The sequence below is a fragment of the Phycisphaerales bacterium genome, from assembly GCA_020852515.1.
Classification (GTDB): Bacteria; Planctomycetota; Phycisphaerae; order Phycisphaerales; family UBA5793; genus UBA5793.
The window spans coordinates 1-57,671 of sequence record JADZAS010000036.1 but is presented as its reverse complement, the minus strand read 5'-3'; the positions used below and the strand labels follow the sequence as shown (position 1 = coordinate 57,671).

At 64.2% G+C, this 57,671-nt stretch carries 46 protein-coding genes and 1 tRNA gene (1 of these 47 running past the window's edge); 23 read left to right on the top strand and 24 right to left on the bottom strand.

What is annotated here, in order from left to right:
• The 6 genes from IT430_19965 to IT430_19940 all read right to left on the bottom strand — a co-directional run.
• Positions 1-284, bottom strand: the 5' portion of a protein-coding gene (locus IT430_19965) for a hypothetical protein (GenBank protein ID MCC6910215.1). It extends 124 nt beyond the left edge of the window; only the first 284 of its 408 coding nucleotides appear in the window; its start codon is at positions 282-284; its stop codon lies beyond the left edge, outside the window.
• Entirely contained in the window at positions 271-1,155 is an 885-nt protein-coding gene (locus IT430_19960) for a hypothetical protein (GenBank protein ID MCC6910214.1), read from the bottom strand. The genes IT430_19965 and IT430_19960 overlap by 14 nt, the downstream gene beginning before the upstream one ends.
• A gap of 84 nt (positions 1,156-1,239) precedes the next feature.
• Positions 1,240-1,860: a hypothetical protein gene (locus tag IT430_19955; protein ID MCC6910213.1), complete on the bottom strand. Its 621-nt coding sequence runs from the start codon at positions 1,858-1,860 to the stop codon at positions 1,240-1,242.
• 66 nt (positions 1,861-1,926) lie between these two features.
• Complete coding sequence (locus IT430_19950; protein MCC6910212.1) at positions 1,927-2,148, bottom strand: hypothetical protein; 222 nt, start codon at positions 2,146-2,148, stop codon at positions 1,927-1,929.
• A 6-nt stretch (positions 2,149-2,154) separates the two neighbouring features.
• Complete coding sequence (locus tag IT430_19945) at positions 2,155-3,243, bottom strand: hypothetical protein (protein MCC6910211.1); 1,089 nt, start codon at positions 3,241-3,243, stop codon at positions 2,155-2,157.
• A gap of 91 nt (positions 3,244-3,334) precedes the next feature.
• Entirely contained in the window at positions 3,335-3,640 is a 306-nt protein-coding gene (locus IT430_19940) for a hypothetical protein (GenBank protein ID MCC6910210.1), read from the bottom strand.
• A 526-nt stretch (positions 3,641-4,166) separates the two neighbouring features.
• Here IT430_19940 and IT430_19935 point away from each other — a divergent pair.
• From IT430_19935 to IT430_19915, 5 genes are all read left to right on the top strand, one after another.
• Positions 4,167-5,699 carry a hypothetical protein gene (locus IT430_19935; protein MCC6910209.1) on the top strand — a complete coding sequence of 511 codons (1,533 nt, stop codon included), beginning with the start codon at positions 4,167-4,169 and terminating at the stop codon, positions 5,697-5,699.
• A 64-nt stretch (positions 5,700-5,763) separates the two neighbouring features.
• Positions 5,764-7,083: a hypothetical protein gene (locus tag IT430_19930; protein ID MCC6910208.1), complete on the top strand. Its 1,320-nt coding sequence runs from the start codon at positions 5,764-5,766 to the stop codon at positions 7,081-7,083.
• Positions 7,076-7,789, top strand: a complete 714-nt coding sequence (locus tag IT430_19925) for a tRNA-dependent cyclodipeptide synthase (protein MCC6910207.1) — start codon at positions 7,076-7,078, stop codon at positions 7,787-7,789. Before IT430_19930 ends, IT430_19925 begins: the two co-directional genes overlap by 8 nt.
• Before the next feature lie 158 nt (positions 7,790-7,947).
• Complete coding sequence (locus IT430_19920; protein ID MCC6910206.1) at positions 7,948-8,250, top strand: GNAT family N-acetyltransferase; 303 nt, start codon at positions 7,948-7,950, stop codon at positions 8,248-8,250.
• A gap of 56 nt (positions 8,251-8,306) precedes the next feature.
• Entirely contained in the window at positions 8,307-8,531 is a 225-nt protein-coding gene (locus IT430_19915) for a hypothetical protein (GenBank protein MCC6910205.1), read from the top strand.
• Here IT430_19915 and IT430_19910 read toward each other — a convergent pair.
• The 6 genes from IT430_19910 to IT430_19885 form a co-directional block, all read right to left on the bottom strand.
• Complete coding sequence (locus tag IT430_19910; GenBank protein MCC6910204.1) at positions 8,501-9,799, bottom strand: hypothetical protein; 1,299 nt, start codon at positions 9,797-9,799, stop codon at positions 8,501-8,503. The genes IT430_19915 and IT430_19910 overlap by 31 nt on opposite strands.
• A 9-nt stretch (positions 9,800-9,808) precedes the next feature.
• A complete protein-coding gene (locus IT430_19905; GenBank protein ID MCC6910203.1) occupies positions 9,809-10,279 on the bottom strand; it encodes a hypothetical protein in 471 nt (156 codons plus the stop codon).
• 118 nt (positions 10,280-10,397) lie between these two features.
• Positions 10,398-13,889: an Eco57I restriction-modification methylase domain-containing protein gene (locus tag IT430_19900; protein MCC6910202.1), complete on the bottom strand. Its 3,492-nt coding sequence runs from the start codon at positions 13,887-13,889 to the stop codon at positions 10,398-10,400.
• Positions 13,775-15,607, bottom strand: a complete 1,833-nt coding sequence (locus tag IT430_19895; GenBank protein ID MCC6910201.1) for a sigma-70 family RNA polymerase sigma factor — start codon at positions 15,605-15,607, stop codon at positions 13,775-13,777. The genes IT430_19900 and IT430_19895 overlap by 115 nt, the downstream gene beginning before the upstream one ends.
• 2 nt (positions 15,608-15,609) lie before the next feature.
• Positions 15,610-18,981, bottom strand: a complete 3,372-nt coding sequence (locus IT430_19890) for a hypothetical protein (GenBank protein MCC6910200.1) — start codon at positions 18,979-18,981, stop codon at positions 15,610-15,612.
• A gap of 112 nt (positions 18,982-19,093) precedes the next feature.
• Complete coding sequence (locus tag IT430_19885) at positions 19,094-20,347, bottom strand: AIPR family protein (GenBank protein MCC6910199.1); 1,254 nt, start codon at positions 20,345-20,347, stop codon at positions 19,094-19,096.
• Positions 20,348-21,005: 658 nt separating this feature from the next.
• On the opposite strand from IT430_19885, the gene IT430_19880 reads away from it, so the two are divergent.
• The 5 genes from IT430_19880 (at position 21,006) to IT430_19860 (ending at position 29,986) form a co-directional block, all read left to right on the top strand.
• The gene (locus IT430_19880; protein MCC6910198.1) at positions 21,006-21,464 is read left to right on the top strand and encodes a restriction endonuclease; all 459 of its coding nucleotides are present in this window, start codon (positions 21,006-21,008) and stop codon (positions 21,462-21,464) included.
• Positions 21,465-21,630: 166 nt separating this feature from the next.
• A complete protein-coding gene (locus IT430_19875; GenBank protein ID MCC6910197.1) occupies positions 21,631-22,908 on the top strand; it encodes a DUF2130 domain-containing protein in 1,278 nt (425 codons plus the stop codon).
• Positions 22,909-22,953: 45 nt separating this feature from the next.
• Positions 22,954-24,696 carry a hypothetical protein gene (locus IT430_19870; protein MCC6910196.1) on the top strand — a complete coding sequence of 581 codons (1,743 nt, stop codon included), beginning with the start codon at positions 22,954-22,956 and terminating at the stop codon, positions 24,694-24,696.
• Positions 24,693-27,767 carry an AAA family ATPase gene (locus IT430_19865; GenBank protein MCC6910195.1) on the top strand — a complete coding sequence of 1,025 codons (3,075 nt, stop codon included), beginning with the start codon at positions 24,693-24,695 and terminating at the stop codon, positions 27,765-27,767. The genes IT430_19870 and IT430_19865 overlap by 4 nt, the downstream gene beginning before the upstream one ends.
• Before the next feature lie 785 nt (positions 27,768-28,552).
• The gene (locus IT430_19860; GenBank protein ID MCC6910194.1) at positions 28,553-29,986 is read left to right on the top strand and encodes a hypothetical protein; all 1,434 of its coding nucleotides are present in this window, start codon (positions 28,553-28,555) and stop codon (positions 29,984-29,986) included.
• Between the two features lie 219 nt (positions 29,987-30,205).
• Here the strand turns inward: IT430_19860 and IT430_19855 are convergent, their stop codons facing one another.
• Positions 30,206-33,706: an efflux RND transporter permease subunit gene (locus tag IT430_19855; GenBank protein MCC6910193.1), complete on the bottom strand. Its 3,501-nt coding sequence runs from the start codon at positions 33,704-33,706 to the stop codon at positions 30,206-30,208.
• A gap of 18 nt (positions 33,707-33,724) precedes the next feature.
• Positions 33,725-34,858, bottom strand: a complete 1,134-nt coding sequence (locus tag IT430_19850) for an efflux RND transporter periplasmic adaptor subunit (GenBank protein MCC6910192.1) — start codon at positions 34,856-34,858, stop codon at positions 33,725-33,727.
• A gap of 368 nt (positions 34,859-35,226) precedes the next feature.
• Between IT430_19850 and IT430_19845 the strand changes: the two genes are divergently transcribed.
• Together IT430_19845 and IT430_19840 are read left to right on the top strand one after the other, a co-directional pair.
• A tRNA-Asp gene (locus IT430_19845) sits at positions 35,227-35,300 on the top strand.
• A gap of 116 nt (positions 35,301-35,416) precedes the next feature.
• Positions 35,417-36,754 (top strand): hypothetical protein, encoded by a 1,338-nt coding sequence (locus IT430_19840; protein MCC6910191.1) that lies wholly within the window; start codon positions 35,417-35,419, stop codon positions 36,752-36,754.
• A gap of 67 nt (positions 36,755-36,821) precedes the next feature.
• Here the strand turns inward: IT430_19840 and IT430_19835 are convergent, their stop codons facing one another.
• A complete protein-coding gene (locus IT430_19835) occupies positions 36,822-38,627 on the bottom strand; it encodes a DUF4209 domain-containing protein (protein MCC6910190.1) in 1,806 nt (601 codons plus the stop codon).
• Between the two features lie 568 nt (positions 38,628-39,195).
• On the opposite strand from IT430_19835, the gene IT430_19830 reads away from it, so the two are divergent.
• From IT430_19830 to IT430_19805, 6 genes are all read left to right on the top strand, one after another.
• Entirely contained in the window at positions 39,196-39,612 is a 417-nt protein-coding gene (locus IT430_19830) for a DUF1580 domain-containing protein (GenBank protein ID MCC6910189.1), read from the top strand.
• Positions 39,613-39,743: 131 nt separating this feature from the next.
• Positions 39,744-39,929 carry a hypothetical protein gene (locus tag IT430_19825; GenBank protein MCC6910188.1) on the top strand — a complete coding sequence of 62 codons (186 nt, stop codon included), beginning with the start codon at positions 39,744-39,746 and terminating at the stop codon, positions 39,927-39,929.
• A gap of 8 nt (positions 39,930-39,937) precedes the next feature.
• The gene (locus IT430_19820) at positions 39,938-42,352 is read left to right on the top strand and encodes a bifunctional DNA primase/polymerase (protein MCC6910187.1); all 2,415 of its coding nucleotides are present in this window, start codon (positions 39,938-39,940) and stop codon (positions 42,350-42,352) included.
• Between the two features lie 325 nt (positions 42,353-42,677).
• Positions 42,678-43,214: a helix-turn-helix domain-containing protein gene (locus IT430_19815; protein MCC6910186.1), complete on the top strand. Its 537-nt coding sequence runs from the start codon at positions 42,678-42,680 to the stop codon at positions 43,212-43,214.
• Complete coding sequence (locus IT430_19810; GenBank protein ID MCC6910185.1) at positions 43,211-44,146, top strand: hypothetical protein; 936 nt, start codon at positions 43,211-43,213, stop codon at positions 44,144-44,146. The genes IT430_19815 and IT430_19810 overlap by 4 nt, the downstream gene beginning before the upstream one ends.
• Positions 44,143-45,561 (top strand): ParB N-terminal domain-containing protein, encoded by a 1,419-nt coding sequence (locus tag IT430_19805; protein ID MCC6910184.1) that lies wholly within the window; start codon positions 44,143-44,145, stop codon positions 45,559-45,561. The genes IT430_19810 and IT430_19805 overlap by 4 nt, the downstream gene beginning before the upstream one ends.
• Positions 45,562-46,307: 746 nt before the next feature.
• Here the strand turns inward: IT430_19805 and IT430_19800 are convergent.
• From IT430_19800 to IT430_19765, 8 genes are read right to left on the bottom strand one after another with little or no spacing between them, the layout of a single operon-like run.
• Positions 46,308-46,691 (bottom strand): hypothetical protein, encoded by a 384-nt coding sequence (locus tag IT430_19800; protein ID MCC6910183.1) that lies wholly within the window; start codon positions 46,689-46,691, stop codon positions 46,308-46,310.
• On the bottom strand, positions 46,672-46,863 hold the full coding sequence (locus IT430_19795; GenBank protein MCC6910182.1) for a hypothetical protein: 192 nt from the start codon (positions 46,861-46,863) through the stop codon (positions 46,672-46,674). The genes IT430_19800 and IT430_19795 overlap by 20 nt, the downstream gene beginning before the upstream one ends.
• Before the next feature lie 17 nt (positions 46,864-46,880).
• Positions 46,881-47,081, bottom strand: coding sequence for a hypothetical protein (locus IT430_19790; protein MCC6910181.1), 201 nt, complete (start codon positions 47,079-47,081; stop codon positions 46,881-46,883).
• 3 nt (positions 47,082-47,084) lie between these two features.
• On the bottom strand, positions 47,085-48,176 hold the full coding sequence (locus IT430_19785; protein ID MCC6910180.1) for a winged helix-turn-helix domain-containing protein: 1,092 nt from the start codon (positions 48,174-48,176) through the stop codon (positions 47,085-47,087).
• 45 nt (positions 48,177-48,221) lie between these two features.
• Positions 48,222-48,530, bottom strand: coding sequence for a hypothetical protein (locus IT430_19780; GenBank protein MCC6910179.1), 309 nt, complete (start codon positions 48,528-48,530; stop codon positions 48,222-48,224).
• A 12-nt stretch (positions 48,531-48,542) separates the two neighbouring features.
• Positions 48,543-48,779 carry a hypothetical protein gene (locus tag IT430_19775; protein MCC6910178.1) on the bottom strand — a complete coding sequence of 79 codons (237 nt, stop codon included), beginning with the start codon at positions 48,777-48,779 and terminating at the stop codon, positions 48,543-48,545.
• A gap of 30 nt (positions 48,780-48,809) precedes the next feature.
• Positions 48,810-49,064 (bottom strand): hypothetical protein, encoded by a 255-nt coding sequence (locus IT430_19770; protein ID MCC6910177.1) that lies wholly within the window; start codon positions 49,062-49,064, stop codon positions 48,810-48,812.
• 39 nt (positions 49,065-49,103) lie between these two features.
• Positions 49,104-49,574, bottom strand: coding sequence for a hypothetical protein (locus IT430_19765; protein MCC6910176.1), 471 nt, complete (start codon positions 49,572-49,574; stop codon positions 49,104-49,106).
• Between the two features lie 301 nt (positions 49,575-49,875).
• On the opposite strand from IT430_19765, the gene IT430_19760 reads away from it, so the two are divergent.
• Positions 49,876-50,130 (top strand): hypothetical protein, encoded by a 255-nt coding sequence (locus IT430_19760; GenBank protein MCC6910175.1) that lies wholly within the window; start codon positions 49,876-49,878, stop codon positions 50,128-50,130.
• Positions 50,120-52,414, top strand: a complete 2,295-nt coding sequence (locus IT430_19755; protein MCC6910174.1) for a phage terminase large subunit family protein — start codon at positions 50,120-50,122, stop codon at positions 52,412-52,414. Before IT430_19760 ends, IT430_19755 begins: the two co-directional genes overlap by 11 nt.
• A gap of 262 nt (positions 52,415-52,676) precedes the next feature.
• On the opposite strand, the gene IT430_19750 is transcribed toward IT430_19755, so the two are convergent.
• Positions 52,677-53,825, bottom strand: a complete 1,149-nt coding sequence (locus IT430_19750) for a hypothetical protein (protein MCC6910173.1) — start codon at positions 53,823-53,825, stop codon at positions 52,677-52,679.
• A gap of 357 nt (positions 53,826-54,182) precedes the next feature.
• Here IT430_19750 and IT430_19745 point away from each other — a divergent pair, with 357 nt between their 5' ends.
• The 3 genes from IT430_19745 to IT430_19735 all read left to right on the top strand — a co-directional run.
• Positions 54,183-55,763: a hypothetical protein gene (locus tag IT430_19745; protein ID MCC6910172.1), complete on the top strand. Its 1,581-nt coding sequence runs from the start codon at positions 54,183-54,185 to the stop codon at positions 55,761-55,763.
• A 585-nt stretch (positions 55,764-56,348) separates the two neighbouring features.
• Positions 56,349-56,549: a hypothetical protein gene (locus IT430_19740; protein ID MCC6910171.1), complete on the top strand. Its 201-nt coding sequence runs from the start codon at positions 56,349-56,351 to the stop codon at positions 56,547-56,549.
• 2 nt (positions 56,550-56,551) lie between these two features.
• Positions 56,552-57,671: phage portal protein (locus IT430_19735; protein ID MCC6910170.1), on the top strand; the 1,120-nt coding region annotated here is incomplete at its 3' end.

Below are 57,671 nucleotides of genomic sequence, written 5' to 3'. Positions count from 1 at the left end.
ACGGAGGCGCCGATGGCCGCAGTCCAGGCCGCCGGAACATCGAGGCCAAAGTCGCGGCCTGCCACTCTAACCGTGCTGCCCCTGATCTCGACCTGCACGGGGGGAGGTCCGTCGTCCGCCAAGCCACCGCCCGCGGCGCGGACTTGCCGGGCCGAGTCGGTGCGCGGGGCGGAGGTGATGGTGAGAGCGCCGAGCAGAGCGAGCGCGAGGGTGACGGCGACGTTGCAGCTCATGGCATCGGCCGCGATCCATCCGGTAGCGGCGTCTTCATCAGGGGTGTCCATGGCGCTCTCCTTGGGTGGCGATCGATGTGGGGGCCGGCGCGCTGTGGTTCAATGCAGCGCCCACCACTTGGTGAGTCAACGTACCGGGAACGGGCTTGGGTGCCGCCAGCGTGATGACATCTCCTCGGGGAGGGTGACCGCTCGAGGCCCGCGTCGAGTCACCGTGCGGGACAGCGCGGCGCGATGGTGACGGGGCTGCGCTCGGCGGGGTCGTCAGGCTCTGGGCCTGCTCCGCCCGGCGCGCGCACTGCACGCCCTGGAGTAAGGCTTTCAGGGTGGGCGACTTGAGCATCTTGGCGGGGAAGAAACGTGACTGCACTGCGCGGACGATGGCGTATGGCACCATGATCCCAGCGAACGCCAGGAGGCTGGCCGCGAGGCCCGCGAAGAGCTCGTCGGACCCTCGCGCTTGACCGTTGAGGAGCACCAGGCCGATGCTGAGGGCGTTCAGGGCAAGCCCGGCGATGGGCAGCACGCCGAAGAGTTGGAACCAGCCGGACAGGGAGGCGAGGGCGTTGGCAATGAAGTGATCCACGTGCGACTCGGCGTGTTCCGCGAGCTCTGGGTGTTGGAGGGACTGGACGAGCGCCACGAGCGGTGGGTATTGGCTCGATAGCGAAGCGAGTTCCGACGTGATGGCGATCCACTCCGCCCGGTCTTGGCTCTTGGACGCAGCAACAACTCGTGCGAGCCAATCCCGAAAGATGGGCTCCGCGGCACGGATGGCCCTGACGTTGGCGACGGTGGCCCAGACAAGTCCCGTCGCGACTGCAAAGGTGGAGAGGACTGCGGCCGCCTTGATGAACGTCACGGTGGTCATAAACCAGTCGGGGAGGGCAGGCGTCGTGGTGGCGAGCGCAGCGAGCGGCATGGTGGCCTCCGTGGGCAGTGAGCGGATGGCGGAGAACGGGCGGAGAAAACCAGGCGCGCCGTTCCCGCGGCGGGCCCGATGGGGTTACCTGGTCGGCGAGTTGCCCGTGGCGGCCACGGGCGCGGCCCCGGCCTCAAGCCGGTCGACGCGATTCTCGATCGCGTCCATCCGGCGGGCGATCATCGTGATCAGCTCGAGCTGCTTCGAAAGCAGCGGCGATGTGGCCGTGGTCGTCTCGGTCGCGGGGGTCACCGTCGCGGTCGGCTGAGAAGACGTGTCGACGGCGCACTGCGCGGCCAGGATGGACGTGGGCGTCTGACCCAACGTGTGCAGGTCACGCGGGAGCTTGCCAAGTTCGTCACGCAACTCCTGGATCGCGCGGCGGATGTCCTCCGAGAGCCGGGCGCGATTGGCGGCGGGGTCGTAGTCGCCCGCGAGGGAGTTGAGGCGCGCGATGTCGGTGTTGAGGGCCTCGCGGCCGGCCGCGGCAGTGGGCGCCGCGTCAAGCCCGGCGCCGGGCGCAGTGTTCGTACCGGAGCTGGCGGGGGCCTGAGCCGGGGGCTGATGGGAAACACGCGGCTCGGTTGCCGGTGCCTGAGCGGCCGCGCGCGGGTCGCCGGGCTGGGCCGGCGACTGCGCGACGGCGCACGCGGTGAGCACGAGCGACGGGACGACGGGGAACACGGTGGTCAAGAGAGACTTCATGAGCGAACCTCCTATCCGTGGGTGCGGGTGTGAATGCGGCCGTGAGTGGCCGGGTGTCGGGGTGGACTACTTGGGCGGCGCCGATGGGGACGGGTCGGACGCGATCTGCTGGACGAGGGCGGCCCACTCGAGGAGCTCGCGCGCCTCCTGGTCGAGTTCTGGGGGCTGGGGAGCGGGGGTCTGTTTGATCACCGGCGCGGGGGGCGCGGGGGGCTGCTTCTTCTTCTCGCAGCCCACGATGCATGCGACCAGCCAAAGGAGGACGAGAAAGGTGGTGTGACGAGACATTGTGATTCACTCCTTGGGATGAGCAGCCTCCGTGGAGGCCGGCTGGGTCTTGGGGGCAGCGAGGGCTTTGTCGACAGCGGCGAGCAGTTCCGCGAAGCTCATGGACTTGTTCATGTCGATGCCGAGGTCTGGGTCGAGGCCGGGGATGGCGAACGTGGCCGAGCCGGCGCTGATGGACTGCCACGCCGCCGCGTCGCTGGCAGTGGCCTTGGCGAACTGCGACTCGATGACGGCCTCGTGCTGGCGGCTCCGCGCCTTGAGGTCGCGGCGCTGTGCCGCGGCGAGGCGCCGGCCGAACGTGGCGGCGAACCGCTGGACGCGCATCCCCTCGGCGCGGCTTGCCTCGGCGATGCTGAGAGTGAGGTCGCGCGAGCGGTCCAGGAGGGTCAGCTCGCGCTCGCAGTCGGCGAGTTCCTGCTGATAGTCCGCCAGGTCGGCGCGGGTGAGGGCCTCGTCCTCGTCCGCGGCCCTGAGCAAGCGGATGATGGCCGAGACCTTGCGGGCGATCTCCGGTGGAACGGGGTGCGCTGAGTCGGTGACGCCAGTCTGGACCATAGCGGTCCGTGCCTCGGCCAGCGCCTCGCGGACCAGCCGAGTGTTCTCGCGGGTGGCGGTGGTGGACGTCTCGTTGGACGCGACGGCGGCCTGGAGGGCGCCGCGGAAGGCGAGTTCCAGCTGGTAGACGGCGTCGATCTTCTCGAGCCGCGAGCTCGCAGCGGTGGCGGTCTCGTCGCTACCGGACTTCATCGCCGCCAGTGCGTCGGTGAGGGCCTGCCTGAGTTCCCCCTTGATGGCGGCGTTCTTGGGATCGGCGCGGAGGCGGGCGGCGAGATCGCGCACACGGTGGGCCGCAGCGGTCTTCGTCGTGTCCTGGTCGGCCATCTTCCCGGCCAACAGATCGCCGGAGCTTGCCATCGCTGTGTAGGCGGCATCCGACGGCTCCTGGGGTGTGATCGGCGGCAGGGTCTGAACCTCCGTGGCGGCGGTGGGCTGGCTCTGCGCGCTTGTCGGTGCCGCATCGAAGGCGAAGAGCAGTGCGGTGAGCACCGCGGCGAAAGCCGTGCCGCGGCTCTGGTTCAACGTTGTGCAGACCATTGTTCTACCTCCTTTTTCAACGAGTGCAGGTCGAGGGAATACGCGGGGGGCAATCGACCCCCCCGGCGTGGGCCGAAGGGGGCCCGTAGAGTCAGCGGTTGAAGATCGAATTGGACCCGCCGAGCAGGCCAGAGGAGCGGCCGATGGTGGAGAAGGGGCGGCGATCCAGCCAATCGCGCACCATCCCGCAGCTATCGAGGACAGCCCCGTCGTTGCGCACGCTGCCCGAGGAGAAGCCGTAGTTGCCGACGAGGTCGTGGCCCTTCAGGCGGCCAACCTCCATGCCGAGGCCGTTGTAAACCTTCTGTCCGCCGTAGTAGCACGGCTTGTCGCCGATCGTGTGCAGTCCGCTGCCGAACGACGAGAGACCCGAGTTGCCAGAGTTGAGCAGATCCATCGGACACTTCCTTTCTGACTCGGCCAGCCGCGATCTGGCCCGATCCTGGTTTTGCGTCGCGGTCCACCGAAGGGCTCCAACGCGGAGCCGTTTCCAGGGGTGTGCAGACACCGGTAGCCGACAGCAAGGACACGCCGCAATCCGCGCGCACAACCACCCTTTCGTGGCCAGCACTGCGTTTGAGGGCGAGAAATGTTTTTGCAGGTCTACTGGTTCTGGGACGCAGACGCCCGCGATTCCGGCGGCAATTACGCCAAGCTGTACGCGCCGCCGCATAGCTGTCCGTCCGGACAGATTTTCGAACGTGCCGGACACTTTTTCTAGGACGTTCAGACATCCTGACGGCGGGTTCCAGCCAAGAATCGCACTTTTTGCGAGAACCAGACTCAATCGGAAGAGCGATCTGACGCGTGTTTGCGGCTTCAGTCGCGCAAACGGCATGCGTCGCTCAGGGCTGTCTCAGGGTTGGGGTAGAGGCGGCGGGCGAATCGACTCAGCCTCAGGCGCTCGTCGGAAGGACAAAGGCATGCCCCCCATCGCAACCGTATTGGTTCTGCTAGCGGTACTGCTTCCTGGCCTCCTGTACTTCGGATTGGCGATCCGGGAGCACCGGTTTGTCGTGTCCATCCGCGACTTCTTCCCGCTGACTCGATACGTCAGCGCCAGCGCCTACTCCCGTTCGACGGTGACCGCCGGCATCAGCCTCGCGACGGTGATCCTCGCGCTGGTCAACCTCGCGCCATTCCTTGGCATCTCGCTTCTGACGACGATCGGGTCCTATGCCGCCGGTTTCATCGTCCTCTATTTCGCGGCTCCGGCCATTCTGGCGCGCAATCCGGAGAACAAGACCCTCCAATCTTTCCTTGGTCACGAGTACGGCAACCGCCGCGTGCGCTCTGTCTCAGTCGCGTTCACGTTCATTGGATACGTCGCGATCTTCAGCATGGAACTCTTGGTTGGCGTCACCATTCTGGAACCGTTTGTAGGCGATTGGGTGCTCGCGTTCTCCGTGACGTACCTCCTGTTCATCATCGGCTATTCCCTAATCAGCGGGTACCGGTCGATCGTGGCGACAGAGCAATGGCAGTTTCGCTTCATCGTCGTGGCGGTGTTGATGCTTCCTGTCTTTCTCTTCATCCTGATCTGGCGTTCTCCACAGACCGTAGGGATCGGGAAGATCACATCAGAGATCTTCGGATCCTGGAATGCGGGATGGGCGTTCGTGCTCGGCATCATCGCCATGAACCTGCCCGCGGCGATCAGCGACTCGGGCACGTGGCAGCGGCTCTGCTCAACACGTTCAGTAGATCATGCGCGGCGAGGGCTGCTTTCAGCAATCCCCTTCTTCGTGCTTCTGTGGGGCACACTCATCATCGTCAGCTGCTACATTGCGAAGGTCGCAGTCGCTGGGCACTCCTTTGACCCGGCGACTGGTTCGCTGATGGCATTCATCCTGACCTCGTTGGCGGCGAACGGCACGCTCGGCCTGCTCGTGCTCTTCGTGTTCATGCTGGGGCTCTGTGCGGCCATGATCACGACGGCGGACAGCCTTCTACTAGTGGCCGCCCAGATGCTTGTGCTGGACGTGATGGGCGTTCAACCGGACACGGTATCGCCGGACCGAGGCATCCGGGTCTCGCGGATCACGCTGGCCATTACCGCGGTTGTGTCGTTCGTGGTGTTCGTGGCGTTTCGACTCCTGCAGTTTGATGTTGTTCAACTCATCTTCGCGATCTACGGGGCGCAGCTCGCGCTCGTCCCGGCGGTTGCCGCAGCTCTGTTCCTCCACCGGCGGTTGGAGCTGCGCAAGGCAGGAACCGCGGCTGCCCTCTCGGTGCTCGCCGGCTTTTCTGGCGCCTGGGGGAGTGCCATTTACGGCAAGACTTCTGGGCAGACTGCCTGGATGTACAACGCGCCGGCCATTGCACTCGGGGGGGCAGTGTTGGTCTTTGCGGTGGCTACGCTTCCAGCCTGGCGTGCGTTCCGCAGGCCGGGCCTGCCCGATCGCCCCGAATCACGCGAGTTGGGCCCGTCGCTCGGAAGCGAGGACGTTGGGTAGAATGACCCCGATGTGCACGCCACTTGCCCCCTCGCCCTATCGGTTGCAAAACGCCGGCTGAACGATGGACGAACGCACGCTCCAGCAACTTGCCGAGGCGCTCGCGCCGTTGATTCGTCCGGCACTGCGCCGCTACGGCGGAACCCTCTCTCTTCCGAGTGGAATCCTCGGTCTGCAGTTCCGATTGGACTCGTTGGGTATTGACTTCCATATGCTCTTCGCGGAGTTCATCGGAGGCGTTGAGGCCTCATTGGAGTTAGAACGCGAAGGTACGCACCATCATCAATACGTGAAGCGCCCGCTTAATAGCTTTTCGTACGCGCTTCTGCATCCCGATGATCTCGCTCAGCCCGCATCGCTCGATCTCAACACGGTTCGCTTGGAGCGTGCTGAGGTCGAGCAACCCCTAATCAGGCTCTTCGGTCCCCCGACGACCTGGCCCAAGCCAATCCATCTGTGGCGATCCTGGCTCAAGCCTGAGCACACGATGCTCTACTACATCCCGCAGCATCAGGGCGCGGGATCGCCCGCCTGTGAGTCATGGCAGCGAGCTGTCGCGGCAGGGTGGTTCTTGTCCGATCTGCTGCGGGCCGCGGCGCAGTTCAGCCTGGCGCGTGGCCACCTCGCTTGCGATCACATCACAATAGTCGTCAACTCATTGCCAGGGCCGACCGTATGGGACCTGGATACGGAATCGAGCGTGGAGTCGCTCGCAAGGCACCGCGACGCGGCTGGCGCGGCAAGCTACCGGTTCCTTCTCGATTCACCCGCAGCATTCAAGATGACGTGTTCGGCGGTGCGCGACGGCGCTCCTCCAAGGCAGTTGCTCGAACTGAGCGCTCGTCCGGGTGCGCAGCTCTTGGGTATGAACGGCAAGAGCTATCAGTTGCTGGACGGCTCGCCCGGCGAGTTCGCAGACAGGCGGGCCGTGCTATTCATGTTGATGTCGTCGTGGGCCAGCCGCAAGGCCGGTCGGGACCAGCCGGTGCCGCTGAAAGCGCTGTATGCAGCGATCTTCGGTGACAGCGCACTGGAGAGTTCAAATGGTCGCAGCGCTGGCCTGGCGCGTAACAAGCTGCAGAAGGCGATTGCCCGTGCGGACGAGTGGCTTCGTGAGGTCTTGTACGGTGTGGCAAAAGGTACAAACGCGTTCTTCATTGGAGAGCAATCGGGTTATCGTCTGTATAACCGAGTGACTGCTACCGCAGCATTCGAGTCCGCCGTGGAAACGCCACGGCAGAATGACCCTATGGCGAAGGCACTGCAGACGACACTCCTTGAGTGTGTGCTGATGGACGGGGCTCGAGCGAGTCGCGAAGGAGTTCGAGGAGTCAACAAATCGGGCGCGGGCACCGATGAAGAGGACAACGCGTCCGATGATTGACACGGCGTCACCATCTCCCCAGGTTCAAGTGATTCAGTCGGAGACTCACGGGCGTCTCGTCTCACGATTCCTGAATGGCGAGAGGTTCAATTGCTGGATTGGACTGAGTCCCTCCACATCGTCGGTCAACCGCGCTCGCCTGGAGCAGATCGTGAACTGGGTTTGCGCACGATCGGATGACGTGCTCATCGTCGAGGGGAGCTTTCCGGATCGGTGGAACATCATGGCGGAGAAAGCGCTGCCGGAGGTGGTGGCCGAGGGCGAAGCCCGCGCTGGCCTACCTCGTTTTCGCCGACGTCTAGATGACATTGTTGCTCGGTTAGGGGCCAACGCACGCGTCCGCCTGCTCAACTGGGAAGAGACGTTGCAGACGATCGAGTACAAGCGGCTACGGCACGACCTCTCGGCATTCATCACGGTGACCCCACGATTCGCAATGGCGGTTGAGGAGGCATCACGGGATTACCTTGAGCGGCGTGGCAAGCGGTCTGACTTGGATGATGCCCCACGCCGCCGCCTGTGGTTGCAATACATGGTTGAAGAGTTGGCCATGTTCATGTGGTTGTACCAGAGCGGGTACATGATTGAGGTGTATCCCGGGCGCGATCTCGAACTCATGCAGCTGATCTCAGAGGGCGCATTTCCCGGGATTCCTGTCGCGTGTCCAAATCGCACCCATATCGGCATCGAGGTGTCAGAGCGGTGATCAGGCCCGGGAACCAAGGCGATGTTGGCGACGTACTGCGAATCCTCGCGGCATGGCCAACCCACTATCTTCGAGATGCGTATCCCCTGGTTAAGGCAGACTTTCTTGCGCTTCCGAGCCGCGTGTTTGAGGAAGACGGCAGACTCGTAGGATTCCTGGTGTGGGTTGCACATGCATTCGAGATGGAACTGCTGTGGATGGCTGTTGATCCGCAGAGCACGCGGCGAGGGATTGGCCGACAGCTTGTCGTTGCTGCGATGGACACTGTTTGCACCCAGCAAGTGGTATCGCTGAAGACCACCGACCCGGACACCGTTCCAAACGGGTCCACACTCAGCGCAGCTGGGTTTCGCGAGACGGTGGGGTTTTTTCAGCACTTGGGCTTTCGGATTGGGGCAAGGCTGGGCGGGTACTGGGGAAGTGGGACTGATGCCATGCTGCTATTCAAGGAGCTTCGTTAGGCGTCAGAGATGCAGGTCACAACGCTTGTGCGCTCCCTGAGCGCCGGCTATGTTGCGTGTGCCATCAAATCGAGAACGTCCCCGTACCACCGCTGCTGGAGCTCGACCCGCTCATGCTGCCCGAGCCGCTGCCGGACGCGGAGGACGATCCGGACATCGATTCAGAGGTCGAGAATGAGGACGACCCGCTGGATTTGCTCCCGGACGATGAGCCGCTGCTGCTGGACGAGCCGCTTGAGCCGCCCGATCGCTACACGCCGCAGGCGCGACGAAGATCTTGAAACTGCTGGGCGAGTCGGTTGCACGACAGCCACCACCTCTCGACGTCCTCGGCGGTCGTTCCCTTTAGATGCCCAGGCAGCACCCAAGCAAGATCATTGCAGTACACGGGTGGGAGGGGCACGTCGCCGCCGACGCTGCCAAAGCTGTCCGTGTAGCCATGCGACTGTCGAATCGCCTCGCCTTGGATCCACAGATGCTGGAGACGCTGCTCAAAGCGACCGGCTGCTGCACCCGAGCGAAGGCGGGCGCATTCTGCTGTGGATTCGCGCCTGATGTCCGCCAAGGACGGAAGACCTCCGCGGCGAACTGTCTCTTCGAGCCACTGATCAGGAGTCCCGATTGGAGCTTCATCGCCGTGGTGCGTGAGCACCAAGAACGCAAAGCTCCGGTCTCGAGATGCGATTGCGCCCTCGAGGCGGTCCTTCCACGGTGCAAACGATTCAGGGATTACGAGCCTCTCAAACATTGAGGACGGCAGGTCAAGACACACGTGGGCCAGTTGGCTTGCCAGGGTGAATGCCCGCATGGCGTCGCTGAGACCAACAACGTTACCGATCAAGTGTGCGCCGGCGCTATAGACCGCGACGCGTGGGTCGTACAAGCGGTCGACTCGAAGGTTGGATGCCACCGCCATTTCGACGAGGGCATCGTCCTTCGGCAGCCTCGATGCAGCAGCGATGTGCATCGACAGCTCAGCCGCCATTGCCTTGGCCTCGAGCAGCGCGGACACGGAGAAAGGCACCCTGCACGCAATGGTTCCGTCGGGCCACGCGAAGCGCGTAAAGAAGATGGGCCGCTCTTTGGCGAGACGACCATCATGGTTGAACCGCATTCCGGAGCTGAGCTCCCAAGCCCATGGCCGCGTTGGCCCATCATCGCCGGGGCTGAGGGAGTTGATGGTCTGATAGTACGTGTCGAAGTAGTGCGCTTCAGCCGCTCGCAGGTGTTCGATGATGCGCCAAAGCTGGGTCGGATCATCCGCGACGCGTGCCTCCATTGCCTCGATGGCTCGCACCAGCCGCACGCGGCCTGCCAGCGTCGAGATATGGTCACTCCAATGCTGCAGTTCGTGAACCAGAAGCGGCAATACCCGCACGCCGATCGTGGGGTCTGTGCCAGCAAGTGCGATCCGGAGATCGTCCGAGCTAACCGTGCTGAGCTCAATGTATTGGGCAAAGGAGTCGTAGAACCCGACCGTCGTCATCGCGGGGAATGCCCGCCAATTGCTTCCGGTGAGGCGTTCCTGTCCGAGTGGGTGGCCTGCCATTCCGGACTCCTATGCCTTCAAGGGGGACTGGTCGACACTGTGCTTGCGCCCATCGGGGTGACCTCCCAAATTCCGCGAGGGGAATCCGATTTCAACAGGCCCTCCTTCACCATCGTGTTCCTGGCCCATTGCGGCGTTCCGCCAGCGCGGGTTCTCCGGCCCCGACGCGAGTGGCTCGAATTCAACCGATTGGAGCTTGGGCTTCATGATTTGGCCGACCTTCTCCAGCACGTCAGCGGCCTTGCCCGAGCCCCCCATGCTCTGCAGCACCCATAGGATGGGCTCCCGATACGCGGCCTCCGGGGTTCGGAGGCCGTTGCGGAGCCTGCCAAGGTTTCGCCGGGCGGTCTTGGTCTCCTCGTCCTCCTCCTGCTCCGCGACAGCGGCGATGGTCTGCCACTCCGCACGCAGCGCGGCCACCTTGTCGCGGAATGCGATCAGGATGCCGGCCCGGGGCGAGGGCTTCCTTGGCCCGGTCATAGTCGCGTCCCTCGAAGGACCGCGAGCCGACCTTGTTCACCAAATCGACCTCGGCGTCGATCTCTTCCAGAAGAGACTCAAAGGCCATGCATGGACACGTCTTGTGGGTTGTTCTGATTCACTCCTCGGTCTCCTCATCTTCCGTGGCAGACTCTCCCATCCGGTACTTCACATCGTAGTTCATGACAAAGTCCACCTCTGACACGGAGAGTCCGAGCACGTCCCCCAGCCACAAGTCGATCCTGTCGATCAGGGCCTTGCTTCGCTTGGGGATGATGCACTGCACAGTCAGGTCGTCGTGCTTGAACTTCATGCGGCGATGCTCGGAATGTGCACGCAGGTCGCTCATCAACGCCCGAGCGAGGGTGTGCGCCTCTTCCATTTGTGCTTCCGACAGAGAGCCCAAGTCGAAGGGGAAAGTCTCAACCTCCCTCCGGTTGAGGTGCCTGCAATCAGAGAACACGGTAACGAACCAGTAGAACAGGTTTGAGTTCAGACAGCACAAAACAGCGTCGGCTTCGCCTCGTGTCCGAAACGTCAGCTCTTTGAACTCTGAAGGTGGACGGCGATCGCCCTTTCCGTCTCGCACCTCGGGCTCAAAATTCAGAACCTGGAGAAAGTAGCCAACTTTGCGAGAGTAATAGATCGAGTGCTTCCCATTTCGGGTGATGAACTCCGCCATGCGACGTCGCGGCGTCTGTAGGCGAGCGATGATGGACCGCTCAAACTCGTAGTTGAGCTTGGGCAGTGTGCCGGGAACCAGACACGGTGCTGACGCCACATACGACAGTCGTTCGAACAGTGTCGGTCGCTCTGTGGCTGCCCATTTGTGGTATCGCGTGGAAGCGAGAGACGGCGCGGCCTCGCCTGGAGCAGCAAGATGGATTGTGAGGCGAATGTGCTCTAGCCCGTCAAACAGTCGTGACGGCCTGTCGTCGTAGGCGCTGTACCACAGCGTGCGTGAGGTGAGCAGGTCTTGGAGCGCCTCATAACGCTCTGTTGAGATCGAAGACACCGGCACGATCATTCCCAGACGTCCATCGCGGCGCAGCAGACGCAGACACTGCTCGATTACGAGCGCATAGAGGTTCCCCGCGGACTCCGTAGAGTACCCCTTCACGGTGTAATCCTTCAGTTCCTTCAGCTCGATGTACGGGGGATTGCCAATGATGGCACAAAAGCCACCGGTGGCCATGATTGCATGGAAATCGACGCTCCAGTGGAAAGGCTGATATCGCGCGTGCCACCGATCAAGAGCGCCCTCGCGGTCTACGCGGACGCCGTAGTCGCCAGCGAGAAGTGTGTTCAGCGAGCACTCGAGCGTCCGAAACCGCTGGCGGAGCCCCTGCTTGATTGCAGCGAGTGCGACAGCATCTGTGTTGTAGTCCGTTTGGGCGCGGCGGAACCGCTCGAACTCAGTGGCGGCATCAGTGGCCTCCTCCGAGATGCGATCGAACTCTCCACCGAAGTCCAAACGGCCCGCAAGAGCGGAACGCACGGCGTCAAGATTGGCGAACCCAACCAGCGTGTTGCCGGCTCGGATGTTGAAGTCGATGTCCGGCAGCGGCTCGATCCGCTCAATCAAGCCCTCCTCTACCTGAGCGACAAGCTTCAGGAACAGCCGAAGTTTGCATATCTCACATGCCTCCTCCATGATGTCCACGCCGTAGAGGTTGTTGACGATGATGGACTTCAAGATGAAGTAACGGCGGTTCGGATGGTCCCCAACGCGGTCCAGGATGCGGCGAAAGTCCGCGAACGTGTCCGGGGCTGGGGCGCGCCCCTTTCCTTCGCCAGCCGCCGCGGCATCTCGGGCCAGCGTGTCAAGGAAGCCACCCATGCGGTCAAGGCATGCCTCGTACAGCGGCTCCAAGACATTCAGGGCCGCGAACAGGAACGCCCCGGAACCGCAAGTCGGGTCGAGCACGGTGACGGACTCGACGGCCCTCCACACCGCTCGGAGAAGGTCCGGCCCTTCGCAGCGCTCAACGACATCCGCCGCGAACTGCCGGATGTCGAGGTTCTGGGTTACCAGGTCGTTAACTGTGGACACCTCTCCGGCGGCGAGTCGTTTCCGCAGATCCAGGCACCGCTCCCGCCTGGCGACATGCTCGCGCCACGTCTCGGTCGGCAGGCCGAAGGGGGCTGTGGCCGGCTTGTTCCATCCGCTCCGCTTGGACACATCGCCAACTCCGACCGCGATCTTCGCCGGCAGCGGCATTGCGCTGCCGGCGTCATCGATAACGCCGCGCCGGACGGGCTCGTGGATGTAGCGGTCGGGCTCATTCTGGAGAAGCCGCCAGACGGAACCGCCGGCGGTCGGGGCGTTGGGCGGCACGAACGCGATCGTGCAGCTCGCCACCGCCTGATCAAGGATGTAGGGGATGATCGTGTTCTGTGAGATGTACCCGGTGATGTCCTCCTTGGTGTAGTAGGCACCCATCTGCTTCTGGTTGATGTACTTCTCGAAAATGTAGCCGAGAACATCGGGGTTGATCTCGTTGTTCTCGCGCAGAGGCCGCTCGTCGAGGTGCCACCGGTACTCGTCGAAGAACTTGAAGAGCTTTTCGAACGCGGTGTCCGGGATCTGGATGTCGCCGTACCGCTCCTCGATCTCGTGGATGTCAAACAGGCCGCCGTTGAGGTACGGGATCCGGCCGATCATCGCGTCCAAGTCCTTGGAGCGCTGGCCGGGCTTTGTGCTGAGACCCTCGTGGAACAGGCGCAGGAGAAAGTGCTGGTAGAACGTCCAGAACTTGTCTTTGCCCTTGGTGGACTGAAGGCGGGTGAGGCGGTTGCGCAAATAGCCACGATCGCCGTCGAGTAATCCCTTCTTCTGGATGAAATAGCAGAACATCAACCGGTTCAGCATTACCGAGGCGTACCAGTCGCGGTCGGCGGCGACTTGAATGCCCTCGATGAACTTGTGGAACGCCGCGTGCTCCTTCTGGAATCGCTCGAAGAACTTCTTGGTGACCTTCTCCACATCAAACGCCGCGGCGACCTTCGCTCGCACGTCGGGAAGGGTCGTGGCGTCATCGTCGTCAAAGGCAATGGCGAGTGTTGGCAAGACGCGCTGCAGAATCTGGCCCGTGGGCTGGCCCTTGAACCACTCGTAGGACTGCTGACTGGCGGGTTTGCCGGGCACGCGACGGACCCACATCCAGACCTGGTGGCGACGATCTTTGTCGGCGAAGATCACGAGGTGCTCGTGGGCGGTCTTGGCGAGAACGCGTTCGATCGCATCGCGGCTGGCGCGATCGGGCACACGGCCACGGGCATCAGGAGTGCACTCGAAGACCGCGAAGTTGCGCTTCTCGGCAACGGCTCCGAGACGGAAGGCGTGCGTACCAACGGGAATGTCGATCGCGTGGTCGTGACGATCCCAGCCCAGGTGCTCGCGAAACAGCGCCACGAAGTCATGCTCATCGAGCAGGCGACGAATAGGCTCAGGATCGATGGCGGTATGGGTCATGGCGGATGTGCCCCGGGCATTCAGGAGTGCGCGTCGAATAGCGATGGCAGAGGCGTGGTGGAATGGTTGGATCGAGTTAATGGCGGTGTGCAGGGTGGGGCCATCGAGGCGCCCTTTCGCGTGACAAGCCGCCAACGTAGGTCTGGGCCGCGCTCTGCTTCGCCGGACTTGGCGAGGCCATGCACGGCCGCTCTGACGCGTCCACCGTTGATCCCCAGTGTCGTGATGAGTTCTGTGACCAGCATACCGCCAACTGCAGCGGCGGCTTGAAGCGCGGTCTGAACTCGGTCGATGTCGCTGTCTCCGGGGTTCGCAGCACTGTCGGCCGACGCAATCGATCGACCATTGTCCGTGACGCCCAAGACAGCTGGATGCTCAGTACCGTTGGCCAGGTGCGGCGCGAGCATGCCGTCAAAGAGCTTGGGTACCGGACCGGCTTGAAGGGTGAGCGTGTATGTGGCGGGCCGAGAAGCGATGGGCATCGCCCGTTCTCTCGGGATCGGGGTGACGTCCGCACCAGGAACCGCAAGCAGTGGCGCGAGTAGATCGCGGCCTGCCAGTGACATTGGCGTCCACGCGGCACGATTCGTGATTTCGCTCTCAGTGGGCTCGTCGAACAGCTCGCGCAAGTCGTCAATGACCCGCAGCAGTATCAGGCGCACACCCTCCTTGGTCAGGCGATGCGCGGTTCCAATCTGCTCAAGAGTTGCCTTCACGCCGCTTCCACCTAGTCCGAACCGCTGTTGCACGATGGCGGCATCGCGGGCGGGCAGACCTGCCAGGACGGCAGGGATTCGCGCGACTCGCTCTTCGTGCAGCATTCGCTCAAGAGGAGTGGGGGCGTCGTCTGGCCGCTCATTCAGCATGCGTCGGAACGGCGCTGACCGGTCGTCGAACGAGCCGATGTGCCGCACAGCGCGGAACACGCTGGCGGGCTGAGTCGTCCTACGAATCGTCAGCAACTCGAGCAGGCGGCGACCACGCCACTCTCCCGAGGTGACGGCAAGCCGTTCGGCTTGCCGCTCGCATTGCCGGAATATCCGGCACCGATGACTCCGACACTTGATCAAATCGGTGTAGACAGGTGCGAGTCGTCCGATCCATTGCATCATCGCCTTTGTGGCGTATGTTGAAAACTGCGCACCGTGGTCAGCGTCGAACTGCTGGGCAGCCCTGCGCAGCGCGAAGAACGCGACTGCGGCGGCGTCCTCCTGTTCCATCCGTCGCGGAGCGAACTTCTTTGCCGCCCAGGGGAGCAATGGCAGGTGGATCGTGAGAAAGGCGTTCAGGTCCGCATCTGTCTGAGTCTGCAGCCAGCGCCGGTGCAGCGCGTCGCTGAGCACCCGCCAACGGGCACCTCGAAAGAAGCTGGAGAACTCCGGATCATTATCGAAAGAGGTTCTGAGCCGGGCAGACACGTCCGACAGCGTCGTTGCGTCCTCTGCTTCAAATTCAATCGCGAGTGCCTGAATCCTCGCGACGACTTTGTCAGACGGAACCCGACTGGTAAACGGGTGCTCGCGATGTCGCAGTCGCTTGCCCGAGGGGCCGACGGCGGCCCATTGCCAGCACTGTTGTCGGAGGTGTTCACAGAAGTAGATGGCGACATGCTCCACCGCCTGCTGAGACAGCTGAGATTCGATGGTGCGGAGGAGCTTCCGATCGGTCAACTGTTGGGGCGTCAGTTCGCAAGTGAACGCCTGAACCCCTCGCTTGTGTGCAATCCGTCGGAGCGCAAACGACGTAGAACCTGCGATTGCTACCGCGTCGCCGGATGCAATGTCCCATCCCAACTCCTCGATGAAGAGGTTGCGGAACGAGTGGCGAGCGAGATGGTCCCGGACGCTTTGCACGCTTACCCCTGAACGAGGCCGAGGGAACAGATGAGGCGAGGTTGGAGGTCTCGCCTCTGGTCGTCCGGCACCGTGAGCCGTCCTTCGGCACGCATGGCTACGACGAGAGAGGCGAGGTCTTCATCTGCGATACCGCTCTTGAGCTGGCGGTTGAGGGTTTCGGTCGCTACGGGACGAAGGGGCGAGCGGTAGACATCCTCGATCGCTCGCTTCAATTCATCCGTGACGAACAGCGTGCCGGCACGCTCCTGCACAAAGCGGTTAAGCCGGTCGTAGACCCTGAACCGAGCGCCTGACCGGCCACCCAGTTGGCCGCCGATTCGCTTCTGCTCTGTCAGCAGGTGCGATGCTCCCGCCGCCACGGCCTCGTGATGCCACGCCCGGCGCGGAGCCGGGGGTGTGCCTGGCGAACAGGCGGCGGCATCCAGAATTTGCCTCTGGGACATGCTGACGACCTTACCCTCGGGATTCACCCGAGCGAGTGCGTCCACATCATCACCAGTCCGTACATAGACAATCGCGCCGGGGCCGAGGGCATCCGCTGGCGACGCTTTAGCGGTGTAGACCACATCTGGCAGCGCCGGCACTACCCGCTCCAGCGATGGGTCTCGTTCCTTGGCATCCTTCCAGATTCCATAGGCATACGACGCGAGGTCCGTCTCACCGCCGTCTGCATCGTTCAGGACGCCCGACCGTTCGTTGTAGAGGTCACGGATTATGGTCTCCGGAGCCTCGTCTTCGAAGAACGCTTCGTCCGTTCCCACGACCTCCGCATTCTGCCGCAAGCGGGCACGGATACGCGTGCGGAGCCGGATGATTGTGTCCACACCTTCTGCCGGCATGAAGCTGTAGCAGAGTATCGTCGGAGACTGCTGCCCAATGCGGTCGACGCGGCCGGCTCGCTGGATGAGCCGGATGATGGCCCACGGGAGGTCGTAGTTGACCACGATGTGGGCGTCCTGCAGGTTCTGGCCCTCGCTCAGCACGTCCGTTGCGACGAGCACGCGAAGTTCTTCGCGGTCCTGGCCGGGACGGCGCAAGTTGCTTCTGGGGCTGAAGCGATACGCCAACGATGTGGGGTCTTCCGAACTGTTGCCCGTGGCCGCAGCCACCCTCGTCACACCGCGACGTGCCAACTCGCGCACAAGGAAGTCCGCGGTGTCTGCGTACTGAGTGAAGACGAGCACCTTTTCATCCGCGTGCGTTGATTGGCACAGCGTCGTGAGCGCGTTGAGCTTTGCATCCTCGGCATGCCGCCAAGGACCGACCTCGTCACAGATGGCGAGGAGGCGGTCACTGTCCTGGCGGAGGTGCTCCGACAGGTCGCCGGTGAACAGACCAGAGGGAAGCCAGCGGAATCTGCCTGCGTAGCGGTCTCGGTAGAGGGCATACAGTTCCGCGGCTTTCGCGCGGATGAAATCGCGAGTCGGGTGGCGGGGCTCGGAGACGGCGGCGACGGGGTCTTCCGTCTCGCCGTTCTCGCTCTCGAACAGGGAGGGTTCCGCGTCGCCGTCCGTCTGAGAAGGATCGAACTCGCCGAAGTCCGACTTGCCAATCGGGAGTGGGAGCCCGTTGTCCAGCGCGTGCTGCGCGAGGGCGTTCCGAAGGATGTGGCGTTCCAGTGACAGAATGAAGGAACCGCCGCTGCTCTCCAGCCGCTTGAACAGGCCTACTCGACAGAATCCCATCATGCGCTGGCCGGCCCTCGACAGCCCATCAATTGCTCGTTGCTCCTCGGCGGTGATGCCCTGCGGAATCGGATCAACGAGGTAGTTCTTGAGACCGTAGCGCGGCAGATGGAGGGTGCTCAACGTCTGAACAACGGCTGGAGAATACAGCGTGGCATACTGGTCGGTCGGGTCGTTCTCCCTGCACTCGAACTTCACGACCTTCGGGACGCGGTCGGGGAAGTAGTTGCGAGTCCCGTCAGCGAGCGTGAGGTACTCACGGCCGTTCGCGCCGTCGCGCTGGGCGTAGTGCTGACGAATGAACCCTCGGGTGCGGCGCACAAGGTACAACTGCATCAGTTGCCGCCAGTCATCCGGATGGATGCTCTTCTCGAACCCGTCGATGGTGTTCGGACGGCACTGGTGCCTCCGGATGAACTCGGTCTCGCCAATCTCCTCGACGTACTTCTCAGGCTGACACGGCAGCGGCTGGTCGGGCTCCACGAAGAGGCGCAACTGGCTGGCAAGGTCGCCGTACGACTTGTTGTACGGGGTTGCCGACAGCATGATGACTTTGGACTCGTTCTGAGCAAGGTACTCCCGAATGGCGAGATACCTATTGCCCTGACGATTCCGCAGGTTGTGACTCTCGTCGATGATGACCAGCCTGTGGCGGCGCAGCTCCGGAAGTTGCTGCTGCGCCTGACTGATCGGCGCGATCGTCGCCCGCAGGCCAAAGCGCTGGCGGTAGTCGTCCCACATGCGCTGCAACTTGGGCGGACAGAGAATCAACGTCTCGATGCCCAAGTCGTCCTCGAGCATTCGCGCCAAGGCCGACGCCATCATGGTCTTACCGAGGCCCACAACGTCGCCCAGGATCACGCCTCCGCGCCTATTCAGATGCTGGGCCGCCAACTGAACAGCCTTCGCCTGATACTCGAAGAGAAGACCGCGGAAGGCCGCGGGCAGGTCAAAAAGTGCCACGCCCTCGCGTGCCTCACGGCAGAGGTGATAGGCGATCTTGAGATACAGCAGGTAGGGCGACAACTGTTGTTCTGCCGCCCAGCTCTGGTCGATGATGTCCGCGAGCTCGTTGCTGATATCAATGCAGAACCGGTCGTTCCAGCGGTCGTCAAACCACTTCGCCAGCTTGACGCAAGCATCGTGATCCAGAACGTCGACGTTCAGCTCTCCCTGTTTGAGGAGGCCCGGCATGGTCAGGTTGCTGGAGCCGAGGAATCCGATGGATGGACTGGTGGGGTCAGATCGAAAGCAGAGATAGAGCTTCGCGTGCAATGGGTGGCGCAGATACAGCTTCGTCCGAACGCGGCGGGACCGAAGCTGGCCCGCAAGCCGTCGAAGCCCAAGCTCATCCTCGTTGGAAGGAACGCCACTGGCGAGCTGTCGCCGGAAGTCCTCCGCGATCTGCTTGTGCAGCGTGCGCGCCGTCGCCTGGTCAACCAGCTCGTCCGTTGGAGTCGCTGAATGGAGAAGTCGAATCGACTCCTCAGGTGTTCGATGCATGCCGACCAGCAGCCGACAGCAGTTCTCGTCCGTTCCGGACCAGTGGTCGATCGGGGAGTCCAGCAAGCGCCAGCCTCGGAGATTGAAATACCCCACGCAGAAATCGCCCCTCGCAGCGCTGGCGAGTGCCTCGCGCAAGCCGTCGCCGAGGCGGGTCTCGATGTTGTCAAAGATTCGTGGCATCGTCATTCCTCAAAGTTTGGTCGCACATCGGCGTGAGCGGCCAACGGACTGTGCTCCTGCCGAGAATGCCGTGGTCGTTCGCCGAGAGCGACCGCGGCATCACGGGAGGTGGTCAGCGGATGCCGGAACGTAAGAGCTCCAGCTCGATTTCCTTGTAGCAGCGGTCGTACACGGCTGGGTTGCGCGCCATCTCGTCGGGTTTGGACTTGTTGTCCCGATACTCCTGAACACAGATCGCAACCAGGCCGTCGATAACCTTCGGGAGCAGCTCCGTCGAGGGCGTCTTCCATTCGAATACGCCGCGCGTCAAATCCCAGCGGACGTTGGCTCTGAAGGCCGCCAGCATGACCAGCAGCCATCCGGTGTGGATCTTGTGGTCCATCTTCGTGCCGAGGAAGAACAACGGCGTGTCCTTGTGCGCGGCTGAACCCGCTCGAACGCCTGCCCGCTCGCCTTTCATCCGGCCGAGCTCGAACGCGGGCTTGAGCCGTTTGCACGCCGCTGGCGTCGCCCGGGCAATCGAGTCCATCAGTACCAGAATCTCGTGGATGTGCGGAACGACAAGGGCGATCGGCGAGGGCCGCTGGTTGGCGTCATCGCGGAACGCGTCGAGCATCTGTTTCTGCTGGCGATAGAGCGTGCTGGGATGCTTGCGGCTATCGAACCGCTGGCAGTTGAAAAACATGATCGCGCGGATGATCTCCGTGATGTAGTAGTTGCCCGGATCGCCCTGCCTGTAGGCGATCTCTTTGTGACCGGGCTTCCCCTGTAGCGCCTTCCGGATAGCATCGAACTGACCCTCGAGGTTCATCAGACTTGGGTCATCGACCTGCCGGCTCCGGTTGAGCCCTTCGGCCATCGCCGGCACCTTGTCGGGGTCAATACCCTCGAAGAGATGGAGGCGAACCCATACTTCTTCAAGCGTCTGTGGGTTTTCCGCACGCTCTGAGTACTCGCGAACCGCTGCGTAGGTGTGTCCGCCGTTGCATAGCCCATGGGCGAGAGGATCGGACATGGTGAAGCGCAGACGGCCACCATCTCGCTGCCGCTCGTATTCTCCGACGGATGCGACGAGCAGATACAGACCCTGGTTCTTCAGAGCGAAGTCTGAGGGTGCCTCTCGCAGGGTGTCTTGGATGCCGCGAACGACGTGACCGGTGAGTACGTCTTTGGCGCTTCGCGTGGGCACGCGAGGATTGACCGCAAGCCACTCGTCTAGGTCCAAGTGCTTGACAAGCTCATCCGCACGGATGAAGCAGGAACCGACCTTCGAACTGGGGAGGCCCGGAATTCTGTGCGTTCGAAAGTCGTCAACATGCACCAAGAACTCGACGGGCACGGGGCGATGCGCTGTGGCGCTAGCCATGTGAATCTCCTGAATGTTCGCGGGCGGCGGCATGCCGCGACCCGACTTTGCTTCGGCGGCCCCGCTCTCGCGAGCGAAAGGCGACCACATGAGTATACCACGCTGCCGCTGACTGTGTTCAACAACCCGTCGCCCGATGCCCCATCAGGTAGCGTGCCTCATTGAGGGCCAGCCGCCCCTGCCAGCCGGAGTGATGACCAAGAACCCCCTTGGCAGCGGGTATTCGAGCAGTTTCGGGCTGGCGAAACGGGGGATGCGAACGCATCGAACGATGGGCCCTTGCCGCAACCAACCCGATCCACCGCTCTCCGCCGAGAGCCGAGAGTTTGGCGTGCGCAATGGGGCCCCAAGCCGCCTTCCGCGATGCGGCCTACGCCAACGCAGCAAACCAGAGAGCGCGGTTCGGCGTGGCCCAGCCTACGAAACCTCGCGGATTCCCGCGTGGATTTCGCGTGGCGCCGAAAGGGCCGTCCCGCCCCGATCCGTAAACGAACAGGTCCGCCTGCTTCAAGCCCCGTGCGGAGTGACCGGCATCCGCTTGTCGGTCTGATCCCGACGCCACAGCGGACGGGATGGCTCGGACGACGGCATCGACATCCGCCTCGGCAAAGCCGGCGCCGTGACGCTCGTGCAGTGCAAGCACTGGAAGCGGCGGCAGGTGGGCGTCCAGATCGTGCGCGAATCGCTCGGCGTTGTGACGAGCGAAGGCGCTCAGTCAGGCATCGTCGTGACCTCGGGTCAGTTCACGGCCGAGGCGACCGACTCTGCCGCGAAGAATCCGATCCGCCTGATCGATGGCCGCGAACTCGTGCAGATGATCAGCGATGTCCAAGCATCAGGGCGAATTGAGACAGAGAGAATCGAAGAGGATTCTGAATCGGCACGTGCATCCGCGCCGATCTGCCCGCAATGTGGCGCTGTGTTGATACCGCGCACCGCCAAGCGCGGCGTTCGTGCAGGCTCCAAGTTCTTGGGCTGCTCGACGTTTCCCAACTGCAATTACACGCGGGACATCGCGACGTATGGCTCACCTTTCGTTTCCCCGCGAAACAGGCGGCCACGGCTCAAACTTCTACTCGCTAGCGCTGACACAATACATAGCCGTGGTTATTGCTGAATGGTCGCCGCTGCCAAGGCCCGCCGGGCGCAGGGGCGGCGGCTGACCCACGAGTTCGCCTGGTCTAGACTGCCCCCAGGTCGTAGGGGACCATCACGGGATGAGCCGCCGGTACTCGCGTCGCGGGGGCTGATTTCGACCAGGATACGATTCTCGAGGCAGATTCATGCAAGAAGCAACGATCGTCTGCCCGAACTGCAAGACCGAGATCAAGCTGACGGAGTCGCTTGCGGCACCGCTCATCGAATCCACTCGTCGGCAGTATGAGCAGCAGATCGCCCAGAAAGACTCCGACATCGTCAAGCGCGAGGCCGCGGTCAAGGAGCAGCAGGCGGTTCTCGCCAAGGCTCAGGAGTCCATCGACGAACAGGTCGCAGCCAGACTGAAAACCGAGCGTGCCGGCATCGCCGCGGCCGAGGCGAAGAAGGCCCGCGACGCTGTCGCCGATGACATCGCCAAGGCACACGAGGACAAGGATGCTACCGAGGCGCTGCTAAAGGACCGTGACGCGAAACTCGCCGAGGCCCGCAAGAACGAGCTTGAACTTCGCCAGGACCGTCAGCGACTCCAGGAGGAGAAGGAACAGTTCGAGCTTGAGAAGCAGCGGGCCATCGACGCGGAGCGGGCGAAGATCCGTGAGTCGGCGCAGAAAGACGCCGACGAGCAGGCCCGCCTCAAGATCGCCGAGAAGGACAAGACCATCACGGATTTGCAGACCAAGCTGCAGGACGCGCTGCGCAAGGCCGAGCAGGGATCGCAGCAGCTTCAAGGCGAAATCCAGGAGCTTGAGCTGGAGGCCATCCTCCGCGAGAAGTTCCCGCGGGACACCATCGAGCCGGTCGCGAAAGGCGAGCACGGCGGCGACGTGCTGCATCGGGTGTTCGGCCCATCTGGTCAGCCATGCGGCACGATCCTGTGGGAATCGAAACGCACGAAGAACTGGAGCGACGGCTGGCTCGCCAAAGTCCGCGAGGACATGCGCGCCGCCGGCGCCGAAGTCGCCATCGTCGCATCGCACGTGCTCCCGAAGGACACCGACACGTTCAGCCTGATCGGCGGGGTATGGGTCACGTCGTTCAAGTGCGCCATTCCCGTCGCCGTGGCGCTCCGACACACGCTGATCGAGATCGCGGCGACCAAGACGGCGGGCGAGGGGCAGCAGACGAAGATGGAAATGGTCTACCAGTACCTCACCGGCCCGCGGTTCCGGCACCGCGTGCAGGCCATCGTCGAGAAGTTCACCGACATGCACGAGGACCTCGACAAGGAGCGCAAGACGATGACGCGGCTATGGGCGAAGCGCGAGGAGCAGATTCGCGGTGTGATCGAATCCACCGCCGGCATGTACGGCGACCTTCAGGGGATCGCCGGCAAGACGCTCCAGGAGATCGAGGGCTTGGAAGTGAAGATGCTCGAAGGTAGCGACGGACCGCATGTGGCCTGAGCGCAGCACTGGACAAGGCTCGAATTAGGAGGCAACACGCGACCCGTGGAGATCCAGTCGGTCAACGATCTGCTCACTCCCGCCGGGCTTGGCCCGCCGGTACTCCGCGCGCTCGTTCCCAACGTTGACAACTACTCCGTGCTTCTCCTGCAACCCCAAGGACACATCGAGGCCAGCGCCGCCGGTGTGCGCCACCAGGACCGTGCACTTGCCCTCAACCAGTTCCGGGGCTTCTTGAATGAGGCTCGCACGAACAACGCCGCACTCGCGGTCACTCCTGAGTACTCACTGCCGTGGGAGACCCTGTCAGAGGCAATCCGGGCGGGCAACACCCCTGCGGACGGCTCGCTTTGGGCACTTGGTTGCGAGAGCATCAGATACACCGAGCTTGAGGCTTTGAAGCGGGATCTTGCCCCTCATGCCACTGTTCTCTTTGAGACACTTCTGCCGGACGACCACCGGTTTGTCGATCCACTCGCATACGTGTTTGTTGCACCTCCAACGGAGCCCAACGGTGCAAGCAGGCTGGTGCTGCTTGTCCAGTTCAAGACCTGTCCGATGGGGGACCACGGCCACTTCGAGGTCAATGGAATGCAGCGGGGAACCCGCGTTTACCAGTTCGGCGGCGATTCCGGAGACCCACGCCTGCTTTCTCTGATTTGCTCGGATGCGTTTGAGTTCCTGGACCCCGAGGCTGAACAGGTCTATGACCGAGCCCTTGTACTTCACATCCAGCTCAACCGACAGCCACGTCAATATCAGTACCGGCAGTACCGCGACCGCCTCTTTCGCTTCGGCGGGGGCGCTACCGAGGTGCTCTGTCTCAACTGGGCGAAGGACGTGCGCGAGGGATGCGGCGGCGCCGCGCAATGTTGGAACAACATTTCCGGTTCCGCATGGTACCTCTGTCCTGACACATTTGACGATCAGGACGCGACTCTATCTTTCAACCACCGCAACGGCCTGTACTATACGTGGTTCCAGGCGATGCGGTCCCACGCACTCTTCTTCAACTACGAACCGGGAGTCTACCTGATCACGGCGAGTAAAGTTGCCCATCGCGGCGTCCCGGCTTCACTCTCTCGGCGCCGCGGACCCCAGCTCACTGCAATGAAGACTTGGGATGCCCACGCCTCTGCCTGGGTGCCGCATCCCGGTCCAACAGACGGCTTCGCGACAGTTGTTGCGGAATGTGGTAATGCGCAACACGACATTGCGGAACTGGCAGGCGTCAATCCGTTCAACGCCGAGCGTGTTCTGGCCCTGTGCGCGGGAAGTATCGGCACTGACGCCAATTGGCATCACCTCCAAAAGCTCGATTCTTGCGGTATCCAGGCGTCGGAAGTCATCCGCCGCATGACCTTCTGTCAGGACAGCGATCCCGACGCACGGCTGTTTCGCATTGGACGACTCAGGCGCTGCGGGCGGCTCTGGGACATTCTGAGCACTCACGCCCACCTGCCGCCCGCACTTGACGATCTCAAAGGAGGCTTCCGCCTCGAATGGGCTCCACACCAGAACGTCGTATCGTCAGCCGGTCGCCGAGCTACGGCCATCTATATGGGTGAAGACGCAAGCGACACTGACATCGAGGCCGTCGGGAAACGGATGGCCGAGTACCTTCAGAGGGCTTCGCCCAATCCCGATGCGGGGATCGAGGCTCGGCAAAGGCTTCACCTCTGGTATCGCCAGGGCAACGGAGCGATCCAGCTATTCGACCGCACTCGCTACCTGAAGATCGACGAGCCTCGATCTGGGTCAGAATTTGACATCGCGAGGGCATCATGATGCTCAACATTGGCCAACTGCGCGAACGACTTGCGCTCCGCTTCCCGGACGCTGAACAGGTCGAGGAATTCGTAATCCGATTCACTCGCAAATCGAACGGCCATGCGTTCGCTCTGTACTACGTCGATGTCGGTTCGCATCTGCCTACTACGCGTGAGGCGCTCACAGACTATCAGGATCGGGTGATAGGAAAGCGGTACTTTGAGGGCAAGAAAAGCCTGCAGTGGAGTAACTATCTGTATTTTGTCGTCAGTGCCGAGCAGGCGCGCACCAGTGCGATGGAAGAAGCCAAACAGTGGATAGAGCTGGATCGCACCTATGCTCGCAAATTCGTCATTACTGAGAGTGAGCTGGATGCTGCGTTCGGGGCTCCTCCATCGGCATCGCCGGACGCACTGCCAGAAGCCAGCATTCACTCGGTGTGGCTCGCAAAGCTGACGGAGGTCGGTCTTGATAAGGCGGTACTGAGCGATAAGCCGCTTCCCAGTCGATTGGCACTGATTGAAACGGCGTCCGCAACACCTTCGCCCCCGCCTACAGTGCCAACGCCGCAGCCATCCCTCAGCCCGCTGCCGTTTCTGAAATCGCTTCAGCTTGCGAAGTTTCGAGAGTTTCCTCTGCAACGCGACTTTGCGTTCGGCACAGTGAATCTCATTGTCGGTGCCAACGGATCAGGAAAGACATCGCTCCTTGAGGCCATCGAGCTCCTCTATTGCGGAAGGAACAAACGAAATGCGCACGCGGACGGCGCGTACGACATCGCGGCGGTGTTCGCCGATGGCAGCAAGGAGACTGCGACGCATACCCGACCTCAGAAGACGTTCAGGCAAAGGAATCTGCACTGGTACGGGCAGCCGGAGGTGAAGACAAACAACCTATACCTGAGTTTTGCACTGTTCAACTTTCTCGATACCGACGCAGCAGTCGGCCTCGCGGAATCGACCGCACGGCTTGACGACGATCTTTCCAATCTGCTCGTGGGGTCCGAGGCGTCCAAGACGTGGCGTGAGATCGAGCGACTGCATGACGCCACAACAGCCAAGCTCCGCGAACTGCGGCCTCTTGAAACTCAAATCAAAAGCGAGATCGTCACGCTTGACGCCCGTCTCAAGGAAGCGGGTAGTGTCAAACAGGAGTCAGACTCAATACTCACGCGGGTCGAGGACATGGTGCGCCGTCTCAAGTGGCCGGCGCCGACCAAGGACAAAGCAGAGTTTCCCGAACTTCTCCTCGAATCGCTTCCGGAACTGGAGTCATTGGCGATGCAGGCCGCCGCGTTTGAGTGGGCGGCGTCTCCTACGTCAGCCGATGGACTGAAGAAGTACAGCAGCGACGCCAAGAAGGCATGCGAAAGGGCGGAAGCAGACATAGAGCGCCTCGAGGAGCATCGAAAGAAGGAAAGGCGACTCGTAGATCAGGTCCGCCGTTTCCAGAGCGCCTTGACGCTGATTGCTGACGCGGCGCGCGTGGTGGACGCCGGCCTGCCCGATCGCGCAGAGGAACTTCGCAAGCTGCAGAACGCCGTGACATCCCACGGCGGATTGCTAGCCGGCTCCGATGACACGTTGCTGACCGTGCTCGCGAAGAGCCAGCCTGAAGCGACTGTTGTCGCACTCGCCGCGGCTGCCAAGGCGGCGCGCACGGCTGCACAAAAGGCAGTGAACGCCGCGAAGGAAGAGCACGCATGCTTCACACGGCTCCGCGATCACTCAGTCAGCCTGGCGCAACAGCTTCGCGACATCGCAGCCCAGATCCTCCAGGTCAGTCCCCTATCCGAGGAGTGTCCCCTGTGCCACACTCAGTTCGCCCCCGGGGAGTTGGCCAAGCACATGCAGCTTGGCGTGGATCAGCACGTCGAAGCTCGCGGACAAGTGTTGCTGTCGCAGTTGCGGCAGCGCGAAGAGGCGCTGCGCCAAGCCGTGATCGTTGAGAATGCGTCAACGTGGCTCGGGAAGTTCTGCGAGCGGGCAGCGATCGATGGAGCGGTCACGGTCGTGGCCACACTGTCGAAGATCGAAGGAGCACGGCAGGCGCTTGTCGAGGCACAGCGACGACTTGAGGCATTGAATAAAGAACTTCAAGCTCTGGAGTCCCAAGGCCTACCCGTTGCCATGTTGGATCAACTCCTCGTGGGCTTGCGCGATTCCGGTCACGCTCTGGCCGATTGGACGAAGGAGACCATCGACCAAGTCCGAGGTACGATCGAGCGCGACCAGGCGAGCGCTGCCAGGACGCTGGAGGAGGAGCGTTCCAAGGCCGCGGCACTTCAGCGATCGCTTGAGGCAGGTCTGGGATTGGGGGAGTCCAGTACTGAGAGCCTGAAAGTAGCGGTATCCCAGCTCAAGGAGCGCCGCGCAGTAGCAGACAGCCTTCGGGAGAAGCTCGGCACCCTGCTCAAGTCGTTTCCGTGGCCGGGAGACAGACCGCTCTCCGAGCTGGTAGTTGAGACCGATTCGATCCGCAAAGTCGCAGCGGAGTTCCAAGCCGTGCTTGGCAGGGAGCAGCAGGCGAAGACCATCTTCGCGGAGTCCACAAAGCGGAGGGAACAACTCGCCAAGCAGCTGGCAGAAGTAAGCCCCCGCATTGAGCGATTAGTCAAAGCTGGCAAGGCACTTGAGGCCATTCAGACGAACCACTCCCTGACCGGTGCCATGGAGGCGGCGCTCAAGCGGAACCGCGCGCAGATCGAGATGATCTTCGGCCGTATCCACGCCCCCGCAGAGTTCTCAGGGCTTGGCGGTTGCCTTTCCACGCTTGTCAGAAAGAACCGCGCAACCGAGGCCACACTCAGCGAGATCAGCACCGGTCAGCGAGCCGCTTTTGCCCTGTCGATTTTCTTGGCTCAGAATGCACAGTTACGGGCGGCCCCGCCTGTGGTTCTGATTGACGACCCGATCGCCCATGTCGATGATCTAAATGCGTTGTCGTTTCTGGACTACTTGCGCGAGCTTGCCTTGGCGGGCAGTAGACAGATCCTGTTTGCGACTGCAAGCGAGAAGCTCGCCACGCTCTTCGAGCGCAAGTTCGATTTCTTGGGGGACGGCTTCCGTCGCCATGACCTACGCCGGTGAACATCACCATTGGTCATGATGACGCTGGCAATATCGCTCGCCGCCAGATTTAGCTGACGCCGCGCCACGGACGCAAACATCACGCCGCCCTAGCCCTTGGCGGCGCCAGCGCTTGATGCCAGCCCTTCCGTCATTGCGGACGCACCCAGTGTCAGCCGGCGAGCTGCGCCGCGCACGGATCAATCCTGCATTCGCGCTGCGCGGAACCGCCGGCGACCGGTAGCGGTCAGTGGCTTTGCCTTCCTCCGCGTACGGCTCGTTCGGGCCGCCGGCGATTGGCTTGCCTGACGGCTTTCAGTCGCGGTGCTTAGGCCGTCGCCGCCGCGCTGCCCGTCTCCGAGTCATGCACGCCTCACGCCGGACCCGCCGAATCTGGCGCCCTGCGGGGCCGGTCCGTCATTCGTCCGTTACCGCCGCACGGGACTCACCGGCGTACCGCCTAGTCGCGGCTGGTGTTGTGTCAGTTCGCGTTGGTCGCCGGAGGATGGAACGTATCGCACGCATCCCCGGCACACTTCGTCTTCGTCTCGGGACGTGCCGACGACGCACACTGTCTCGATCGAACGAAGTGATGTGGCAGCGAGGGAACCGAGTGGTGGAACTGAGCCCCAGACGGACGAGAGGGTCCACCGAAGGACATCCTCCCAGATCGACCTGCGGCCGGGTGCCACCTGCTCCTGCCCGCAACCCGCTCCACTTCACGGCCCAACGTGGCGCTGAACGGTTCTATCATTGCGCGACTCAGACCCGAGGCAGGATCATTGACTTGTTCGCAAGGAGGTGCCATGAAACCCCTCTCGAAGACAGCAGGATCCGGATCGCGCTCACAACAGAGTCGACCGTCGGCGAGTCGAGACGCGCGGGCGTCGAGGCCCGCGCCAAGTGTCCTGGGCCGCGAAACAGGTAACGGCAGGCCGGGATTGCTGTTGCCGACTGCATTGCTCGACGAACTGCCCAATCTCGCGCACCCGCGTAAAGTGGATCTGCTGGATCACAAGCTCGCGCAGATCCTGGTCAAACAGAACGGGCGCTGGGTCGCCATTGACTGGGAAGAGCTCTCCAGCCTCGACAGCGAGGCGATCTTGATGCTTGTCGACTGTGGCTTTATGGAAGCCCGGGCCATCGTGTCGGCTCGTTGGAACTCTTGCGCCACATGGACGAGAGCGGAGTGCCGCGTCAGCGGTGACCACGCTTCGGCAGTCGCTCGTTTCGTCAAGTCAGACGTTCTGCATATGAGCGAACCAGTCGACGGCTCGACAGATCGAAAGAGGTACCGCTACGACATCGTGGCGATCAGGTTGACGGACCAGGGCGAGATTGCCCGAGATGTCCTGCTGAAGAAGAAGCGTCCGCACGTCATCGAGTTCATTCGCGGCTTCGATGGGAATAGCCGCCGACGAGTCCCCGGCCAGATCTTCGTGGAGCGCTCCCTTCCTCCCATTGGGGTGGATTCAATCCGACACGATGAGCCAGACGGGCTCGAGCACGACGGAGGCGCGCGAGGCATTACTCGGACCGGAGTCAGTGCGGCGGCGATTGCCGGGGTGGAGCCTGCTTCGATCGGTTCCGAGGCTGCTCCAAGCACGAAACCTGCTGCAGGGCTTGCATTTGAGACGACATGCCAGGAGGACGCCAAGAACCGTGGTGATGGCACCAAGGCGTGGCGGGTCGCCAAGGAACGTGGGGAGGAGTACATCCGCAACCACCCGTTTCCTGGGGTCAATGAGCTGGCTCGACGGAGCCGCTGCCATCCGGAGACCATGAAGAAGGCGATAACGCAGTCGGAAACTCTGCGTCGTGCTCGAGTTCAGGCTGAACTAGGGTCAATCGCAAACGAGCCTTTGCAACGTGGAACTCAAGCCCCTCAGCTTGCGGGCTGCGCCCACGGCGCGCCGGACCGATCGCCGACTTGCGCACCATCGACGCAAACTGACCTTTCCTCGCGGGCAAATCCGGCCACCTCTGTTGACCCGAGTACGATCAGCATAAAGGAGGGCGCGGCCCGCCTCATAAGCGTCATTCCCGGCATCAGGCTTGACAGCGCAATGTCGCGAGTATCTCGCGAAGCGAGCGCGGGAAGGATCGAGTGTCTTAGGGTCCCTTACAGCGCAAAGCGGGAACTCATTGAATCTAGCTTTGGCGAATGGCTGGCTTGCGAAATAGCCGACCCCAAGCGGTGGCGAGCAGCGAAGTGCCTGCAGGGTAAAGGGGACGGCTGAATTCTGCGCACATGGCGCGGTGCAGCGCGGTGTGGGAACCGCGCTGGCTGCCAAAACTCGCCAAAAACGGGACGATTCTGGCAACGCTTGCAATCGGCAAAGCTCGGTCCTAGCGTCGTTTACGCGTTCAGGCCCAGGCTTGGGACGGCATGGCATGCAAGAGGTCGTCGGTTCGATCCCGATCAGCTCCACTTTCCCCGATTTCCAACTGAATCCGCACTATCCCGCCGCTTGTGGCTTCGCGATGGCCGTGCCCCCGGCGCGCTCCCCTGCGCCGTGGCCCGGCGTGTTGGCGTAGATGAGCCAGTACGCAACCGGAATCACGAACAGCGTAAACACCGTCGAGGCGAACAGCCCGAAGATGAGCGACCACGCCAGACCCGAGAAAATCGGGTCGATGGCGATCGGGGCGGCGCTGAGCATTGCCGTGCCCGCGGTGAGCAGGATCGGCCTCAGGCGCACCACGCGGCTTTCCATGATGGCGTCAAACAGCGACCGGCCGCGCTGCAGCGAGAGGTGGATGAAATCCACGAGGATGATTGAGTCGCGCGTGACGATGCCGGCCAAGGCGATCATGCCGATCATCCCCGTCGCGGTGAAGAAGATGGGATCCGCGTAGCCGCCGACGTTGCCGCCCGAGAGCACGTTGAGCAGCCAGAAGCCGGGCATCACGCCCAGCACCGTGAGCGGAATGGCGAGCATCACGACAGCGGGAATGGCGAATGAACCGGTCTGCGCCACGAGCAGGATGTAGATGCCCGCAAGCGCCACGCCGAATGCGATGCCAAGGTCGCGGAAGACCTCGAGGGTGATCTTGAGTTCGCCCTCGCCGGTGAAAGCGACGTTGATGCCATCGGGCACGGCCCACGCCACGCCCCCGCCGGGCCTGATGAACGAACGGCCGTCGGCGCTGCGTGGCTCAGCCTGTGCGATCCAGCCGCTGCCGGCGCGCTCCGCTCCGTCGGGCATCGCCTCAAATGCAGCGCGATCGGCGAGAAGATCGACGACCACGTCGGCCGGCGGGCGGCCGGCGGATTCGGCCGTCACGTATACGACCGGCTCGAGATTCTTGTGATAGATCGTCTGCTCGACGCGCAACACCTCCCACGCGCCGATCTCGGCCAGCGGCGTCATGGAGCCGCTCGCGCCGCGCAGCCGAATCTCGTTGAGCAGGCCCCAATTCGAGCGCAGCGGCCGGGGCAGACGCAACTCGATCACCACCGGCTGGCGATCGTCGGGATCGCGGATGGTGCCGGCCGTGGCGCCCTCGACGGCCAGGGCGAGGCTCTGCGCGACATCATCGACGGAGATGCCGTTGATCGCCGCCTTCTCCCGGTCCACGACGAAGCGCCACTTGCCCTGCGGCGCTTCGATCGTGTCATCGACATCGACCACGCCTGGCTCGACTTCAAGCCGGCCGCGCACAGACCGCGCGGCGGCGATGAGTTCGTCGTATGACGAATCCGCCTGGCCGCGCACCTCGGCCACGAGCGTCGAGAGAACCGGCGGGCCCGGCGGCGTCTCGACGATCTTGAGACTCGCGCCGTGGCCCGCGGCGATCCGCGTCCACGCGTCGCGCTCGCGCAGGCCAAGCGAGTGGCTCTGTTGCGAGCGACTCTTCTTGCCGACGAGACCGAGGCGGATCTCCGCCACGTTGGCGCCCTGCCGCAGGTAGTAGTGCCGCACGAGGCCGTTGAAATCCATCGGCGAGGCGAGGCCGACGTAACTGGTGAAGTCAACCACTTCCGGCACCTGCGCTATGGACTCCTCGAGGTCTCGCACCGCGGCGTCGGTGCGCTCGAGCGTGGTTCCCTCGGGCAGATCGAGCACGAGCAGCAGTTCGTTCTTGTTGTCAAAGGGCAGCATCTTCAGCGGCACGGTGCGAAACGCCGCGAGCAGCATCGCCGCGACGGTGAGCACGCCCATGACGATGAGAAAGACGGCCGCGTTGCGACGAGAGTGCAGCAGCGGCGCCATCAGCGGATAGAACAGCCGGTAAAGCAGCGTCTGGCGCACGGCAGTGATGTCGTGCTCGTCAACTTCATCGGTCACGGCCGTCGCGGTCTCGCCGCCGTAGTGCCGGCGCAGCCCGTGGTACGACAACCACGGCGTGATCGTGAATGCGACAAGCATCGACATGAGCATGGCGACCGGCACATTGAGCGCCATCGGGCGCATGTACGGCCCCATCATGCCGGTGATGAACATCATCGGAAGAAAGGACACGATCACCGCCAGCGTCGCCGTGATCAGCGGCGGCCGGATTTCCGACACGGCTTCAAGCACGATCTCGCGCGTGGCGCGTCCATGCAGTCGAAAGTGCCGCACGATGTTTTCGACATCCACGATGGGATCGTCAACGAGCAGACCCAGCGACAGGATCAGCGCAAAGAGCGTCACGCGATTGATCGTGAATCCAAAGAGCAGGTTCACCAGCAGCGTCAGGCCGAACACGACCGGCACGGCGACCGCGACGATCAATGCCTCGCGCCAGCCCAGCCCGATCGTGAGCAGCGCGATGACGATGAACACCGCCACGCCGAGCGCTCCGATCAGTTCGTTGACTTTTTCATCGGCGGTCAAGCCGTAGTTGCGGGTGATGACCAGCTCCATGTCGTCGGGGATAATCGAGTCGCGCAACTCACCGGCATGGCGGATAATCTCGTCGGCCACCCAGACGGCATTGGTGCCCTTCTTCTTGGCCACGGCGATGGTCACGGCCGCGCCGGATAGTTCCTGCGGGTCAGCAGCGCCCGTCGCGGGCGCGCCGATGAGCGATCCCGGCGCCGCCGCGTGGTGCCCGAAGTCCCTTGCGGGCCCCCAGCCGTGCCGGACGTAGCTGGAGATCTCCGCGGCGCCATCGCTGATCTCCGCCACATCCTTGAGAAACACCGGCCGATCGTCGAACAGGCCCACGACGAGTTCGCGCAATTCGGCTGCGCTGGAGAACGCCTGCCCCGCCTCGACGCTGACGTGCTCATCGCCTCGGTCGATCGCACCGGCCGAGGCGGCGACGTTGGTCACGGCGATGGCGCGCTGCACGTCCGCCGGAGCGATGCCGTAGGCAGCCAGGCGCGCCGGATCGAGCCGCACGCTGACCTGCCGCGACTCGCCGCCCACCACGTAAGCCCGCGAGACGTCGCGCTGCGTGGCGAGGCGCTCGACGATCTCCTCTCCCACGCGGCGGAGCGTGAACGGATCGGCCGACGGCCCGGTGAGTGTCATCGTCACGATCGGCACATCATCGATCTCGACGGGCTTGACGACCCAGCCGCTCACGCCCGGCGGCACGAGATCGATCTTCTCATCGATGCGTTTGTAGAGCTTGACGAGGCTGCGTTCGCGGTCTTCACCCACGAAGAATCGCACGGTGATGACGGCGCTGTCGCGCCTGGACATCGAGTACACGTATTCGACGCCGTCGATCTGGTAGAGAATCTTTTCGAGAGGTGTGGCGACGAGGCGCGCTGTCTCCTCCGCGCTGTGGCCGGGGAAGGCGACGTGAATGTCCGCCAGCGGCACGACGATCTGCGGGTCCTCCTCGCGCGGCGTGAGCAGCTGAGCCGCGACGCCGAGAAGCGCCGCCAGCGCGATGAGAATGATCGAGAGATTCGAGTGCAGAAATATGCGAATGATCGCGTTCACGCCGCCGTGATGGTGCGCGGCGGCGGGCGCAGGTGCCGGACCATGGCTGGAACTCGGCTCGCCGGCGTCAGTCATGCTCATCGCTCCGGCTGTTCACGAGCCCGGCCCGCGATCCGCCAGTGCCACGACTTCGCCGGCCCGTAGTCCCGAAAGCACTTCGAGCGCGTCACCCGGCATGGCGCGGCCGGTGCGCACGGCGCGCCGCTGGAGGTGGTCGTCGATCACCACATCAACCAGTTCGATCTGCCCGACGCGCCGCACCGCCTCGGCCGGCACGACCAGCACCTGCTCATCCTCGAGCGGAATAAGCAGCCGGCCGAACATGCCGCTGTATACGCCCTCGGGGCACGGGCCGGTGACCTTGACGAGAAAACTCCGGCTGCCCGGCGCCGCCTGGGGAACGATCTCGCTGATGATCCCGGTGCACTGAAGATCGAGCGACTCGACCTGCACATCGACCGGCTCGCCGACCTTGAGCCGCTGCGTGAGCGACTCTCGCACGCTCGCGACCAGCTGCATGCGCGTGGGGTCGTAGAGAGTCACCATCGGCTGGCCGGGCGCGACGGTGTCGCCCTGCTCCACGAGTTTGTCGATCACCACGCCGGAGATCGGCGAGCGGATCGTGGCGTAGGCGAGGATCGTCTCGGCTTCGCGCTGCGCCTGCTCGGCGCCGAGCAAATCGCCCTGGGCGGATTCGAGCGCGGTCTGAGCCCGGTTGAGTTCGAGTTGGTTGGCCGCCCCGCTGGCGAAGACCTCCTCGAGCCGATCGAACTCGCGCTGCGCCTGGTCGCGCCGCGCACGCGCGGAAGAGACTGCGGCCTGCGACTGCTCCAGTCGCGCCTGGAGGTCTTCGCTGTCGAGCGTGGCGATGACATCGCCGCTGCGGATCGCAGCGCCGGCGGTCACGTTCATCGTCTCGATGCGGGCGAGCAGTTTGGAGGCGACGGTCAGTTCGTGCACGGCCTCAATGGAGCCGACGGCCGTCTCGACGAGCGGAACGGCGATGGAGACCACCTCGACGCGCGGCCGATCCCCCGCCGGCGGCAGCGAGGCCGACGGGCCCGCGTGAACGGGGCCGCCGATCTTCGGCTCGAAGGAACCAGCCAGCCACAGCAGCAGCACGACCACCGCCGCCAGAAAGGCGAGCCCCAGCGCCGAATTGCCCAGCACGGCGAGCAGCCGGCGCGAATCGCTTCGGCCGGCGCGCTCTGGCGAAGGTGCAACCATCTTCATGCTCCCGGCGACCCGCTGCGGGGCGGCTGCCGCGTCAGCATACGCCGACTTTGGCGATTCGGGCTCGATAAGAGGACCGGCCGGAGCATGATCAGGGTAAAGTGCTTGACGGCCTGCAGCCGGTTCGGGTGCAGTCCCGAGCGCGCGTCGAACCGCCGGCGGCCCGGCCGCGTCTATAATCGACGACTGACGCGGCGGCGGGCGCCGGCCGGCTGCTCCGTCAGTGTGTCGATGCGATCCTGCAGGATGGCGGCGTCCCGATCAATTGGGCGAGCGATCTTGACTGGCCGAGTCGGCACGGTACATTTTGCGGCATTTCGCGGCCAGGGGTGGATCGCCTCCCCACCGGTCGCACCCCGTGTGGGGCGGTAGCTCAATTGGTTAGAGTCCCGGACTGTCGATCCGGTGGTTGCGGGTTCGAATCCCGTCCGCCTCGTTTCTGAAAACCTTGCTGAATCCGTAGGTTACGGATACCTCCCGACGGTCGGGGGCGCAGCTCGAGACGATTTCCGCGCGGTGCGCGCACCGCGCTGGAGTTTCGGGAGGTGCCCCGTGCCCAAGACCCCGGGCTATCGCAAGCGTCACGACCGCAACCAGGCCATCGTCACTCTCACCGACGCCGTCACCAAGCAGCGACGGGACTACTGGCTCGGTGAGTTTGGCACGCCTCAAAGCCGCGAGATGTACCACCGCGTCATCGCGGAATGGGAGGCCAACGGAAGGCGGCTCTTCGAGGCTAAATTCGAGAAGCCACCCGCCGGCGGCGAGGGCGAGGGTGACGGCATCACCGTCTCTGAATTGTGCGCCCGCTTCTGGCGCACGCGCGGCGCCCACCTGAACAAGCGCGAGCAGGACCATCACAAATCGCTGATCCGGCTTCTGCGACGGTCGTACGGCTCGATGCCGGCGGTGGCATTCGGCCCGCGGCGCTTGCAGCGCTTGCGCGATCAAATGATTCGGGATGATGAAGAGCACGGGCGCCGCGCGTGGGGCATCACGTATGCGAACGCCCAAGTGCGTCGGCTGTGTCGGCTCTTCAAGTGGGCCGCATCGCAGGAACTCGTCACGGCGAGAGTCCGCATGGAACTGTTGTCGGTTGATCCGCTCAAACCCGGGCGCTGTGCGGCTCGCGTCGGCCGCGTCGTGAAACCAGTGCCGGTGGAGGTGGTCGAGCAGACTCTTCCGTTCATGGCCAGCCCCGTCGCTGCCGCTGTGCGGCTCCAACTGCTCACCGGCGCGCGGCCGGATGAGGTGCTGCGCCTTCGGCCGTGCGACATCGATACCACGGCCGCAGACGGCGTGTGGGTGGCGAGGCTGGAGCGCCATAAGACGCAGTACATGGGACACGACCGTGTGCTCTTCCTCGGGCCGAAGGCGCAGGCCGTGCTGACGCCGTTCATGAAGCGCGCGGCGGAGGCATATCTCTTCCGGCCCGCCGAGGCGAACGCGGAGCGCCGGGCGGCCCGGGCGGAGGCGCGAAAGACTCCGCTCTCATGCGGCAACCGGGCAGGCACCAACCGCAGGGCCGAGCCGAAGAAGACAGCCGGAGAGCGCTACGACGCGCGGGCGTACTACCGCGCGGTGCAGTACGCCTGCGATGTGGCGTTCCCTCCTCCTCCGCCGCTCGCCAAGCGAGACGACGAGACGCGAGATGAGTGGCGGAGTCGGTTGATAGCGGACAAGTTGAAGGATGCTCTCGACGCTTGGCGGAAAGAACACCGGTGGTTCCCGTACCAACTCCGCCACACGGCTGCGACCCTCTACCGCCGCGAGCACGGTCTTGAGGCATCTGCCTTGGTCCTTGGGCATGCCAGCGCCCGGGTCACCGACGCGGTCTATGCGGAACGGGACCAGTCGAAGGTCGCGGAGATCATGCGGCTGGTGGGGTGAGACCCGAGTCGCTGACCGCCTACTCGGCGCGTAGTGGCAGTTCAGGTTGTAGGACCAAGGCGCGCCATCAGGGAGCAACATGCGGTGCTGGCTTCGCCCGCCGCAGCATGGACACTGACAATAGAACGTGGAGTACCCGTTCACCGGCTGTCTTCGTGAACTGGTCGGTAGTCCATAGGCCGTGGCATACCTCGTTGCGAATGTTCAGACCCTTACTGTGGGCCAGCGTTGCCAGCAGGTACATCCGTAGTTTCTCGCCCAGGATCTTCTTCACGTCCTCGTCGCGCTCCAATGCATCTTGGAGGTTCTTTGACTGTATGACCCCCCTCCCACTCTGGAACGGCTTCACCGTGGGCTTGCCCGCATGGTGGGCAATGTTGACCACTGCCCGCTCAATCTGCGGCACCAGCACGTGAATGGACTGGATGAAGTCGCCCATGATGTGTGCCTCGACCGCGCGCCGGATCAGCGGGATTCGATCCTCGGTGAACAAAGGTGAGAGACGAACGAAGTCCACGACGTGCGCCGAAGTTAGTCCGTTGGCGAATAGGTGATCAAACCCCCAACTGATCCACGGGGCGTGGAACTGGATATGCCGTGATGTCTCATGAACCATCTTCCCGTCCGGGTCGCCAGCTTCGTCGCCGATGTTCGCCTTGATTTGCCGCTCGTCAATGATCAAGGGGGGAAGCAATGCTCCGAGTGGGCACTCCCTCGCGAGTTCCGCGATCTGCGCCAGGGCCTGCTGATCCGGGATGAACTCCACCGCCAGCCGCAACAGGGCCACCTCCATGCTCCCGCCTTCAGTGAGCATCGCGCAGAACTTGTCCACGTCTTCCTTCGTCACTTCGTACTCGAAAGTCATGGGTGCGAGTTGCTTGACGGCATCAGGAGCCCTCTGCTCCGCGTCGAACAGAACCCGCTCGGCTTCCTCTCGCAGCCCCGCTTGGGCATACGTTTTGCGCGCCGTCTCCAGAAACATCACGCCAGTCATCGCGTCACCGATCTTCGCGCGGCGCTCGAATGCCTGTCCGACCGCCCGGAGGATGCGAACCCGATCCTCAGATCTGTTCTTGCGTTGGTAGTAGGCCGCGAGGCGAAGGCCGATGCTCTGCGGGCTGTGGGGGTCAACATCCCATTGACTGCCGGGCGTGGTCATCTCGGCGAACTTTTTCTCCATGCGTTCAACGATGCTGCGCTCCAGGTCTTCGGGCAGTTCCGGCCCCTTCTCCGGCGGCAGCAGGTTGTCGAACAGGTAGCAGTAGGTGCCGAGCTTGTCATCGCGGGCTGTGCGATCAACGTAGTCGATGGTCGCGTCCACTGCTTGCCCGATGCGCACCTTGTCTTTGATGCTCAGCGCGAGCCTGAGGGCTCGTCCGACGCCCTCGCGGGTATCGCCCCATGACGATCCATCGTCCAACGTTGCCGCCGCAATGTAGTTGTCAATGGCAAGCCGGGCGAACTCAATCACCGGCTTTCCCTTCGTCACGAACTTCGTGGTGTCCCACACCAAGTCGGCGTATCGCGCCTTCAGCACCGGATGCTTCGCGTCACGGGCGCGAGTGGACCAGTATTCGATGACCGCCGCATCGGCTCGCCGCAAGTCAGGGCGGCACCGCATCCCGTCGCCTTCACGCAGCGTCATCATCGGCTGGAAGTAGGTCTGCCACGGACCGCCGTTTGCTTCGTGAGTGCTGAAGTCGAATGCCGCCCACTCTGCCCAAGCTGCTTGCTGCACCCCAGGGGCGAGCGCATTCCAGTCGGGCACCGCCCTTTCGACGGCATGTTGAACATGCATTACTTCGAACGTGTCGATTCGGGCGTCGAACTCGGCTAGGACCGCGGCGACTTCAGGCGGGGGTGTCAGTGGCATGCATGATTATCCCGCGTTCCCTCCCGTTGTGTCGGGTATGCGAGCGATTGCGCAGTGGAGCAACTGCCACGAGACCGGTCGAGGGTGGTGGCCCAGATCACGCGGCTGGTCGCGCGATGCTGGGCACCCCGGCCGACCGGCGGCCGGTGATTGGCCGGCCCGATCCTTCGGGGTGATCGAGGGGGGGATCGAATGGACCGCCTCGCCTTATTCCGGTGGGAACCGCACGAGACTACCGGACGCGCCAGCGCACCTGCGCGACGTTGTGGGACCGGTTCGTCTTTTCGCCGCCACCCCCTTGGCCGCCGCGAAGTCCAAGGTTGACATGGTCGCCCGGTGACATCCCACTGATGGCCGGCACGAGGACGGATTAGCCGCGCGAGAGTTACCGTCGCATCACAATTTCGAAAAAAGGTGCGCGCCCGAACGGCTCTCCCAGTGCGGGAGGGCCGTTGTCGCTTCGGTCCCGCGCGGTAACTCGAGTTACCGAGTTACCACCCGAAAGCCGTGTTGAAAATCGCTCATCGCAAGTGGCTCAACACCGAGCCACACCGGTGAGGAGTTTCGCATGGACGGGCAATACTTGACAGGGAAGTCGGGCGACACGAGCACTGACGCGCTGGCGACGGAGGAGTACATCACGCTCTCCCAAGCCGCGAGGCTGGCACCCGGTCGGCCATCATCCAACTGCGTCTGGCGGTGGTGCCGCGAGGGTGTGAAGGCGGCGTCCGGCCAGCGTGTCCGGCTCAAGCATATGCGGTTTGGCTCGCGCATCTACACCACGCGTCAATGGCTGCATGACTTTGGCCTGGCTCTCGCCGAGGCTGATGCGGTCCATTTCGATCGGCCAGAGCGAGAAGCACCCGCCGCTGAGGCCCGCTCACCGCGGCGACCCTTCCGTCGCAGACCCCCCCGCAACGCGATGCACGAGTCGCAGCGCCGCCACCTCGAAGCCGAGCAAGAACTCGAGGAGGCGGGTCTGTGACGCGACGACGCCCTGCCAAGCCGAAATCACGCCAACCTGCCCCTCCGCACGACTTGCTTGCGAGCGTTCGCAGTGCACCAGCCGGTACGCGACCGGATGAACCCGATGCCGACCTTCCAGGGGTTGCCGTAGTGGAAGTGCAGGTCGATCTGCCGGACTTCTGGCGCGAATGGAATCGTGCCCGGAGAGCCGCCGGAAACCGGGTTCCAGCGCTTCTCGCACGTCGCCGCCGCTCACGCCTGCTGGTCGTGATCGCCGCGGAGGACATTCCCTGCCTGATCACGGCCATTCGCATGGTGCAGGAGCGGCCGGACTGATGGAAGCCGTGACACAGAACGGCGCATTGGTCCACGACGGCATGAGCCGGCTCGACGCCGCCCGAGCGTACACAATGCGCGGATTTCGATGCGTGCCGATCCCGCTGCGCAGGAAGGGGCCGGTCGACGCGGGGTGGCCGGACTTGCGTCTCGATGACGCCGATCTGCCACAGCACTTCAGCGGCCGCGGCAACATCGGGCTGCTGCTGGGCGATCCGAGCGGCGGGCTCACTGACGTCGATCTCGATTGCCCGGAGGCGATTGAACTGGCGCCGCAGTACCTGCCGCCGACGCTCGCGATCACCGGCCGCGCCAGCGCGCCCAATTCGCATTGGTGGTACCGATGCCCGGGCGCGGTGACCAGAAAGCACCACTTTCCCGGCACGAAGAAGATGATCGTCGAGATCCGCAGCACCGGCTGCCAGACCGTCGTCGGGCCGAGTATCCACCCATCAGGCGAGGCGTACGAGTGGCTGACGGGCGATCCCGCGGCCGTAGAGCACGAAGTGCTTGCCAGAGCGGTCGAAGGGCTCGCTCGGGCGGTTGCTGCTCGCACCGGCGCGGCGGCGCCTGCGGCGGCGCGTCCGGCGCATCGCGCTGCCGCTCCCGCCGACGAGGCGCTGCTCCGCCGCGCCACCGCCTACCTCGACGCGATGGACCCGGCGATCTCCGGCCAGGGCGGGCACGGCACGACCTACACCGCCGCCACCGCGATGGTGCATGGCTTCGGCCTCGAGCCGGAGATGGCGCTGCAGCTACTGCTCGAACGCTACAACCCGCGCTGTGAACCGCCGTGGAGCGAGAAGGAACTGCGACACAAGGTCGAAGACGCGGCGACCAAGCCGCATGAGTTGCCCTACGGCTGGCTGCGTGATGCGCCGCGTCCGGTCGCGCCGGGCCGCACGCACGCCGACGCCGGCTGCACACCCAACGGCAGCGTGAAAGCGGAGAGCCCGAGCACCGAAACCCGTGCAACACAAGACGATGCCCCGGCCAGCGGCGATGATGCCGGATTCGTGCCCCTCGGGCAGCGTGATCCCGAGAGCGGCCGGCTCGTGCTGTCGCCGAGGCGCACCCTGCCCACAGCCGAGGCGTTCGTCCGCGAGTTTCACCAGCACACTGAGGGCCGCACGGTTCACTCCTACGGCGGCGTGGTCATGCTTTGGCGCGACAACCGCTATCAGCAGGTCGAGGACGAATGGCTCAAGCACCGGCTCCAGCCCTGGCTGCATGCGGCGCTGCGGTACGTCTACAACAAACAGACGAGGTCGATGGAACTCGCGGACTTCGAGTCGAACCCCACCACCGTCAAGCAGGCGCTGGACACGATCCGTTCGTTCGTCCACCTGCCGGCGTCAATCAACGCCCCCTCATGGCTCGACTCGCGGACCGATCGTCCACCCGCGCTGGAGATTCTGCCCTGCAAGTCGCTGAACTTCCACATTCCCACGGGTCGCATCTTCAAGCCGACGCCGGCGCTCTTCACCATCAACGCGCTCGATTTCGACTACGACCCCGATCCTGAGCCGCCCGAGCGGTGGATCAAGTTCATGGAGCAGCTCTTCGGAGATGACATCGAGTCAATGGAGATGCTCCAGGAGTGGATGGGCTACTGCCTCACCGCCGACACCTCGCAGCACAAGATGCTCCTGCTGGTGGGGCCGCCGCGATCCGGAAAGGGCACGATCGGGCGCGTGCTCACCCGCCTCGTCGGCGCCATGAACGTGGTCGGTCCGACCACCAGCAGTCTCGCGGGCAACTTCGGGCTCCAGCCGCTCATCGACAAGTCCCTCGCCATCGTTTCCGACGCCCGCTTCACCGGCGAGAGCGTGGCGACCGTCGTGGAGCGGCTGCTGTGCATCTCAGGCGAGGACACACTCAGCATCGATCGCAAGTTCCTCGGCTCCATCAGCATGAAGCTCCCGACGCGGTTCATGTTCCTCACGAACGAACTGCCGCGTCTCAACGACGCCAGCACCGCGCTCGCCCGCCGCTTCCTCGTCCTTCGGCTCACGAACAGCTTCTATGGCCAGGAGGACACCACGCTCACCGATCAACTCGTCGCCGAACTGCCGGGCATCCTCCTGTGGGCGATCGAGGGATGGAAACGACTGAGAGAGCGCGGCCGATTCGTGCAGCCCGAGAGCAGCGAGGACGCGATCCGAGACCTCGAAGACCTTGCGTCGCCGGTCAGCGCCTTTGTGCGCGACTGCTGTGTCGTCGGCCGGGGTCACCGCGTCAACGTCGATGATCTCTACCAAGCATGGAAGCGGTGGTGCGAGCAGGATGGGCGCACGCTGATCACCAACAAGCACACCTTCGGTCGGGACCTTGGGGCGGCCGTCGCCGACATCAAACGCAGGCGAGGGACGGGCATGGTGTCGTTCTACGAGGGCATCAGTTTGCGGGAGGGCCAGTCATGACTCGAATCACTGCCGCGCACTGTCACGGACTGTCGCGTCAGTTGCCACTGTACTCAACATCGTCTCGCGCGCATGCGCGCGCCCGCGCGCCCGCGTGAAATTAAATGGGACTGTCGCGACAGTGCGCGGCAGTGCGCGACAGTCACATCCCCTGATTAGGTACTTCCCAGCAAATGGCGTGCCACGACGCCCGCGGGAACAGCCGCAAAGGTAGACTGGCACATGATAACGCGGAGGGTGTCCGGATTTTGTGGATGACTTGGCGACGAGCACGTCGAAACGGCCATTTTGAGTCAGAAACCGCGTTTTTGCTTCAGGAGGATCAGTGATGGATGAGTATCATGGCGATCGTCACCCGCAAGGTCGCACCCGGGCCGAGCTGCTCGATGTGCATGCCGTGGCCGACATGCTCGGGGTACCTTACCGCCGCGTCTACCAGTTCGCCTTTGTCGGCACGATCCCGGCGCCGGTGAAACTCGGCGGGTTGGTGCGCTGGTCGCGCCGTGAGTTGCTGCGCTGGATCGATGCAGGGTGCCCGACGGTTCCAGCACCGCCGGTCGAGACCGCACGCGTCGAGAGTGGAGACGCCCCTCACCAGCCGCCGTCGCGGGTCAAGGCGAGGGCGGCCTACGAGTGGGCGCTCAAGAACATCCCGGAGGCGGCGGAGATGTCGTACCGGAAGTTGTTCGACGCGATCCTGGCGAGCGAAATCCCTTCTGATCTGCGCAGTTGGATGCCGCCGAACGCGACTGCGTTCGAGAGATACCTCAATGCAACGGGCGTCAGGAAGCGGGATGTCCGGGTCGCCACCCCGCGCCAATTGATGGAGTTGGCGATCGATTCCAGCGAGGCACCACAATGAGCGCGACGGTCGATGACATGCTGCTCTGCCGCCTGGCTGGCGAACTCTGGGCAGTCTTCGCGCCTTGGCGCGGGCCGTGGGGTGGCGGCGGCGCTGCAGCGGCGTACCTGGGTCGGCGATCGTTCCGGTCCGGCGCTGGGTTGCGATGGCGGCATCAGGGCCGCGATCGAGATGAGCGCGATGAGAACGTCGAAGCGCTCGGGCGGCTGGAGCGGCGCGGGCTGCTCACTCGGCGGGTGGAAAAGACGAAGGTGATCGCGACCCGGCTGCTCGACGCCGGGATCGAGCGGGTCTGCTCGCTGGCCGGCGCGCCGTGCTGGTCCGCGGGATGGCAGGTGTGCCGGCGGCTCGTGGAGTGTGACGACAGGCGGGCGTGGATGATGCACCTCGGGACGCGGTGGACGGCGGAGTGGGCCTTGGCGGGCACACCGTCGCAGTGGGCCGCGTGCGGCAACGACGAAACCGGGCGAGCCAATCGACGGCGGCTGTCGGAACTTGAGGAGGCGGCCATTCCCGCGCTGGTTCGCGGCTGGATGGAGAGCGGCGCAGACATGGACGGGCGGGTGTGGTATTCGTTCACGGACGCGGGGGCCGCTGCGCTTGCGGACGCGCCGGCCGAGGCGCCGTCGGGCATCGACGCCGATGAAGACTGCGCGCTCGCGTGGCGCGAGGGGGCGCATGCCATGCAGGTCCGCCTCGCCGCCGCCCAGCGATCGGAGCGGGAGATCGGCCTGCTGCCTCTGCCGGCCCATGATGCCCAGCCGTACACCTACGCCACTGCCCGACAGGAGTTTTGCGACTACGCCAAGTACGCCGCCGCGGCGGCACATCTCGCCACAGGGGCGAACGTGGGCGGCGACATGGGGCGAAACGGGGCGGCGGATTCGCAACGGGGCAGCCCAACCAAGAGCACAAGGAGAATTGACTCATGAACACGTTCAAGGTCGAACTGCGGCCGCTGGCCGAGATCAAGCCGTACGAGAAGAACCCGCGCTTGAACGACGACGCCGTCGCGGCCGTGGCCAACAGCATCACCTCGTTCGGCTGGCGGCAGCCGGTCGTCGTCGATGGCAACGGCGTGATCATCTGCGGCCACACGCGGTGGAAGGCGGCACAGAAACTCGGCCTGGAGATGGTGCCGGTCCATGTCGCGACTGACCTCACGCCCGAGAAGGTGCGGGCGTACCGGATCGCCGACAACAAGTCGGCCGAACTGGCGGAATGGAACATGGACCTGCTGCCGCTGGAGATGGGCGAACTCCAGGGCGCCGGGATCGACTGGTCGAGCCTCGGTTTCAGCGCCGACGACCTGGCGAAGATCTTCGACCCGGGCGTGCAGGATGGCTTGACCGATCCCGATGCGATCCCTGAGCCGCCCGATGAACCGATCACCAAGCCCGGCGACCTGTGGGTGCTCGGCGAACACCGACTGCTCTGCGGCGACAGCGCCAGCGCCGCCGATGTCGATCGACTCCTCGAAGGCCAGCCGATTCATCTGGTCAACACGGATCCGCCCTACAACGTCAAGGTCGAGCCGCGCAGCAACAACGCGATCGCGGCGGGCGTGACCTCGTTCGCGCGGCGCGCTGATCTCCAGTGCGACCGCTCCACGACCGAGCGAGGCAGGCAGGATCGCGAGCGCAAGGCCAGGCGCACTCATCATCAGAGTTTCGACGTGGCGAGGCAGGGCGAGAAGAAGCGGACGACGCGGAAGATGCGGGCGAAAGACAGGCCGCTGGAGAATGACTTCGTGAGCGATGATGCTTTCGAGCAAATGCTCCTCGCGTGGTTCGGCAACATCGCGCGCGTGCTGCTGCCGGGCCGGGCGTTCTATTGCTGGGGCGGCTATGCGAACGTCGCCAACTACCCGCCGGCTCTCAAGGCGTGCGGCCTCTACTTCAGCCAGACGATCATCTGGCACAAACAGCATCCGGTCTTGACGCGCAAGGACTACATGGGTGACCACGAATGGTGTTTCTACAGTTGGCGAGAAGGCGCTGCACACGTCTTTCTCGGTCCCAACAACGTGCCCGATGTGTGGTCGATCAAGAAGATCAACCCGGCATCAATGGAGCACTTGACTCAGAAGCCGGTTGAACTGGCCGTGCGCGCCATGCAGTACTCCTCGCGCGTCGGCGAGAACGTGCTTGATCTGTTCGGAGGATCGGGTTCCAGTCTCATCGCCGCTGAGCAGACACAGCGCCGCGCGTTCCTGATGGAGATCGATCCGGCCTATGCGGATGTCATTGTGGATCGGTACCAGCGCTTTTCAGGAAGACCGGCCGTGCTGGAGCGCACCGGCGAGTCGCCGATTCCGATGAAGCCGCGCGAGGAGAAGATGCGGTGAGGGTGTGGACACGAATGTCCGGTCTACTTCGCCACGACGCCAGGAAGCGGCTCGCCGCATTCGGTGCAGACGGGCGAGGTGCCTCGCGGGTAGCCGCACGCAGGGCACAACCCCCTCCGAGCGCGCCGCGTCCCGCGATACCATCCTGCCGCGCTGAAGGCGAACAATGTGATGCCAGCATAGAACAGGGAGTTGCATATCAGGCCCAACCAGATTGGACCGATCGGGATGAGGTAGTCCGCTCCACTTCTTCGCCCGATCCAAGCGCCACGGTCGATGGTCGTTGGCGGGTTTCCATATGGCACGGGCGTGAAGTCTGCCCATCTCTGAGCCTCGAAGGCCCGCAACGGGAATCCGGCGCGCATGTGATACGCACGCTGCATCTCAAGACCGTCCTCGTTTACAGACGTTCCAAAGAAGGTATACAGGCTACAAGCCGTCGCATTGAATGTGTCGAGTGTGTCGCTCGGGAGCGGGTCAAAACCCGCCGGGGCGTTTCTCTGCCACCACCGAATATGGTCCTCACTCGCATCATGCTGCTCGCTCTCGAGCCCCCATCCGGTCGCGAACGCGGCGCCCCACGCCACAGCGGTATTCACAATCGCGCCGAGCAGCAGGAAGATGACGGCCCGTCGGGCCCACCTGAGCATGATGATCATTGTACTGGCCGGCAGGCGGCTGGGCGAACCCGCAGACACAGCCGCGACCTGGGTCACGGCTGTGGATGCTTGCCGGGATGGGGCCGTCTACTCGGTGGCGGTCGGTTCCGGCCCCTTCTCGCGCAGCGCGTGATACTCAATGAGCGCGTCCTCGTAGACGAAGTCGCTGGCGGCGACGTGCCTGCGCTCGCGGGCCGGCACGATGCAGCCCCGCTCTTTGAGGAACGCGACGGCGACAGCAACCTGCGTCCACGGCGGCATGGCCGATTCCTCGCCGCCGCCGGCCTTGGACCGGATGTCCTCCATCGTGAACGCGGCACTGCCCATCTGCTCGATGGCGTAGGCGATGTCGTCGTAGACTTGCTTGGTGCACATGTGCTCGTAGGGCTTGCCGCGCTTGGGAATGACGCGGCGCAGCAGCGCGCCGCTCGGGCCATCGACGGCGAAGGTCTCATTGAGTTGGCGCGGCATGGGGATCACCTCCTTCCCGGCGCAGCGCCGGTGGCGTGTAGACGGTCGAGCAGGCGGCGCAGCGCACCTGCTCGCCGTCGTCGATCCAGATCAGGCGGTCGATGCAACGCTGGCCGCAGCGCGGACATGCGTCCTCGGGGTCGACGAGGTGGTCGTTGGGTTCATGGTTCATGGGTTGTTGGTCCCTTCTCAAAGCGCCAGCCGGGCGATGACATCGTCGATGCGTTCATCTTCCGGCTTGGCAAGGGTGATGAGGCGGGTGATGACCTCGTCGCTGAGCATGACCAGCGCTTCGGCCTCGTTGATCTCCACGACCGGCCCCATCTCGGTGACGGCATGCTCGCTCAGCGCGTGGAGCGTGGACTTCTTCAGAAGGACGACGAACTTCATCGTTCACGCCTCCTTCCCGGCCGCGGTGAAGCGGCCCTTGTCGACCTTGGCGAATCGTGCGTCCTTGCCCTTGGCTGCGATCTCGCGGATCATGGCCGCGTAGAGCGTCGCGTGCGGCGTGGCGCCGTTGGTCTTCCACCCCGCGGCGATGGCGCGTTCGGCGATCGTCTTGGCGTCGAGAGGCTCCTTGGCCCGTCCCAGGACCTGCGCGGCGGCGTCGAGGCCACTCAAGCCCTCGCGCTTCTTGCGCGGCTTCGTTTCCGCCTTGCCCTCCTTGCCGCTGGTGGTCTTCGCGCTGCTGGTGCGGGCCTTGGGCGCGCCGCGGTCGGCTGGCATGGTGATGCCGATCTGCGCCGGGGTCTTTCCGGTGAGTTGCTTGATCGACTGCTTGATGTGGAAGACGCCCGTCACACTGCCCGAGGCGTCCACCTCGCGGCAGCCGGTCTTCTCATCGATGGGCGAGTCGGCGGGCACGCGGTAGAGCAGCGGCGTCTTGCCGTCGATGCGGAAGAACAACTCGTAGAGCCGGCCGTTCTTCTTCCAGCAGATGTGGTTGCGGCTGGTGGGCAGGTTCTCGACCTGCTTGGCGATCTCAGCGAAGTCCGGCTTGTTGACCAGCGCGATGCGTGGCGGCGTGCGCCGGCCCTTGCGCTTCTCGGCGGGCGGTGTCGTGGGCGTCGCGGGCGTCGTGCCCTGTTGCGCTGCCGCTTCCGCCGCCTTCTTCACCCAGCGCGAGCGCTCCTTGCCGTTGACGATCTCCGTCCGCATGACCAGGCCCTTGGCTGCGGCCTTGGCGTCGCGCTCGGCGATGCGCTGGGCATCCCGATCAACAACGCGGCCCCCGGATTCACTTCCGGAGGCCGGTTGGGCGTCCTTGTTGTTGCTCGCCTCGGGCGGCGGTGTGCTCGCCTTCGGCGGCGAGCCGACCTCGGCCCGCAGCCGCTGGGCGCTCTTGATCCGCACCTTCTTCTTCGTCTCGATGTTGGTGGCGTCCCAGCCGCCGTGCCGGCTCTCGGCGTCGATGCGCACCTTGGCGATCTTGCCGGAGACCTTGGCGGTGTACGTTCCGCCGATTCGTACCTGATCCTTCTTCATGTTGCTGCTCCTTTCAAGAGAGCGGTTGGTGGAAATGGCCCGCCGTCACTTGGCGGCGAGTTCTTCGATGATCTGAAAGTTCGGCGACACGCCCCAGCGCGGCCGGCCGCTCGCGTCGGTCGCGATGATGCGACTGCTCACGTTGGACACGTCGGCGAAGGCGTCGAACATGCGCTGCGTCGCGCGGCGTGCGGCGGCGACGATCCCCTCGGGCGTGCCGTCGTGGCTGGCGACGAGGTGGCCCAGGACGATGCCGTCGCGATCGCAGGCCTCGCGGATGACGACGTTCGGAGCGGTCGTGCCGCGTCGGCGGGCGGCTCGCGTGCGTTCGATCTGGATGGTGCTGCTGTTCATGGTGCTCCTCTCTCACGTGCCCGCAGGCAGCGGCGTGATCTCGATGGCGCGGTTGCACGCCGGGCAGACGGCCTTGGTGGGCCGCGCCGCTTGGCGGCCAGCCTCGTAGGCCCGCTCCAGCGCGTCCTTGATGCACCAGACCGCGAGGTCGTGGAAGTCGAGGCTGCCGCTGCGCCGGGTGTCGAGCGTCTCAAGGCCGAGCGCCTCGCGGGCGATGGTGGTCAACTTGTTGTCGCGTGTGCTGCTCATGATGGCTCCGTTTCGCATGGGGTTGATGGTTCAGCAGCCCGCGACGCGTTCGATCTCGGTCCGCACGCTGTGGAGCATGCTGTTGGTGGCGTTCGGATGGCCGTGGCGGTCGGCCCCGTAGATCGCTTTGGCCGCCGCGACCGCAGCGGTCCAGCGTTCGTAGTCGCTGGCGCCGCGTGCCAGTTCGAGGCACGTCTCGCCGAAGAGAATCTGCGCCCCGTAGTCGGCCGCGTGAATCTCGACGTCGCCCTCGACGCCCTTGATGGTGATCTGTGTGATGGTCATGGTCGTGGTCCTTTCCCGCGCGGTGGCGGCTGGCGTGGTTCAGATGGTCGTGACGTTGGCGACGAGCATGCAGGCGCGAATCACCGCGTCGAGTTCGCCGTGCTGGCCCGCGTCGAGGTCATCGACGTTCTTCTCGAAGATGCGCTGCGCCAGCGCTCGCCGCGTGGTGTCGATGTCGATGGGCTCGAAGCTGTACGTCGGGGCGTAGTTGTCGCTCACCGCGACGTTGGCGCAGCCGGTCTTGTAGACGCTCAGGCCGTACTCGATGTCGAGCGCGTGGCTCGCATGGACCTGCCGGTTGACCGACTGAACCCGGATGGCGATGCTCTCGATCCGCGTGCCGGCGTGGATCACCGGCGCTTTGCCCGCCGCGTGGTCGCGATTCCAGAAGGCGAGGATCTGCTCGTCGGTGTAGCCCTTGCGGCGGAGGTACTCGAGGTCGCTGATCGAGTGCATCGGGTGCTCGCGCAGGCGCTTGCTCAGGTCGTCGTTGGTGGTTCGCGTCGTCATCGTCGTTCGTCCTTTCGGTGTCGTTCGCGGGCGGCCCATTCCGCCTCGCATTGCACACATGAGGGCATGAGCAGCGCGACAATGCAAGGCAATTCGCCGAGGATTCCGGCACATTTCGCAGATTGTGCACAACTGCCGATCAATGTGGGGAACCTCGCCGCGCCGGGCGCGAAGTCTGCTAGGAATGTGCTAGGTCAGGCCGAACATCGCGCCACGTTGGCCCACGTTGGACCGCGCTGGCGGGTGGCCCAACGCCTCGCCTCGCGCTCGCCCGGCGCGCCGTGCGCTACGGAGGGCCGCCGTGCCGACGCCGCGTGAAGACCAGACTGACCGACCCGGCGGCCTCAACCCCGCCGCTCTATCGGTGACCGACACGGCGCGCACATTGACGCGCGTCGGCGGCCGGCCGATCACCGAGGCGATGATCGAGCGAGACATCGAGGACGGCGCGCCGACCAACGGCGACGGCACGATCAACCTTGTTCACTATGCGGCCTGGCTCGTGAAAGACCTGGCCGAGCGCGCCAGCGCCAACGGAGGCGGCCGTGGCGATTGACCCGCGCCAACTCAAGCCCGGTGAACTCTGCCGCCTGCTCAACAGCACGCCGCTGGGCGAAGTGATCAGCGAGCGGCAACTGCACCGCCACCGCACCCGGGCCGGGTATCGCATCGGCGATGGGAAGACGGTCGATCTGCTCCGCTACACGGCGTGGCTGGTGACCGAGCGGCACGAGCGGCTGGTTGGTGAAGACGCCGTCGAGAATGACTCGTTCGATGAGCAGTTCGACGCGGCGCGAGCGCGCCACCTGCCCGATTCCTTCACCGGCCGGAACATCGACGCCCTGCCCGAGATCGTCGATCCAAGTCGCAAGGAAGCCTGCCGCCGCAACTTCCGCCTCTTCTGCGAGACCTATTTCCCGCAGACCTTTCACCTGGCGTGGTCGCCGGATCACCTCAAGGTCATCGCGCGCATCGAGCAGGCGGTCCTCGAAGGCGGCCTCTTCGCGATGGCGATGCCGCGCGGATCGGGAAAGACTTCAATGTGCGAAACCGCCTGTCTCTGGGCGCTGCTCTACGGCCATCGGGACTTCGTCGCCCTCATCGGCTCCGATGAAGAGCACGCCGGCCAGATGCTTGAATCGATCAAGGCCGAACTGGAGAACAGCGAAGCCCTCCTGCACGACTTCCCCGAGGCGTGTTTCCCCATCCACTGCCTCGACGGCATCCACCAGCGCGCCGCCGGGCAGCTCTTCGAGGGCAGTCAGACCCACATCGGCTGGACCGCGCACGAGATCGTCCTGCCGACGGTGCCGGGTTCGCTGCCCTCGGGCGGCATCATCCGCGTCGCCGGCATCACCGGGCGTATCCGCGGGATGAAGTACAAGCGGCCCGACGGCCGCAGCGTCCGCCCGTCGCTCGTGCTCATCGACGACCCGCAGACGGACGAATCGGCCCGGTCGCCATCCCAGTGCGCCACCCGCGAACGCATCCTCGCCGGCGCCATCCTCGGCCTGGCCGGCCCGGGGCGCAAGATCGCCGGGCTCATGACACTCACCGTCGTCCGGCCTGATGACCTGGCCGACCGCCTGCTCGATCGCGACAAGCACCCGCAGTGGCAGGGGCAGCGCACAAAGATGGTGTACTCGTTCCCGACCCGCGAGCAGTTGTGGGCGGAGTACGCGCGACTGCGGGCCGAGGGACTGCGCGCCGACGAGGGCATCACCCGCGCCACTGACTTCTACGGGCAGCATCGCGCCGAGATGGATGAGGGCGCCGAGGTCGCGTGGCCGGACCGGTTCAATCACGATGAACTCAGCGCCATCCAGCACGCGATGAATCTGCGGCTCCAGGATGAGGCCGCATTCTGGGCTGAATACCAGAACGAGCCATTGCCTGAGAGCACGGCACTCGACGAGGATCTGCTCACCGCCGAGCAGATCGGCGCGAAGTTGAGCGGCCACGGGCGCGGCGAGGTGCCCATCGGTTCGTCGCTGCTCACCATGTTCATCGACGTGCAGGCCAAGGCGCTCTTCTGGCTCATCGTGGCGTGGGAGGAAGACTTCACGGGCAACGTAATCGACTACGGCACTGAGCCGGACCAGAGAGAGGCGTACTTCACTCTCCGCGACGTCCGCCGCACACTCGCGGCGGCCGCGCCGCATGCGGGGCTTGAAGGCGCGGTCTACGCCGGGCTCGAGCGGCTCACCGATTCCATGCTCGGCCGGGAGTGGAAACGCGATGACGGCGCCATGGTCCGCATCGACCGGTGCCTGATCGACGCGAACTGGGGCCAGTCGTCGGATGTCGTCTACCAGTTCTGCCGCCAGAGCCGGTATGCCAATCTCGTCATGCCCAGCCACGGCCGGTACGTCGGCGCTGCGAGCATCCCGTTCAGCGAGTACAAGCGCAAGCGCGGCGACCGCGTCGGCCTGAACTGGCGCATCCCCGTGATCACCGGCAAGCGGGCCGTGCGCCACGTCGTGTTTGATACGAACTACTGGAAGTCGTTCGTGCAGGCGCGCCTGGCCGTGCCGATGGGCGATCCGGGTTGCCTGGCGCTGTTCGGACGCACGGGCGGATCAGCGAATCGCACCGCAACCAACCATCAACTCCTCGCCGAGCACCTGACCAGCGAGTACCGCGTGAAGACGCAGGGTCGCGGCCGGACCGTCGATGAGTGGAAACTCCGCGTGGACGGCCTCGACAACCACTGGCTCGACTGCCTCGTAGGCTGCGCCGTTGCGGCGTCGATGCAGGGCGCCGTTCTCTACGGCACGGACGTGCAGCCGGCGCCGCGCCGGCGAATCCGCCTCTCTGATCTCCAGGGAGGGCGGCGATGAGCGAAACGGCGACCAAGCCGAAACGCGAACCCGAACCACGCGGCATCCGCTGCCCAAGATGCGGCTGCGGCCACTTCGAGGTCGTCTACACCCGCCGCATCCTTGGCGGTGCGATCCGAAGGCGGCGGGAGTGCCGGCACTGCGGGCGAAGAATGACGACGACGGAACGGATGGGGGGGTAGATCAGCGTCCGGTTGGTTGAGATGCCGGCTGAAACATCCATGAAGTGTCACGAATCGCTCGGACGTTTGGCGGGCGACACCTACAAGTGAGTTCTGAGCGGCAAGTCGTACCCCACGACGACGGATGAAGGCATGATGGCGTACTCCACCCGGCAGCGGAAAGCGTGGAACAGGGCGGGATTCCAGCCGAGTTGCCTGCACACCTCGCGGAACATCTGGGAATAGCGCGGCACATCGGCGGTGTCGAGCACGCATGGCCCTTGTCCAAGATGGACGACGCTGCAGTGCTCGAGAATCCTCTTCTGGTGCTTGTCGAGTACACCACCGAAGAGAATTGGCTCGCCGCGCGGGTTTGCGACCGCGTAACCCCGAGGCGCCGGCAGCGTGGGCCCGTGAGTGCCCGCGGCGATGATCAGGTCGACGATGAGCGTGCGAATCGGCGCCTTGATGAGTACTGATGCTCCGAGCGCCGGTTCCTCTTCTTCGCGATACCTCGGCACGTCTGGGCGATACAACTCGGCGACGAACGCGGTGACGGCGTGGCGCTGGCCGACATCCTCGGTTTCGAGTTCGACCACAAGGTGACCCCGGTCATTCACGCGGCTATGCACTTTCGGAAGCGGCTGCGTGCCGAACTCCGTCAACAGCGTGCATCCCGGCGCGGTGATGTCGTTGGACGTGAGCGGATGCCCCATTGAAACGATGGCTTCGGACCGCATGTCGCGAAGAGAGTCCGAATGGGCGGCCGTGCTGCAGAGTTCGATCGGGGCGTCGCCGCGGATGCGGCACACGTCGATCGCGCCGGAGATGGCGAGCATGTCAGCTCGCTCCGCCGACGAGGGATGGAAGACGAGCGTGACGAGTTTGGTGCCGACCTGCGTTCCCCAGATGTGGCTGTTGGCCTCAAAGGCGGCGCGGCGGTAATGGAGTTCGTCCTTCCAGTCGGGCTCGCGGTTGAGTCCGGTCAGAAGGGAGTTGAACGTTCGGCGAGAGCCGGCGACGTCCTGAACCAGATCCTCAAACCGCGCGGCGGAGCGAGTCAGTTCCGCCACGGACTGCGGACTCACTCCCTGCTGCTCGGCGGCGCGGACGAGCCGGCGGATCGCCTTCATGCCCGGTACCGTGTCCGCCGCGGCGATCAGATTGCGGCTGTGCGCGACCCGGAATACCTGCCACGCGAGCGTGCCAGGGATGGCCAGCGCCCGTTGGAGGTCTGTGGCCTTCCTCATGGGGGAACCCTGCCCGGTTGCCTGGGCGACCGCCTCGATGAACCCCTGGCAAGCCAGCCGCATGGTTTCGAGCACCTCGTGAATCTCTGTGTCGAGACGCGGGGGCTCGCCGCGGCTGTCTGCGGTCGCGGAGGGTAGGTCAGCGCTGAGAGGCTCGCGTGGGGACATGGCACACCAAGTATAGCCCAAGCGGGCCGAAAAGTTGGATAAATACAGATAAAATGTACCTAAATGCTCTTGCATTCAGATGGGTCACAGGTAAAATGTGGACGTTCAGATCGCTTGAAGTGGTCTGCTCCGACGTTCGGACCGCATGGCCACTCGACATTCAACACCTCAAAAGCAGGAGGAGAGGCAATGAACCGACGTCGAACGCAACGTACCTTCAACTCGCGGGGCTCCGTCAGCATGAGGGCCGGGCTGCTCTGTGCCACCGTCCTGGCTGTGGGCGCGGCGGCCGTCCACGCTCAGCCCTGTCAGCCCGAATGGGTGGGGACATTCAGCGGGCAGCCCCTCGACAGCATCGTCACTTCGTTCGCCACCTGGGATGACGGCGGCGGCGAGGCGCTCTATGTCGGCGGTCTCTTCCAGCAGGGAGGAATCCAGACCCTCAAGCGCATCGCCAAGTGGGATGGCAACACTTGGGCGCCGCTGGGAGTCGGGCTGGACAGCACCGTCTGGTGCATGACCGTCTTCGATGACGGGCTGGGAGGCGGGCCCGCCCTCTATGTCGGTGGGCAGTTCGTTCGCACCGACGATGGCAACGTGCTGCTCAACCGCATCGCGAAGTGGAACGGCTCATCCTGGTCGGCCCTCGGCACCGGGATGAACAACCTCGTCAACGCCCTGACCGTCTACGACGACGGCAGCGGCCCAGCCCTCTACGCGGCCGGCAACTTCACCACGGCGGGCGGCGTCACCGTGAATAGAGTTGCCAGATGGAATCCCCAGGCCCAGACGTGGTCCGCGCTGGGCAGCGGCACCGTTGGCGTCAACAGCACGGCGCGCACGCTGTGTGTCTTCGACGATGGAGGCGGTGAGGCGCTCTACATCGGCGGCGACTTCGATCAGGCGGGTGGCGCACCGGCCAGCCGCATCGCCAGCTGGAACGGGGTCTCCTGGTCCGCGCTGGGCAATGGGCTCAGAGACGAGCCCGTCCGCGCGATGGTCGTCTTCGATGATGGCGGCGGCGAGGCGCTCTTCGTCGGCGGGCAGTTCACGCTCACCGGAGATTTCCTGGCCGTCAATCGCATCGCCAAATGGGACGGCGCCAACTGGTCTGCACTGCGCGACATCAACACGAACGAACCGGGAGTGAGCGACTGGGTGCGCGGCTTGGCCGTCTTTGACGACGGGACGGGCAATGGTCCGGCACTCTACGTCGGCGGCGACTTCTTCGAGGCCGGCGCAAACCCGGCGGCTCGGGTCGCCAAGTGGAACGGATCCGAGTGGTCCGGGCTCGACAGCGGGATGGACGGCCAGGTCTACGCGCTTCATCCCCTCAACAACTCGCTCTTCGTCGGCGGCACCTTCGGTCAGTCCACGGGCGGCGACAGTCGCATCGCCCGCTACCAGGGTTGCGTCCCCGGTGCATGCCTCTCGCTGAGCGTCGATAACCTCGTTGCGGGTCAGCAGGCGACGTGGACGATCGGCGGCGCCCTTCCCGGAGAGCAGGTGGTGGTGGTTTACGGCTTCGATGCCGGTTCTTCGATCTTCAGCGGGCTTCGAGGCTACTGCGCGTCATTCGGCATCGCGGGCATCAACCGACCCGCCCGCGTGGTTGGTGTGGCGCTGGCCGACGGCGGAGGCGTCGCCACGATCACGCGTGCAGTCCCGGGCAACGCCGGAGGCGTAGCACTCAAGTTCCAGGCCGCCATGCGGGGAACTTGCCCGGAAGAGTGCCTTTCCGATGTCCTCGACGCGGTTGTCGAGAACTGATCCTCCCGCGTCAGTTGCGCGAGCCATCGTCATCTCGCATCGGAGATGAATCACGAGCGGCCGCGAGGTTCAGCCATCGAACGGCCCGTCCTCTTCGCTGAGGACGGGCCTTCCTATTCCTCGAATGTACGGAGATTCGGCCCGCACCGTGTTGTCGGCTTGGCGGTTTGCACGTGTCAGCCGTTCGGGCGCTGGCTTGCCCCGCATGAGAAGATGGACCATCAGTTCATCTGCTGAAGTCCGATGGGCGGTGTGCTGGCGTGAACTGGAAACGCGAGAGTCGCTCAGAGAGTTCTACCCGTGTAACGACTTCGCTCCCACCCCTCCCCATCCTCAATCGCTGAGCGTTTCATCCGTCGGTAACTGACGGATGGACCATGTGCTTCCACCTCTGGATGACCCCGCGCGGCTCGTGATCGAGTTGCGCTTTGTCCCTGCGCTTGACCGTGAAGACGCGGTGCAGGAGGCGTGGCTGGCGCACCTGGAGGGACGGCCCGTTTCCACGGCGGTGAACACTTACGCCCAGCGGCAGCGGCGGTATCGCAAGCGCATGGCCGTGATCATCGACCTTTACGAGGACAAGGGATGGCTGAGTCCGACATCGAGCAGGCGATCAAACAGAGCGCCCAAGGCCCCGCCAAGGCGAGCGGCGACTCGGGCAGCATCGAGCAGCACGGCCTCGCGGAGCAGATCGAGGCAGACCGCTACCTCGAAAGCAAGAAGGCGAGCCGGGGCAAAGGGCTCAAGGTGAAGTTCGTGCGACTGGAGCCGCCGGGTACGGCGTGATGATGCTCAAGCGATTCGTGACATCGTGGTTCAATGGCAGCGGCAAGGCGCCGTCAACGACATCGCGGCCGCCACTGCGGTTCGTGCGCGCCAAGTTCGACTCGGCCCAAACCACGATCGACAACCGCCGCCACTGGGCGAACGCGGATGGCCTGTCGCCCAACGCGGCCCTCTCGCCCGAAGTCCGGCGCATCCTGCGCAACCGCGCCCGCTACGAGGTCGCCAACAACTCGTACGCCAAGGGCATCGTGCTCACACTCGCCAACGACACGATCGGCACGGGTCCGCGTCTCCAGATGCTCACGGAGGACTCCAGGGCGAACGAGGTCATCGAGAAGTCATTCGCGCAGTGGTCGCGGGCGATCAACCTGCCTGAGAAGTTGCGCACCATGCGACTGGCCCGGGCCGAGAGCGGCGAGGTCTTCGGGATTCTCACCAGCAACCCGGCCGTCGAGGCGCCGGTCCAACTCGATCTGCGGCTTGTCGAACCGGACCAGGTGACGAGCCCGCCCGGTCGCCTGCTTCGCGTGGGCGAAGCGGATGGGATCACGTTCGACTCGTTCGGCAACCCGATCTCGTACACGGTGCTGCGTCGCCATCCCGGTGACAGTGGCGCATTCGGCTTCTCCGGCGAGTTCGACACCGTGCCGGCCGCTTCAGTGGTGCATTACTACCGCGTCGACCGGCCGGGGCAGTGGCGCGGCATCCCCGATATCACGCCGGCGCTGCCGCTGTTCGCCCAGTTGCGGCGCTACACGCTCGCGGTGATCGCCGCGGCGGAGACTGCCGCCGACTTCGCGGCCGTCATCTACACCGACGCACCTCCCAACGGTGAAGCCGAGTCTCTTGAGCCGATGGATATCGTCGAACTCGAGAAGCGGCTGGCCACGGTCCTGCCCGGCGGCTGGAAGCTCGGTCAGGTCCATGCCGAGCAGCCCGCGACGACATACGCCGAGTTCAAACGCGAGATCCTCAACGAGATCGCGCGTTGCCTGAACATGCCCTTCAACGTCGCGGCCGGGAACTCCAGCGGGTACAACTACGCCTCCGGCCGGCTCGACCACCAGACCTACTACAAATCCATCCGCGTCGAGCAGAACCACCTCCAGACGGCGGTCCTCG

What these genes read in the sequence shown, in the direction of transcription:
- IT430_19745 (MCC6910172.1), top strand. Translation starts at nt 54,183, where the DNA reads ATGAACCGACGTCGAACGCAACGTACCTTCAACTCGCGGGGCTCCGTC.
- IT430_19865 (MCC6910195.1), top strand. Translation starts at nt 24,693, where the DNA reads ATGATGCTCAACATTGGCCAACTGCGCGAACGACTTGCGCTCCGCTTC.
- IT430_19930 (MCC6910208.1), top strand. Translation starts at nt 5,764, where the DNA reads ATGGACGAACGCACGCTCCAGCAACTTGCCGAGGCGCTCGCGCCGTTG.
- IT430_19860 (MCC6910194.1), top strand. Translation starts at nt 28,553, where the DNA reads ATGAAACCCCTCTCGAAGACAGCAGGATCCGGATCGCGCTCACAACAG.
- IT430_19750 (MCC6910173.1), bottom strand. Translation starts at nt 53,825, where the DNA reads ATGAGGAAGGCCACAGACCTCCAACGGGCGCTGGCCATCCCTGGCACG.
- IT430_19770 (MCC6910177.1), bottom strand. Translation starts at nt 49,064, where the DNA reads ATGACCATCACACAGATCACCATCAAGGGCGTCGAGGGCGACGTCGAG.
- IT430_19835 (MCC6910190.1), bottom strand. Translation starts at nt 38,627, where the DNA reads ATGCCACTGACACCCCCGCCTGAAGTCGCCGCGGTCCTAGCCGAGTTC.
- IT430_19885 (MCC6910199.1), bottom strand. Translation starts at nt 20,347, where the DNA reads ATGGCTAGCGCCACAGCGCATCGCCCCGTGCCCGTCGAGTTCTTGGTG.
- IT430_19935 (MCC6910209.1), top strand. Translation starts at nt 4,167, where the DNA reads ATGCCCCCCATCGCAACCGTATTGGTTCTGCTAGCGGTACTGCTTCCT.
- IT430_19855 (MCC6910193.1), bottom strand. Translation starts at nt 33,706, where the DNA reads ATGACTGACGCCGGCGAGCCGAGTTCCAGCCATGGTCCGGCACCTGCG.
- IT430_19850 (MCC6910192.1), bottom strand. Translation starts at nt 34,858, where the DNA reads ATGGTTGCACCTTCGCCAGAGCGCGCCGGCCGAAGCGATTCGCGCCGG.
- IT430_19800 (MCC6910183.1), bottom strand. Translation starts at nt 46,691, where the DNA reads ATGCCGCGCCAACTCAATGAGACCTTCGCCGTCGATGGCCCGAGCGGC.
- IT430_19945 (MCC6910211.1), bottom strand. Translation starts at nt 3,243, where the DNA reads ATGGTCTGCACAACGTTGAACCAGAGCCGCGGCACGGCTTTCGCCGCG.
- IT430_19780 (MCC6910179.1), bottom strand. Translation starts at nt 48,530, where the DNA reads ATGAACAGCAGCACCATCCAGATCGAACGCACGCGAGCCGCCCGCCGA.
- IT430_19890 (MCC6910200.1), bottom strand. Translation starts at nt 18,981, where the DNA reads ATGCCACGAATCTTTGACAACATCGAGACCCGCCTCGGCGACGGCTTG.
- IT430_19955 (MCC6910213.1), bottom strand. Translation starts at nt 1,860, where the DNA reads ATGAAGTCTCTCTTGACCACCGTGTTCCCCGTCGTCCCGTCGCTCGTG.
- IT430_19875 (MCC6910197.1), top strand. Translation starts at nt 21,631, where the DNA reads ATGCAAGAAGCAACGATCGTCTGCCCGAACTGCAAGACCGAGATCAAG.
- IT430_19785 (MCC6910180.1), bottom strand. Translation starts at nt 48,176, where the DNA reads ATGAAGAAGGATCAGGTACGAATCGGCGGAACGTACACCGCCAAGGTC.
- IT430_19795 (MCC6910182.1), bottom strand. Translation starts at nt 46,863, where the DNA reads ATGAACCATGAACCCAACGACCACCTCGTCGACCCCGAGGACGCATGT.
- IT430_19765 (MCC6910176.1), bottom strand. Translation starts at nt 49,574, where the DNA reads ATGACGACGCGAACCACCAACGACGACCTGAGCAAGCGCCTGCGCGAG.
- IT430_19905 (MCC6910203.1), bottom strand. Translation starts at nt 10,279, where the DNA reads ATGACCGGGCCAAGGAAGCCCTCGCCCCGGGCCGGCATCCTGATCGCA.
- IT430_19790 (MCC6910181.1), bottom strand. Translation starts at nt 47,081, where the DNA reads ATGAAGTTCGTCGTCCTTCTGAAGAAGTCCACGCTCCACGCGCTGAGC.
- IT430_19950 (MCC6910212.1), bottom strand. Translation starts at nt 2,148, where the DNA reads ATGTCTCGTCACACCACCTTTCTCGTCCTCCTTTGGCTGGTCGCATGC.
- IT430_19960 (MCC6910214.1), bottom strand. Translation starts at nt 1,155, where the DNA reads ATGCCGCTCGCTGCGCTCGCCACCACGACGCCTGCCCTCCCCGACTGG.
- IT430_19740 (MCC6910171.1), top strand. Translation starts at nt 56,349, where the DNA reads ATGGCTGAGTCCGACATCGAGCAGGCGATCAAACAGAGCGCCCAAGGC.
- IT430_19910 (MCC6910204.1), bottom strand. Translation starts at nt 9,799, where the DNA reads ATGGCAGGCCACCCACTCGGACAGGAACGCCTCACCGGAAGCAATTGG.
- IT430_19925 (MCC6910207.1), top strand. Translation starts at nt 7,076, where the DNA reads ATGATTGACACGGCGTCACCATCTCCCCAGGTTCAAGTGATTCAGTCG.
- IT430_19775 (MCC6910178.1), bottom strand. Translation starts at nt 48,779, where the DNA reads ATGAGCAGCACACGCGACAACAAGTTGACCACCATCGCCCGCGAGGCG.
- IT430_19805 (MCC6910184.1), top strand. Translation starts at nt 44,143, where the DNA reads ATGAACACGTTCAAGGTCGAACTGCGGCCGCTGGCCGAGATCAAGCCG.
- IT430_19810 (MCC6910185.1), top strand. Translation starts at nt 43,211, where the DNA reads ATGAGCGCGACGGTCGATGACATGCTGCTCTGCCGCCTGGCTGGCGAA.
- IT430_19830 (MCC6910189.1), top strand. Translation starts at nt 39,196, where the DNA reads ATGGACGGGCAATACTTGACAGGGAAGTCGGGCGACACGAGCACTGAC.
- IT430_19940 (MCC6910210.1), bottom strand. Translation starts at nt 3,640, where the DNA reads ATGGATCTGCTCAACTCTGGCAACTCGGGTCTCTCGTCGTTCGGCAGC.